We start from the raw sequence: 47,297 nt of genomic DNA on the forward strand, positions 1-47,297 counted from the left end.
GACGGCGAGGCCGCCCACGCGACGGCGGAGACCAGAGCGGCCTGGTCGCGGACCTCGTCGAGCATCCGGCCGAGCAGCGGGTTGCCGCACGGCAGGTACAGCGCGCGGTGGAACTCCCGGTTGGCGAGGGAGCGTTCGGCGGTGTCGGCGGCCTCGTCGGCGCGGGTCAGCGCGTCGCGCGCGGCGTCCAGGGAGGCTCCCCGGCTCACCGTACGCCTCAGCGCCTCCGGTTCGAGCAGGACCCGGACGTCGTAGACCTCGCGCGCCATGTCCGCGTCCACCATGCGCACCGTGACGCCCTTGTACTGGCTCATCACGACGAGCCCGGTGCCGGCCAGGGTCTTGAGCGCCTCGCGCACCGGGGTCTTCGACACCCCGAAATGTGCGGCGAGTTCGGTCTCCACCAGGGCCTGACCGGGCGTCAGGCGCCCGGTGAGGATGCGGCGTTTGATCTCCTCCAGGACGTACTGCGTCCGGGAGGGGATCGGCGTGGGCACAGACGTCATGCGCGCCTCTCGGAAGTCGCGTATCTGATCTCGCGTATCGCGTCTCATATATGACGTACGAAGTACGACGCGTTGAAGGTAGGGAGGGGGTAAGGGGTTCGTCAATGCTTCTGACAGAAGTCAGGAACAGAAGTCAGAACCGGAACGTCTCGCCCTCGCGTGCCATCCGGGTGGGGCCGCCGAATGCCAGCGCGGCGCGGCCGGTCGCCGTCTGCCGCTGGAGAGCCGGTCCCACGTGCGTGACGAGCAGCTCCCGTACGCCCGCCTTGCGCGCCGCCTCCCCGGCGTCCTCCGGCGTCATGTGCACCTGTTCGCCGCCGCGATGCCGGTCGTGCTGGTCGATGTCTGCCTCGCACAGCAACACGTCGGCGCCCGTGGCGAGTTCGGTGAGCGCGTCGCACGGTCCCGTGTCCCCCGAGTACGCCATCACGCTGCCCTGGCACTCCGCGCGCAGCCCGTACGCCTCCGTGTCGTGCCGGACCGCGCGGGCGGCGAGGCGCAGGTTCCAGTGCCGGACGAGGAGGCCGTCGTACAGGGGCCTGAAGTCGAGGATTCCGCTGAGGAAGCGGACGTCGGCCTTGCCGAGGAACCCGGCGACCCGCAGCGCGCAGTCGCGGGGCGCGTACACCGGGATCGCCGCCGCCGGGGTCATGCCGCCGAACGCGAACGCGTACACCGCCGCGAGGAGGTCGGCGCTGTGGTCGGCGTGCAGATGCGACAGCCAGATCGCCGTGAGGCGGCTCGGGTCGGTGTGCCGCTGCAACTCCGCGAACGTTCCGGGCCCGGCGTCCACCCATATCTCGGCGCCGCCGCCGCGCAGGAGGTAGCCCGAGCAGGGCCGGTCGGGGGCCGGGTGGGGTGAGGCGGTGCCGAGGACTGTGAGGCTCAGGGGCATGGGTCGGAGGGTACGGGTGGGGGTGGTGGGGCGTCCGGGGAATCGGGGGTATCCACGGCGGGGGCAGGGGGCGCCGGATACCCCGTACGGACTACCCGGGTACCCCTCGGGAGCCACCCGGGCCTCAGGGGGCCGTGTGTCCTCACCGTCGTACCTAAGGCTGATGCCCGATGCCCCGCCTCCCTCCTTAGAGCCACGATGACCAGGCATGACGACAACCATCCGGGCCGTCCTGCGGGATCGTGACGCGGCCCTCTACCTCACCGGCGTCGTGGTCTCCGGCTTCGGGACCTCGGCGCTCTGGCTGGTCTCCGGCGTCTGGGTCAAGGACCTCACCGGCTCCGACGGGCTCGCGGCGCTGTGCATGCTGGCGATGTGGGCGCCGACGCTCGCGGGGCCGCTGCTCGGCACGCTCGCGGACCGCTTCCCGCGCCGGCCCCTCCTCATCGCCTCCAGCCTCTTCCTCGCCGCGCTCCTCCCGGTCCTGCTCACCGTCGACTCCCCCGGCCTCACCTGGCTCGTCCTCGGCGTCCTCCTCGTGTATGGCGCGACCGGCGTCGTCAACGACGCCGCCGAGGCCGCGCTCGTCGCGAACACCCTCCCGGCGGCCCTGCTCGGCGACTTCAACGGGCTGCGCATGGCGATCACCGAGGGCATGAAGCTGGTGTCGCCGCTCGCGGGGGCGGGGCTGTACACGCTGTACGGCGGACCGGCGGTGGTCCTGCTGGACGCGGCGACGTTCGTGGTGGCGGCGGGGGTGTACGCGGGGCTGCGGACGGGAGGGGACGCCGAGGATACGCGGAACGCCTCGCGCTCACTGCCCGAACAGGCACAGCGAGTTGAACGCCCCCGCCGCCGCCAACGCCCCCTCCCCCGCCTCCGCCGTCTCCTCGCCCCCACCTCCGTCGGCGCCCGTCACCTCTGGGCCCACCCCCGCCTGAGGCCCCTCGTCCTCGCGGGCGGCTTCTCCATGCTGTGCGCCGGGCTGAACGGTGCCCTGTTCTACGCGGTGATCGACGGGCTGGGCCGCTCCCCCTCGTACGCCGGGGTGCTGTACGCCGTGCAGGGGGCCGGTTCCGTGAGTGTCGGGCTGCTGTCGGGGCGGGCCCTGCGGTGGCTCGGGGAGCGGAGGTTCGCGGCGTGGGGGATCGCCGTGACGGCCGTCGCGGTGGCGCTGCGGGCGGTGCCGTCGGACGGGGTCGCGCTGCTGTCCAGCGCGGCGATCGGGGCGGGGCTGCCGTGCGTCCTCATCGCCGCGCTGACCGCCGTGCAGCGGGAGACGCCGGACGCGGTGCTCGGGCGGACAGTGGCCACGGCGAACACGCTGGTGTACTCACCGAACGTGATCGGCCTCGGGGTGGGCGCGGGATTGGTCGAACTGGTCGACTATCGGCCGGCGCTGGTCGTGCTCGGGGTGACGTGGCTGGCGGTGGGGTCGCTGCTGCTGCGGGGTGGGCGCGGCGAACGGGCCGTGCGCTGAAGGGTGCGCCCGGGCGGGGAACCTCCGCCGCTTACCGGGCCTCCGTCGCCCGCACCGCGGTCGGCACAGGTCCGGCCCATCGGGGCCCCCGCCCAACCGCCCAACTGCACGCCCGGCCGCCGGGCGACCTCCCGCGCGCCCTCGCAGCAGTCGCCCCGCCCGGTCCCGGTGTCCCCTACAGCGCCTGCCCCGCCGGTTTCACCATGTTGCGGACCGTCCGCGCCTTCACGAACTCGCCCATCGCGGTCATCTCCCACTCGCCCGTGAACTGCTTGATCAGCTTGGCCATCATCACCCCGGTCTGCGCCTCCGCGTTGGTGAGGTCGAAGCGGACCAGTTCCTCGCCGCTCGCCGCGTCGATGAGGCGGCAGTACGCCTTGGCGACCTCGGTGAACTTCTGGCCGGAGAAGGAGTTGACGGTGAAGACGAGGCCGGTGACGTCCTGCGGGATGCGGCCGAGGTCGACGACGATCACCTCGTCGTCACCGCCGCCCTCGCCCGTGAGGTTGTCGCCGGAGTGCTTGATCGAGCCGCCGAGGATGGACAGCTTGCCGAAGTAGCAGCTGTCGACGTGGTTGCGCTGCGGCCCGTACGCGATGACGGACGCGTCGAGGTCGATGTCGCGGCCCCGGTAGGCCGGTTCCCAGCCGAGGCCCATCTTGACCTGGGCGAGGAGCGGCTGACCGCCCTTGACCAGGGACACCGTCTGGTTCTTCTGGAGGCTGACGCGCCCCTTGTCGAGGTTGATCTTCCCGGCGCCGGGCGGCGGCGCGGCCGGCATCGGGGGCGCGGCGGCGGGCGGCGGCGTCGAGGCGACGGCCCGCGTGGGGGCGGGCGCCACCGGCGCAGGGGCCACAGGCGCGGGCGTGGGCGTGGGCGTGGGTTCCTCGACCGTCACCCCGAAGTCCGTCGCGATGCCCGCGAGCCCGTTCGCGTACCCCTGCCCCACCGCGCGAACCTTCCACGCGCCGTTGCGGAGGTAGATCTCGACGATGACGAGGGCGGTCTCGGCGCCGAGCTGGGGCGGGGTGAAGGAGGCGATGACGGCGTTGTCGTCGGCGCCCCGGATCGTCGCCGTCGGTTCGATGCCCTGGAAGGTCTGGCCCGCCGCGTCGGGACTGGCGGTGACGACGATCTTCTCGATGCCGGGCGGGAGCGCGGCCGTGTCGACGGTGATCGCGTCGGGCGCGGAGCCGCCGCCCGAGCGGTACGTCACCCCCGGGCCGTTCGGCTGGTTGTAGAAGATGAAGTCGTCGTCCGAGCGCACCTTGCCGTCGGCGGTGAGCAGCAGGCCCGACACGTCGAGCCGCACGGGCGCGGTGACGTCCACCGTCACTCTCGCGACGGGGAGGGGGATGTTCGAGCCGGGGGTCATAGCGGTCATGCCGGGTGAACGAACGAGACCACTTTGCCGTTCCCTTACCCGCCGCCCTGTCCCGTCTTCACTCGAACGGGTGGCCCCGGGCCCGACGGCCGGGGGCCACCCTCGCTCAGGAGCGGAGCCTCAGTTCAGGCTCAGCACCGTGCCCGCGCCGTTCGCGTACTCGATCCACCCGGTGGACCGGGCGCCGGTCCCGACCCCGGACCAGGCGGCCGTCACGTTCAGCGGCGTCCCCGGCGTGGTGGTCGCCTTCGCGGGCGTCACGGACAGTGCCCCGGCGGGAACCGAACCGGCGCCGACCGCGTTCACCTGGTACGTGTACGGCGTCGTCCCCGGTGTGCTCGCCCCGGCCTCCTGGATGACGGCGACGAGGTAGGTCCCCGCCTCCGGCTTCGTCAGCACGGCGTTCGCGACGCCCTGCGCGTCGGGCAGCGCGACGGTGGTGTCGACGAGCTGTCCGTCGACGATCCGCCCGTACACGAACCCGACGACCCCGGTCGTCGCCCCGAACCGCACGGTGATCTCGGCGGCCTTGGTCCCGGCCGGCAGGGCCGGCAGGTAGTCGACCTCGTCGGCCCCGGTCAGCGTCCCGCTCTCGGGCGCGGCGGAGACCGGCCCGGTGGGCGTCGCGGTGAACGCGGAGGCGGCCGAGGTCACCTGGTAGGCGGCCTGCCCGGCGGCGCCCGTGCCGGTGACCCGCGCGGGCGCGCGGACGGCCTGCGGGGTGACGACGATCGGGCTGCGGACGGACGTACGGCCGGACGTCCAGGTCAGCGACCCGGTGTCGGCGACCCCGATGGGCGCGGAGGTGACGTCGAGCTTCACGGTGAACGTCTTGCGCTCACCCGGCCGTGTGAACCGCAGGGTGGAGGGCTTGACGGTCGCCTTGACGCCCGGCAGGTCGACGGAGGCCCGGTAGACGCCCGGCGTGACGGCGGTGACCGTACGGGTGACGGTCTGGCTGCCGACGAGGTCGCCGATGGCGATGGACGCCGAGTTCAGGTCGCTGGCGTCGATCGGCTCGGCGCCCGTGCCGGTGTCGATGCCGAGGCCCTCCAGGTAGCGCAGCCAGTCGCGTTCGGAGGAGTCGTAGACGAGGCCGGGCCGCAGCATGCCCCACGGGGAGACCTCGCCGGCGCCCTGCGCGAAGACGTCCTCGCTGGGCTTGCCCTCGGGCGTCAGGGTGGGGGTGGTGGTCGTCATCATCGCCGACTTGATGGCCATGGGCGACCACTTGGGGTGCAGCGCCAGGTAGATCGCGGCGAGCCCGGTGATGTGCGGCGCCGACATCGACGTACCGGAGTAGAAGTCGAAGTCGTGGCCCCGGTTGGACGGCGGGGCGACGGCCGCGAGGATCGTCACGCCCGGCGCGGAGATGTCCGGCTTGAGGATGTCGCCCTTGTTCTGGAGGGAGGGTCCGCGCGAGGAGAACCCGGCGACCTGCGGGTAGGCGATGTCCGCGCCGCCGGCGACGAGGGACGCCGTCGCGCCCGCGCCCGCGGCGTAGGTGCGGACGGTGGTGGAGTCCGGGATGTTGAGGTGGACCGTCGGCAGGCTGTGCGAGTCGCCGTCGGTGCTGCCCTGGGAGACGTTGACGAGGACCAGGCCGACGGCGCCGGCGCGCTTGGCCTCGGCGGACTTGGCGACCCGGTCGACGACACCCCGGTCGCAGACGACGAGTTTGCCCGCCGCCAGCGCCGGATCGAGCGTGCCGGGGGCGCAGATCGCGGCGTCGGCGGCGCTCGCGTCCGCGTTCTTCACGGCCGTCGAGCGCACCAGCGGCGCGGGGCCGACCGTACCCGTCAGCGTCGTGCTGATGCCGGTGTAGCGCTCGCCGTTGCCGAGGACGACGGTGCCCTTGTAGGGCTCGATGGTGTTCGCGGCGACGGTCGTGGTCCACGGCGCGATGTTGTCCAGCGTGCTCGCGCCGGGTCCCGAGTTGCCGGCGGAGGTGGAGATGAAGACGCCGGCCGCGGCGGCGTTGCGGAACGCGATCTGGATCGGGTCGTCCACGGGGGACTCGGAGTCGCTGCCGATCGAGTAGTTGATGACGTCGACGCCGTCGGCGGTGGCCTGGTCGATCGCGGCGACGATGTCGCTGGTCAGGCCGCCGGACTGGGTGCCGTCCTTGCTCTCCCAGAGCACCTTGTAGACGGCGATGGCGGCGCCCGGGGCGACGCCGGAGATCTTGCCGTAGGAGCGGCCGTCGATCGAGGCGGGCACGTTGGTGTTGCCGGCCGCCGTGGACGCGGTGTGCGAGCCGTGGCCGCCGCCGTCCCTCGGGGACATGTAGTCCTGGCGGTTGGCCTCGGGCACCCACTCGCGCCAGGCGTCGCCGTACTGGCGGGCGCTGATCACCTTGCGGTTGCAGTCGGCGGCCGTGAACTCCTCGCCGGTCTCGCAGGTCCCGGTGAAGGTCGCGCCGTCCGTCTTGCGCATGACGGTCGTCGTACCCCTCAGGTAGGGGCGGTACTTGTCCCAGGCCGGGGGCTTGGCCGCGGTGAGGGCGGGCGCGGCGAAGGAGGCGCTCTCGGGCCAGATGCCGGTGTCGAGGTCGCCGATGACGACGCCCTTGCCGGCGTTGGCGGTGCCGCCGAGCGCCGACCAGAGTCCCTTGCGGCCCGACAGGTGCAGGTAGTCGACGGAGTTCTTGTCGTCGGTCGCCTTGTGGACCCGGTCGGGGGTCACGGAGACGACGCCCTTGGTCGCCGCGAGCTTGAGGATCTGGGCCGGAGTCAGCTTCGCGGAGAAGGTGTTGGTGGTGACGGAGTAGTGGCGGGCGACCTTCGCGCCGACCTTCTTCGCCGCCGCGTTCTGCTCGTCGACGAGGTGGGTGCGGTAGCGGCGGGCCTCGTCGGTGGTGACGTCGACCTTCTCGCCCGCGTCCGGCTTGGTCGCGGGGATGCCGTCGACTCCGCCGTCGTAGGTGGCGATCGGCTGGTCGGTGAGGGTGACGAGATAGCGGCCGGATATGGAGGCCGGGGCATCTGCGGTGTCCGCCGCGGCGGTTGGCGCCGCGAAGGGTGCGGCGGCCAGGAGCAGGGCGGCGACGGACACGCCGACCGTTGCTGGTCTTCGGTTCATGAAGTCCCCCCAGAGACAAGGGAGGAAAGGGCCTCGCCCTTTCCATGAGTCGTACGGGAAGTCGCCAACCGCCTTGTGGCGGTTGGCGGTTCATGGTGCACAGGGTGCGGCCCGAAAGGGAATGGTGCCTGCCGAAACCCCTACCGGGGTACGACGACCACCTTGCGCCCCACGCCCTTCGCGAACTGCTCCAGCGCCTGCGGGTAGCTCTCCAGCGGCAGCCGGTCGCTGATGAACACGTCCGGGTCGAGCACCCCGCCCGCGAACAGCTCCGCCGCCCGCTCGAAGCTGTGCAGGACGGCCATCGAACCGGTGATGGTGATCTCCTGGTGGTAGACGCGGTACGGGTCGATGGTGACCCGCGTCGCGTAGTCGGCGACGCCGAACTGGAGGAACGTGCCCGCCTTGGCGACGCGCCCCAGCCCGTCCTGGATCGCCGCCGCGTTCCCGGTCGCGTCGACGACGATGTCCCAGCCCCGGGGACGGTCCAACTCGTCTGCTCCGACAGCCGACTTGGACACCCCGAGCAGCCTCGCCGTCGCCAGCCGGGCCGGGTTGACGTCGACGACGTCGACGCTCGCCGCGCCCGTCCGCTTGGCCAGCTCCAGCATCATCAGGCCCATCGTGCCCGAGCCGTAGATCAGGACGTGCGCGCCGAGGCGTGCCCTGAGCACGTCGTATCCGCGCACCGCGCAGGACAGCGGTTCCACGAGCGCCGCGTCCTGGGTGCGGATGTGGTCCGGCAGGCGTACGCAGTTGGCGGCCGGGGCGAGGGCGTAGCGGGCCGCTCCGCCGGCCGTGGTGACGCCGATGGCGGCCCAGCGTTCGCAGAGGTTGTTGTGGCCGGTGCGGCAGTAGGCGCACTCGTGGCAGTACAGGGAGGGGTCGACGGCGACCCGGTCGCCGATCGCCAACTCGGTGACCTGGGAGCCGAGTCCGACGATCTCGCCCGCGAACTCGTGGCCCGGCACGATCGGCAGGCTGGGGGCGAACTCGCCCTGGAGGATGTGCAGATCGGTGCCGCACAGGCCGCAGGCGGCGACCTCTACGACGACCTCGCGGGGGCCCGGTGTCGGGTCCGGGACCTCGGTGACGACGGCGCGGCCCACGGACTCGATGACGGCGGCCTTCATATCAGGTCTCCCAACTCCGTTGTACGAGCGTTCACTTGACGGCCCCCAGCGACAGCCCCTGGACGAGCTTGTCCTGCGCCGCGAACCCCGCCGCCAGCACCGGCAGCGAGACGACGAGGGACGCGGCGCACACCTTCGCGAGGAACAGCCCCTGGCTGGTGATGAACCCGGTGAGGAAGACGGGCGCGGTCTCGGCGACGACCCCGGTCAGCACCCGGGCGAACAGCAGCTCGTTCCAGCTGAAGATGAAGCAGATCAAGGCGGTTGCCGCGATCCCGGGCAGCGCGATCGGCGCGACGACCCGCAGCAGCACGGTCGGCAGCCGCGCCCCGTCGACCCGCGCGGCCTCGATCACCGCGGCCGGCACCTCGGACAGGAAGGACTGCATCATCCACACGGCGATCGGCAGGTTCATGGACGTGTGGAGCAGGACCAGCAGCCAGATGTTGTCGAGGAGTCCGGCGTTCTTCGCGAACAGGTAGATCGGCAGCAGCCCGGCGACGACGGGCAGCATCTTCGTCGACAGGAAGAAGAACAGCACGTCGGTCCACTTCCGCACCCGCCGGATGGACAGCGCGTACGCGGCCGGCAGTGCGAGCAGCAGCACCAGCAGCGTCGAACTCACCGACGCCACCGCCGAGTTGATCAGCGACGGCCAGGGGCTCGCCCCGCCGCCGACGCCGAAGAAGTCCCGGTAGCCGTCGAGCGTCAACGCGGCCGTGAAAGAAGGCGGGTTGGTCGCCGCGTCGCTCTCGGAGTGGAACGACGTCAGCGCCATCCACGCGACCGGCAGGAAGAACACGATCCCCAGGAACCAGGCCAGCAGCCCGAGTCCCTTGCTGCGTACGGCGTTCACGCGCGCGACACCTCCTCGCGGAACAGGGACGACACCACGCGCAGCGCGAGCGTGGCGATGACGAGCGAGCCGATGACGACGAGGACGCCGGCGGCCGAGGCGAGCCCGTTCTCGTGGGCCTGGTAGAAGCTCTGGTACACGGTGTAGGGGAGGTTGGCGGTGCCGAGGCCGCCGGAGGTGATGGTGAAGACGGCGTCGAAGTTCTGCACGATGTAGATCGAGCCGAGCAGCGCGCCGAGTTCGAGGTAGCGGCGCAGGTGCGGCAGCGTGAGGTGCCGGAACACCTGCCAGTCCCCGGCGCCGTCGACGCGGGCGGCCTCGATCTGCTCGCGGTCGCGGCTCTGGAGCCCGGCGAGCAGGATCAGCATCATGAACGGCGTCCACTGCCACACGAGCGCGGCCTCGACGGCGAGCAGCGGGGTGTTCGAGATCCAGTCGGGCTGCGGTCCGCCGACGTAGTGCAACAGGCCGTTCAGCAGGCCGTATTCGGGGTTGTAGAGGACGTGCTTCCACAGCAGCGCGGCGGCCACCGGCACGACCAGGAACGGCGCGATGAGCAGGGTGCGGACGATGCCCCGGCCCCTGAAGCGGCGGTCGAGCAGCAGGGCCAGCGCGAGGCCGATCAGGAGGCTGGCGATCACGACGGCCGCTGTCAGCAGGACGGTCGTCCACACGGAGCGGCGCAGGTCCGGATCGGTGAGTACCTGCTGGTAGTTGTCGAGGCCGGTGAAGCGGCGGGCGTCGGGGTAGAGGGCGTTCCAGTCGAAGAAGGAGATCACCACGGTTGCCACGAACGGCAGTTGGGTGACGACGATCATGAAGACCAGGGCGGGCAGCAGCGGGGCGCGGGTGGCCCAGGCGCGCAGGCGTGGGGCAACTCCGGTCGGCCGTACGGCGATTGCGGTCATCGTCCCTCGTACTCCTCGGAGACCTGCTCGGCGAGCCGCTGGGCCTTGCGCAGCGCCGAGTCGACGGACTGGCGGCCCGCGATGGCCGCGCTGATCTCCTGCGAGACCTTGGTGCCCAGGTCGGTGAATTCGGGGATGCCGACGAACTGGATGCCGGGCGCGGGGCGTTGCTGGACGCCGGGGTCGTTCGGGCGGGCCGCCTCGATGGCCGCGCGGGTCATCTCCTGGAAGGCGGCGGCGGATTGCCGGTACTGGGGGTAGGTGTACGTCGAACCGCGTTTGCCCGCCGGGACGTTGGCCCAGCCGATCTGTTCGCCGACCAGTCGCTCGTACTGCTTGCCGGAGGCCCAGGAGATGAACTTCCAGGCCCTGTCGGCGTTGTGGGACGCCTTCTCCATGCCCCAGGCCCAGGTGTAGAGCCAGCCGGAGGCGTCGGTCTTCTCGACGGGGGCGGGGGTGTAGCCGATCTTCCCCTTCACCGGGGAGCCGTCGGCCTCCAGGGAGCCGGCCGCCGAGGTGGCGTCGTACCACATGGCGGTCTTGCCCTGGGTCATGTTGTTGAGGCACTCGGCGAAGCCGGACTGGGCGGCGCCGGACTCGCCGTGGTCGCGGACGAGGCCGACGTAGAACGAGACGGCCCGCCGCCACTGCGGGGAGTCGAGGCGGGCTTTCCAGTCCTTGTCGAACCAGGTGCCGCCGAAGGTGTTGACGACGGTCGTGAGGGGGGCCATGACCTCGCCCCAGCCGGGGAGGCCGCGCAGGCAGATGCCCTTCATGCCGGGTTGTGCGCCGTCGAGCCGCGCGGCGAGGGCGGCGACCTGGGTCCAGGTGGGGCGGGCGGGCATCGTGAGGCCGTGGGCGGCGAGGACGTCCTTGCGGTACATCAGGAACGAGGACTCGCCGTAGAAGGGCTGCCCGTAGAGCTTTCCGTCGTCGCCGGTGAGGGACTCGCGCATGGGGGCGAGGACGTCCTGCTCGTCGTACGCGGGGTCGTTCGCGAGGTAGGTGTCCATGGGGTGGAGCCAGCCGTTGCGGGCGTAGATGGGGATCTCGTAGTTGGAGAGGGTGGCCACGTCGTACTGGCCGGCCTGGTTGGCGAAGTCCTGGCTGATCTTGTCGCGGACGTCGTTCTCGGGCAGGACGGTGAAGTTGACCTTGATGCCGGTCCGCTTCGTGAAGTGGTCGGGGGTGAGTTTCTGGAGTTCGGTCATCTGGGGGTTGTTGACCATCAGGACGTTGATGGAGTCGCCGCCGGAACCGGAGCCGCCGGCGCCGGTCCAGCAGCCGGAGAGGAGGAGAGTGAGGGCGGACAGCAGACGCGGGACGCGCATGGGACGCTCCCTACTGAGTTGATTGCTCACAGTGAACTGAGTTGGTTTTTCAAACTCTCAAGACCTGCGGCCCCATCAGCGAGTACCGATGCGCCTCGCCCGCCGACAGCGCCGTGCTCGTGACGATCGTCTCCAGCGCCCCCACCTCGGCGAACCGGCAGAAGCTCACCGCCCCGAACTTGGCGTGCACGCCGGTGAAGACGACCCTGCGCGCGGCGCGTACGGCCTGTGCCTTGACCTCGCCGACGGCCGGGTCGGGCGTGGTGAGCCCGTGCTCGCGCGTGATGCCGTTGGCGCCGAGGTAGGCGAGGTCGACGACGAACCCGGCGAGCATCTTCGTCGTCCAGTGGTCGACGGTGGCGAGCGTCCCCGCGCGCACGCGCCCGCCGAGCAGCAGCACGGAGATGTCGCCGGCCGCCGCGAGGGCGCCCGCGACGGGGAGGGAGGCGGTGACGACGGTCAGCGCGCGGTCGCGGGGCAGGGCCTCGGCGATGAGCTGCGGGGTGAAGCCCTCGTCGACGAAGACGGTCTCGGCGTCGCCGAGGAGTCCGGCAGCGGCGGCGGCGATACGGCGTTTCTCGGGAAGGTGGCTGGTGGCGCGGAACGCGAGGGTCGTCTCGAAGCCGGCGCTCTCGACGGGGTAGGCGCCGCCGTGGGTGCGCCGGACGAGGCCGTGGTCCTCCAGGGCGCGCAGGTCGCGCCGTACGGTCTCCTTGGCGACGCCCAGGTCGGCGGCGAGGGCGGTGACGTCGACGGAGCCGGTGGCGCGGGCGACGCGGACGATCTCGCGCTGACGCTCCTCTGCGGTCCTGGGATCCACGTCCACCACCTCCTGGGCGCCTCGGCGCCCGTTCGGGCGCACAGCGGCCCCTCAGGGCCCTTGACGGCCCATCAGAGGGTCGTCGGGCCCGTTCGGGCTCTCGGAGGAAGTTCTACCGGCGGGGTGGGGTGCTGAACAGGTCCGTCACACGGCCGACGCGGCCCGTTCGGGCCCGTTTCGCCGCGCGCGTGCCCGCTACGGACCTGCGCGGCAGGGGCGGTGCGGGCAGGGCCGGTGCCCGGAAGGGCTGCGGGCGGGCCCGTTCGGTGCCCGCCCGCATGATCCCGTGGGGGGTCAGTGGGGCCAGATCGGCGGGTCCGTCACGAAACCGCCGCCGAGGTACTCGTGCGCCTCGTTGCCGTCCTGGAGCTCCCCCTGCTCGGCGATCAGCTTCTCGGCGTACGGCTCGGAGTCGTCCTGCGGGTCGTAGCCCAGCGCCCGCGCGGAGGTGAGGTCCCACCACAGGCGCGTGTTCGCGGACGAGCCGTACACGACGGTGTGGCCGACGTTCTCGGCGGTCAGCGCGGCGTGCAGGAGGCGGGCGCCGTCGGCGGGGCTCATCCAGAGCGACAGCATCCGTACGGAGGTCGGTTCGGCGAAGCAGGAGCCGATGCGCACGGAGACGGTCTCCAGGCCGTGCTTGTCCCAGTAGAACTGCGCCAGGTCCTCGCCGAAGGACTTCGACAGGCCGTAGAACGTGTCGGGGCGGCGCGGCGTGTCGACCGGGACGAGCGGGTCGCCCTCGCGCGGGCGCGGGGTGTAGCCGACGGCGTGGTTCGAGGAGGCGAAGACGATCCTGCGCACGCCCTGCGCGCGGGCGGCCTCGTACAGGTTGTAGGTGCCCTCGATGTTTGCCCTGAGGATCTTCTCGAACGAGGATTCCAGGGAGATGCCCGCGAGGTGGACGATCGCGTCGACGCCCCGTACGGCTTCCGCGAGGGCGTCGCGGTCGGCGAGGTCGGCGGTGATCGCGCCGGGGTCGCCGTCGACCGGGACGAGGTCGAGGCAGCGCAGGTCGTAGCCGTACTCCGGGAGCAGGCCCCGCATCAGGGTGCCGAGGCCACCGGCGGCGCCGGTGAGCAGGACGGTGCGCGGAGCGGGCATCCTCGGGTCTCCTCATCGCGTGGACGTACAGGGCGCATGCGTGATCAATATTCACATGCTTGGACAAGCTAAGTTTCCCGCCGTCCCCCGTCAAGGGGCCACGGAGGCGGGAGATCCGCTTCCGGGAGCACCTCCGCCCGCTTGACCCGCCGCAACAGGGCTCCTTAGGGTGGCTATGTTCATAAATATGTACGCCGATCAGAAGCGTGACCGCGTTGCCGCTGCGGTCGCCCGACCGCCAGGGAGAGCCCGTGCCGACCGCCCCTCTCGCCGACCGCCTGAGCGCCCCCACCGGGCCCCTCTTCTTCCCCGTCACCGCCTACGGCCCCGACGGCTCCCTCGACCTCGACGCCTTCCGCGCGCACGTACGCGCGGGGGTCGACGCGGGCGCGGCGGCCGTCTTCGCGTGCTGCGGCACCGGTGAGTTCCACGCGCTCGACCAGGACGAGTTCGAGGCATGCGTGCGCGCGGCCGTCGAGGAGACCGCCGGGCGCGTCCCGGTCGTCGCGGGCGCGGGGTACGGGACACGGCTCGCCGTCCGGTACGCGCGCGCGGCACACGCGGCGGGCGCCGACGGGCTGCTCGTCCTGCCGCCCTACCTGGTCGTCGCCGGGCAGGAGGGGCTGCTGCGGCACTACCGCGAGGTGGCCGCCGCGACACCGCTCCCGGTGATCGTCTACCAGCGCGACAACGCCGTCTTCACCCCCGAGACGGTCGTCGAACTCGCGCGCACGGAGGGCGTCGTCGGCCTCAAGGACGGGTACGGCGACCTCGACCTGATGCAGCGCGTCGTCAGCGCCGTGCGCAGCGAGGTCCCCGGCGACTTCCTGTACTTCAACGGGCTGCCGACCGCCGAGCAGACGCAGCTCGCGTACCGCGCGCTGGGCGTCACGCTGTACTCGTCCGCCGTGTTCTGCTTCTCCCCCGAGATCGCGGGCGCGTTCCACCGCGCGCTGCGCGAGGGCGACGACGCCACCGTGAACCGGCTCCTCGACGGGTTCTTCCGGCCGTACGTCGAACTGCGCGCGCAGGGGCGCGGGTACGCCGTCTCCCTCGTCAAGGCCGCCGTGCGCATGCGCGGGCTCGCCGTCGGCGAGGTCCGGCCGCCGCTGCACGAGCCGGCCGAGGATCATGTGAAGCGGCTCGCGCAGCTGATCGAGCGCGGACACGCGCTGCTGGAGGAGGACAAGTGAAGGCGTCGACGTTCGTCTACCCCTGGGACGTCAACGGCGACCCCGGGGCCCCCGCCCGGATCGCCTCCCTCGGCGTGGAGCAGGCGACGCTGGCCGCCGCCTACCACTCGACGCGCGCCCTGACGCCCCGCCACCCCCGCCACCGCATCGTCACCGCCGAGCACGCGGCGGTCCTGTACGGCCCTGACGCGCGCTGGGAGGGCCGGACCCTCCGCCCGAACCCCGCAGGGGCCTGGGCGCCCGGAGAAGCCTTCTCGGAGGCCGCCGAGGCCCTCTCCTCGGCCGGCCTGGAGATCCACACCTGGGTCGTCCTCGCCCACAACTCCCGCCTCGGCGCCGAGCACCCGGCCACGTCCGTGGTCAACGCGTACGGCGACCGCTACCCCTGGGCGCCCTGCATCGCCCAGCCCGACACGCGCGCGTACCTGATCGACCTCGCCGCCGAGGCCGCCGTACGCCCCGGCGCCGCCGGCACCGAACTGGAGTCCCTCGGCTGGTACGGGCTCCAGCACCTGCACGCCCACGACAAGACCGGCGGCGTGCCGCTGGGCGACGCCGGGCTGTACCTGATGGCCCTGTGCTTCTGCGCCGCCTGCCGCGACGGGTACGCCGCACACGGCGCCGACCCCGACGCGCTCGCCGCCGCCGTACGCCGGGCCCTGGAGCCGCTGTGGCAGGGGGCACCGGACGACGAGGGGTGGACGGGCGTCGAGAAGCTCCTCGGCGAGACGTACACGACGGCCACGCGCGCGTGGCGCGACGAGCGGGCCCGCACGCTCCAGGAGGCCGCCGTGAACGCCGTCCGCGCCGCCGCCCCGGCCGGCTTCCAGATCCTCCTGCACGCCGACCCCGTGACCTACCACGTCGGCGCCAACCCGGGCGTCGACCCCGCCCACATCCTCTCCGTCGCCGACGGCGTCGTCGTCCCCTGCGCGGGCGGGCCGCAGCTCCTCCCCCCGTTCGCCGAGACCGGCCGGCCCGCCGTCCTCGCCGCGAACTTCGGCATCGTCTCCGCGATGGGGGGCCGCCCCGCCGACCTCACGGACGACATCGCCCGCGCGCGGGCACTGGGGGCGACGGAGATCCGGCTGTACCACGCGGGGCTCGCGTCGGACGCGGACCTGGAGGTGACTCGGGGGGCGCTGGCCGCGCGCTGAGGCGGCGCCTCAGGCTGGGGGCACTCTGAGCCCACGGGCTCGGACAAGGCGCGAGCGCTGGGGGCAGCGGGCTCGGGCCGGGGGCGGTACCGGGGGTGACGGGCTCGGGCGCCGGGTTCGGGACGCCCCCGGCCGACGGCTTCCGCTCGGCGCGGAGCACCTCAGGCCGACGCGAGCCACTCGCGATCAGCTCGGGTTGCTCCCCCGGCCCACCACCGCGCGCAGGCACCCCGCCCGTCCCAGCACCCGTCGCCCCATCCCACCGCGCACGCGGGCGCGCGGCAGAGCCCGGCTCCGCCTTCGTCTCTCACGCGCGGGCGCGCGCCAGCCTCTCCCGCCCCTACCCCGCCAGCTTCTCCTCGATCCACGCACGCGCGAAAGCCACCGCCTCCCCCGCCTCGAACAGGTGGCTCTCCGCCGCCCCGACCACCCCCCGCCGCCCGATCCCCGCCGCGAGCATGTCTCGCGCGATGACCGCGAACGGCTCCTCCCCCTCCGGCACCACCGGCGTGTAGTCGAACGCCCCCTCCTCCGAGTCGATGTCGTGGAAGCGGCGCCAGACGCGGCGGCCCTCCTCCAGGACCGGCTGCTCGTAGTCGACGTACCGCTTGCCGGGGGCGTCGGCGAGGGCCTCCGCGTGGTGGAGGAGGGTCAGGGTGTCGAGGGGGGCGCCGAGCAGCAGGACCCGGCCGCCCAGCGCGACCAGCCTCGCGAGAGGGGTGCCGGGGCCGTGGGGGTCGTTCCAGGGGTGGTCGGACATCAGGGCGTCGGCCGCCGGGCCGAGGGCCGCGAAACTGGCGTCCGGGTGGCGGCTGCGGACGGCCCCGGGCAGACGGCGCAACGCCTCCGGCAGACGGCCGTTGCCGTGATCGGCCTCGCTCGACCCGGCGTCGTACGCGGGATGTTCGGCCCGCAGGGCGTCCTGCCACTCCTGCGGCCAGGTGCCGAAGTCGTACGGCGGCGCGTCGTTCCAGCCGCAGGTCACCATGAGGGTCCCGGCCGGCCCGACGACGTCCTGGAGGGCCCCGATCACCGTCGGCGGCCCGCCCGCGACGTACCCGATGGCGGACATCCGCGTGTGGAACATGACGACGTCGCCGCTCCCGAGGCCGAGCGCGGCCAGGTCACGGCCGATCCGGCTCCGGGTGACAGGGCCGCCGGAGCGCTTGAGCAGGGCCGTCTCGTCCATGGTCACGAACCTATCGCCGGGCCGTGGCGCCGGGGCAACCGATTTCGCCCCGTACCCCTACGCCCGCATCCCCGCCACCAACACCTCCACGTACCGCCCCACTTGCCCCTCCTCCTGCCCCAACTCCGCTGCCGTGGCCACCCCGTGGGCCAGCAGCAGTACGTCGACCGTCGTCAGGTCACCCCGCAGGAACCCCGCCTCCTGGGCCCGTTCGACCAGCCGTCCCGCCGCCTCCTTCATCCGCGTCCCGCAGACACTGGCGTTCGCACCGGTCACGGCCGACCCCAACAGGGCCCGCATGCCCCGCACTTGGATCGTGACGACGCAGAGTTCGTGGAGCCACTCCGCCAGCGCCCGGCCGGGCGGCAGACCGGCGCCGAGTTCGTCGGCGCGCAGCCCGAGCGCCTCCATCCGGTCGAGGTACGCCGCCTCCAACAGGGCCTGGCGCGTGGGGAAGTGGCGGTAGAGGGTGCCGGACCCGACGCCCGCGCGCTTGGCGATGTCGTCGAGGGACGCGTGCTCCCCGTGTTCGGCGAACGCCTCGGCCGCGGCCTTCAGCAGGCGTTCGTAGTTGCGGCGGGCGTCCGCACGCATGGGCTTGACCTGCGTCATCGGGTAACTCCTCGCGCGCCGGGGCTGTCTCCACCGTATTGTGCCGAGCACGGACCGCGAACGGCCCCCGGCACACTCCACGGCACTCAGCGCCCCCCTCCCCGGCACGGCGCACGGCGTCCCCGGAACGGGAAAAGCACCCCCGGCCGCAGCCTCGACAGCCCCACCGGAAGTGCCTCCCCCGCGCGCCGAAGACCGTCACATCTTCGTCGCCCCCGCCGCCAGGTCCCGCAGGAAGTGCCGCGCCCCGATCAGGAACACGACGATCAGCGGCACCACGCTCATCAGCGCCCCGGCCATCACCAGTGAATAGTCCGCCTGGTAAAGGACGTTGAGGTTCGCGAGCGCCACCTGCAAGGTCACCTTCTCGGGGTCGATCATCACGACGAGCGGCCAGATGTACTCGTTCCACAGCCCGATGAACGTGAAGATGCCGAGGAACGCCAGCGCCGGCCGGAACATCGGCAGCGCGATCTTCCAGTACAGCCGGAAGAACCCGGCCCCGTCGATGCGTCCGGCGTCCAGCAGTTCGTCCGGCAGCGAGTTCTCCGCGTACTGCCGCATCCAGAAGATGCCGAACGCGTTGGCCGCGCCGGGCACGATGAGCGCCTTGAGCGACCCGGCCCACCCGAACTCCGCCATCGTCACGAACTGCGGCACGAGGGAGAGCTGGGCCGGGATCATGTACGTCATCAGCAGCATGCCGAACATGAACCGCTTCGCCGGGAAGTCGTACTTGGCGAAGGCGAACGCGGCGAGGGAGTCGAAGAACAGCACCAGCGCCGTCCCGACGACCGCGACGACGACCGTGTTGAACAATGACCCGAAGAAATCGACGGAGTCGACGACCCGCTTCATGTTGTCGAGGAGATGCGGCCCCGGCACCAGCTTCGGCGGATAGCGGTAGATGTCCTGCGTCGTGCCGGACGCCATCACCACCAGCCAGTAGAAGGGGAACAGCGAGACCAGCACACCCAGCAGGAGGACGACGCGCACGGCGATCCGGGTGACCCGGCTGCCGGAGCCGATCGCGAGCCCCGCGCTCTGCCTCTCGTCAGCGGCCACGGCGCGACCCCCCGTCCCGACGCCCGGACACCAGACGCCAGTTGACGATCGTGAACACCGCGATGATCGCGAACAGCACCCAGCCCATCGCGGCGCCGTACCCGAACTGGTGGTCCTTGAAAGCCTTTTCCCACAGGTACAGCACGATGGTCATCCCTTCCTGACCCGGCCCGCCCAGCGTCCCGACGTCGTCGGTCTGGAACAGCACCTGCGACTCGGTGAAGATCTGGAGCCCGTTGATGGTGGAGGTGACGGCCGCGAACAGGATCACCGGCCGCAACTGCGGTACGACGACCCGGAACAGGGTCTGCCAGCTGTTCGCGCCGTCCATCCGCGCCGCCTCGAAGTGCTCGGTCGGGATGGCCTGGATCCCGGCGAGGAAGATCAGCGCGTTGTAACCGACCCACCGCCAGATGATCATCAGTGAGATCGCCGACTTGATCCCCCACTCGGAGGACAGCCAGCCGACCCCGTCCAACCCCACCGATCTCAGGCCCGAGTTGAGGAGCCCGGTCTGCGCGAACACCGACCCGAAGACGATCGTCATCGCGACCATCGAGGTCACGTTGGGGATGAAGTACGCGACCTTGAGCGCCCCGCCGAACCGCACCTGCGAGTGCAGCAGGAACGCGAGCACCAGCGCCAGGAACAGCATCGGCACCGTCGACAGCAGCCAGATCTCGAAGGTGTTGAGCACCGAGTGCCAGAACACCGAGTCCTGGAGCAGCCATCCGTACTGCTGGAGCCCCACGAACCGCATGCTCCCGATCCCGTCCCAGTCCTGGAAGGACAGGTACAGCGAGAACACCACGGGGAACGCCCCGAAGACGGCGAACAGCACGTAGAACGGCGCGATGGCGAGCCACGGCCCGAGGTGCCGCCCGCGTCCGCCGGGCGCGGTGGACGACGTACGGCGCACCAACGGCCGTTTCCGCGCCGGGCGTTCGGCGACGGCGGCCACGTCAGCTCACCCCCACTCTGACGAGTGCGGACTCGGCGCTGCGCACGGCGTCCCGCCAGGCGCGGTCGGGGTTCTTGCCGAGCGTCTGGACGTTGGTCAGCTCCTGGAAGAACGGCGTGTTCGCGATCTCCTCGTAGGGGCTGAAGTAGAGGACCGGCGCCTTCTGCGCGGCCGGACCGAAGACGTCGATGGGCCGCTGGCCGCCGAAGAAGGGGTCGGCCTGGTGCATCGCGGGATCCGCGTACGCGGCCGGGGTGGTGGGGAACAGGGCCGACTCCTGGTAGGACTTGAGCTGGTTGGCCGGGCTGAGCAGCCAGGTCAGGAAGGCGAACGCGCGCTCCGGCTCCCGGCAGTAGCGGGTCAGCGTCATGTACGAACCGCCGTAGTTCGCGGGCCCGTTGGGCATGGTCGTGAGCCGCCACAGGCCGGCCGACTTCGGCGCCGTGTCCTTGAGGCCGTTGATCGCCCACACCGCTGTCGTCATGGTGGCGATGCGGTTGCCGTTCATCGCCGCGTTGTAGTCGGGGGTGCCGTCGGAGATCCGGGCGGCGAGGCCCTGCCTGAGGATCTCGACGGAGATGTCCCAGGCCCGCCGTACGTGTGCCTGGTCGCCGATGAAGCGGTTGCCGGAGTCGACGAACTGCTTGGTGCTCTGGAGCATCGCCTGCTGGAAGACGTTGCCGATGTTGCTGACCAGGTACGGGCCGTTGCCCGCGCGCAGCTTCCTCCCGGCCTCGATGTACTGCTCCCAAGTCGACAACTCCCGGGCCACGTCGGCGGGTTCGTAGGCGATCCCCGCCTTCTGGAAGAGGTCGCGGCGGTAGTACAGGGCGGTCGGACCGGCGTCGAGCGGGAAGCCGATCATGCGCCCGGAGGGGGTGAAGCAGCTCTTCCACTTCCAGTCGAGGTACCGGCCCTGGACCTTCTGCGCGCCGTAGTCCCGCAGGTCGAGGAACTCGTGCTCGTCGGGGAAGAACGTCGCGAGGTTGTCGGAGTTCGCGACGGTGATGTCGGGGACGAAGGCGCGGGCGGCGAGGCTGGTGCGCACCTTCGAGTCGATCTCGCCGGACGGCATCTGCGCGCCGCGCACCTTCAGCCCCGGCACGCCGGGGACCGCGCTGCGGGCGGTGGCGAGGAGTTTCTCGCTCAGCGCGCCCTTCCAGTACCACAGGCTCAGGTGGTCGGTGCCGGCCGAGGCCGAGCCGCTGCTCGACCCGCAGCCGGACAGGCCCAGCAGGGCCCCACCGGCGCCGCCGAGGGAGACCCCGAGGAGGCGTCTGCGGGACATCGTTCGGTGTTCCATCACGAGCGGCTCGCTTTACGAGGACGGGGAAGACAACGATGTCGATGTCCTCGTGAACGTTCCCGTGAACGTTCACGGGAACGTTGCCGTCGAGTATTGGGGCGGCCGAAAACCAGTGTCAAGACACGTACACGGGGAACGTGCTGACGTCATGTCAGCAGGACAGATCCCGGGCGGACCCCTCAGGCGGAGGCCCGCACCACCAGCTCGGGCGTCACCCAGGCGTCCTCGCCCGACAGCGGTTCCTCCCCCGCGCGCAGCCGCGCGACCTGCTCGATCGCCAGCCGCCCGAGCCGGCGTTTGTCCAGGTCGAGGGTGGTGAGCGCGGGTTCGACGAGGGTGCCGAGCGAGAGCCCGTCGAAGCCCAGCACCGCGAGGTCGCCGGGGACGGTCAGCCCGCGCCGGCGCGCGGTGCGCATCGCGCCGACCGCGATCAGGTCGTTGAACCCGAACACGGCCGTCATCTCGGGGTGGTGCACGTCCAGCAGCCGCTCCATCCCCCGCTCGCCGCCGGCGACGCTGTGCTCGGCGCACTGCACGACCCACCGCTCGTCGAGGTCGAGCCCGTGCCGCCGGGCCTGCGCGAGGAACGCCTCGCGCCGGGGTCCGGGCCCGGTCGAGCGGTCGCCGTCCAGCATGCCGATCCGGCGGTGCCCCGCGCGCACGAGGTGCGCCATCCCCGCTTCGAGGCCGCCCGCCGCGTCGATGCCGACGGCCGCGAACCGGGTCTGCTGCGGGCCGCGTTCGAGCAGGACGAGGGGGACGCCGCCGAGGTGGCGGGCCAGTACGTCGTCCTCGTTCTTGAAGTAGCCGACGACCGCGTCCGCCTGGTGGGACAGCATGTCCAGCGCCTCGCGCTCACGGGCGCCGTCGGAGCGGGTGTCGCAGACGACGACCTGCCAGCCGCGCTGCTCGGCGGCCTCCAGGACCCCGGCGGCGACCTCGGGGAAGAACGGGTTGCGCAGGTCGGGAATGACCAGACCTGCGGTCACCGCGCCCTTGCGGACCATGCCGCGCGCGAACCGGCTCGGCCGGTAGTCCAGCAGCCGGGCGGCCTCCAGGACGCGTTCCTTCGTCGCCGGGTCGATCTCGCCCTTGTCGTTGACCGCGCGCGAGACCGTCTGCCGCGAGACGCCCGCGAGCCGGGCCACGTCATGGATCGTGGCCCGGCGGCTCGGGCCGTCAGGCTGCTCGATACGCGGCTTCTGTCGCTCTTCGTCGGCCCACACGGGGTGAACTGTATCCGGCCAGGGCGGGAACATGATCCTCTCGTGTGGGCCTGCGCCCTGCGCGCGGCGCCGACTTCGGCCGCTCAGAACAGCGCGCTGTACGCGTTCAGCGCCGGCTGCCCGCCCAAGTGGGCGTACAGGACGGTCGATTCGGCGCCGATCTCGCCCCGCCGGACCAGATCGACCATGCCCGCCATCGACTTGCCCTCGTACACCGGGTCGGTGACCATGCCCTCCGTGCGGGCCGCGAGGCGCATCGCGTCGAGGGTCGTCCCGTCCGGGACGCCGTAGATCCCGGCGTGGTAGCGCTCGTCCAGCTCGACGTCCGCCTCGGTCAACTCCCGCTCGACGCCGATGAGTCGGCCGGTGCCCTGCGCGATGCGGGCGATCTGCGTCCGCGTCTCGGCGGGCTTCGCCGAGGCGTCGATACCGAGCACGCGACGGGGGCGCCCGCCCGCCTCCTCCAGCGCCGCGAACCCGGCGACCATCCCGGCCTGCGTGGAGCCGGTGACGGAACAGACCACGACCGTGTCGAAGAAGACGCCCAACGCGCGCTCCTGCTCGGCGACTTCGTACGCCCACCCGGCGAACCCGAGCCCGCCGAGCGGGTGGTCGGAGGCGCCGGCCGGGATCGCGTACGGCGTGCCGCCCGACTCCTCGACCTCCCGGAGCGCCAGCTCCCAGCTCTCCTTGAACCCGATCCCGAACCCGGCCTTCACGAGCCGGACGTCCGCGCCGGCCAGGCGGCTGATGAGGATGTTGCCGACCTTGTCGTACACGGAGTCCGGCCAGTCCACCCAACTCTCCTGCACCAGCACGCACTTGAGCCCGGCGCGGGCGGCGCAGGCGGCGACCTGGCGGGTGTGGTTGGACTGCACCCCGCCGATCGACACGAGCGTGTCGCACCCCTTCGCGAGCGCGTCGGCGACCAGGTACTCCAGCTTGCGCGTCTTGTTGCCGCCGTACGCCACACCGGAGTTGCAGTCCTCGCGCTTGGCCCACAGGGCGGCGCCGCCGAGGTGCTCGGTGAGGCGCTCCAGGGGGTGGACCGGGGAGGGGCCGAAGAGGAGGGGGTAACGGTCGTACGAGGAAAGGGACATGAGGTTCTCCCGAACATGTCTCGGAGTGTCTCGGCGTGTCGCGGAGTGTCTCGGCGGGCTTCCAGGGGGCGGCTCTCGACGGCGGCCCGAACTCTCAGACGAGGTCGGCGAGTTCTTCGAGCCCCCGCCAGATCTCCGCCGTCACCCGCACCGCCCCGGTCACGTCCCCGGCCTCGCACGCGTCGATCAGCTGCTCGTGCAGCCCCGCGGAACGGCAGTTGCCGCCCTCGCCGAACCGGCGCCGCTCCAGGCGGCGGATGAGCGGCGTGTAGCGGGCGATCGTGGCAGCGGCGGCGCGGTTGCCGCCCACCCGGACGAGTACGTCGTGCAGTTCGTCGTCCGCGAGGAGCGCCGCGTCGACGTCCCCCGCGACGACGGCGTCCGCGAACCGCTCGTTGGCGGCGCGCATGGTGGCGATGTCCGCGAGGGTGAGGCGGGTTACGGCGATCCGGGCCGCCAACTCGTGCATCGCGCCCACGACGGCGGCGGCGTCCCGCACCTCGCTCGCGACGAGCGGCGTGACCCGCGTATAACTCTGCGGCTTGCTCTCCAGCAGCCCTTCGTCCACGAGCCGCGCGAACGCCTCCCGCACCGGCGCCCTCGACAGCCCCAGCCGCTCGGCCAGATCGACGTCCCGCACGACCGCCCCGGGTTCGATCTCCCCACTGACGATGGCGTCCCGAATGGCTTCACAGGCCCGGTCCCTGAGGAGGGTACGGCCCACGGGTCTTATGGCTTCCATGAATTGAAATGTTAAATGTCAGTCAGATGTTGGGCAAGGCCCGCACTCCCTCGAAGTGCGGGCCTCCACGCTCAGACGAGCCACGGCCAATCGGCGTTCCGCGCCCTCTCCAGCAGCGGCACCATCCGGAACGCCGCGTCCGAAAGCCCCCCGAACGTATGCCGGTTGGCCTTCCCGGAGGGACCGTGACCGGCCCGGTACCCCGCCAGGTTCCAGGTGTAGACCGGGATGCCGGCCGGGACCTGCTCGGTCGGGTCGCCGTGCGAGCTGTACGCGTACTGCTCGTCGGTGACGATCAGCACCCGGTCCTGCCCCCGGTAGTGGGAGCGGATCGCGGAGACCGTGTCGGTGCCGCCGAGGTCGCCGAAGCGCTCCAGGATCCGCAGCACCGACTCCCCCTCGTCGAAGGCGAGTCGACGGCTCGTCGTCCCGAACTCGACGAGGTCCGCGTCCTCGGCGCGCAGCGCGAGCGCCGTGCCGAAGATCGCCGCCGCGTCGGCCCGGTTGAGCTGCGAGCGCTCCGAGAGGCGGTACCACATCGAGCCTGACCGGTCGACGAGGACGAGGGTGCGGCCGGGCAGCGCGGGCACATTGGCCAGCGAGTGGCCGAGCGCCCGCTCCAGCGGGTACGACCAGCGCAGCGAGGGCGCGTTCCGGTACGCGGCGAGGTAGCGGAAGGGGAACTGCCGGGAACGCGCGACCTGTTCGGGGTCGCTGATCCGGTCCGCGACCCGCGCGGCGACCTCGTCGGACACCCCGGCCTGGTCGAAGTTGCGCAGGTTGCGGACGAGCGCCATCGCCCCCATCGACGGGATCACCGCCTCCCACGCGTCCTTGTCCATCGGCCCCTGCAACCAGCCGGCCAGCGCCTCCCAGGTCATCCCGGCCGCCGCGAGCCGCTCCGCGCCGCCCGGCGACGTGACGACCGCCCGCCGCCGCTCGACCGGCAGTTCCATCAACTCACGGTGCGCGCGCAGTACTTGGTCCGCCTGAGGCACCACGGCCGTCTCCGGGTGGTGCCGCCGGTCCAGCGCGTACCGGAACAGCTCGCCCTGCCAGGGTTTCGCCGGGTCCGGCGCCGCGTGCACAAGGTTCAGGATGTCGCCGAAGCGGTATCCCTTGGCCGACGTGTCGTACTTCAGCAGGGACTTGGCGTGGTAGAGCCGCCGTACGGCGTCGGCGATCCCGCGCTTGACGGGCTTGGGGACGTTACGGCCGTGGGTCGCCGTCCAGTAGGCGAGCAACTCGCCGGGCTCGTCGGGGCGTTGCAGGACGGAGTCGATGACGCCGCGGTTCGAGGGGCCCTCGGTGACGCCGGCCGCGAGGCGGGCGTGCACGTACTCGGCGGCGCCGACGACGGCCGCCGTACGGAGGTTGCCCTCGCCGCGCAGCCAGCCGAGGAGTCCCGCCGTCCACTCGGGGTCGGTGACCGCCAACTGGCGTACCAGCGTGGCGAATCGGTTGTCGCGGTCGGCGCCGGACTCGTAGAAGGTGTGCTCGGAGACGAAGTTGGCGACCGCGAGCAGGAAAAGCTCGGAGCGCTGGTCTCGTTCGTGGCCTCGACCGCCCTCGCCGGTGCGCAGGGTGCGGCCGGTGGTGGTGACGGGAGACGTCGTCCGCGCCTTCGTGGCACGGGTGTTGAAGCGGGCCATGGTGAATTCCCCCCGAAATTCAGTGAGTCGTGAGGGAAGGCACGGCGCGTGGAGGGTGCCCGAGGTCAGGAGTCGGCGACGGACTCATCAGGTGCTCTGCCAGATTGAGCTACGCCGACCCGAAGTCGACGACGGGATTCGAACCCGCAACCGCCCGGCCCAGTGAAGTAACCGTTGCCTGCGCACCGGGCACCCACCACAAGCCGCGCCTCCCGAGATCAAGTCGACTGCGGTGTCGGATTCTTTGGAAGAAGTAACCGCTGTCTGCGCACCGGGAGGTGCGTGCTTTCGTGTCTCCGACTCTAGGAGGCGCGGCCGGGTGAGGTCGAACCAATTACCGCTTCTGCCGCTTCCACGGCCCCGTGATCGCCACCATGATCCCCGGGCTCTGGATGTTGGCGTACAGCGTCCGCCCGTCGGGCGAGAAGGTGACGCCCGTGAACTCGCTGTACTCCGGCTCCTCTTCGGTCCCGGCGTTGAGTTCGTTGCGGGCGATGGGGTACGTGCGCCCGGAGTCGGTGGCGCCGAACAGGTGCTGGACGCCCTCGCCGTCCTCGGCGATGACGAGGCCGCCGTAGGGGGAGACGGTGATGTTGTCGGGGCCGTCGAAGGGGCCGTCCTGCGCGGGGTCGGGGTTGACGCCCAGCAGGACCTTCAGGGTCAGGGTGCGCCGCTTCGGGTCGTAGAACCAGACCTGCCCGTCGTGCTGGGCGGGGCTCTCGGAGCGGGCGTAGGAGGAGACGATGTAGGCGCCGCCGTCCGCCCACCACATGCCCTCCAGCTTGCGGGCGCGGGTGATCTGGCCGTCGGCGAACTGCTTGCGCACGGCGACGGTCTTCGCGTCGCGGTCGGGTACGTCGACCCAGTCGACGCCGTACACGGTGCCGGTCCTCGTCGCCCGGGACAGGTCGTCGACGAACGTGCCGCCGGAGTCGAAGCACTTGGGCGCCTGGAGGACGCCGGCGTCGTCGGCGAGGGTGCGCAGCCTGCCCCGGCCGTGCTCGAAGCCCTTCGGCGGGGTCCAGCGGAAGAGGAGGCCGTTGGGGCTCGCGGCGTCCTCGGTGAGGTAGGCGTGGCCGCGCCTGGGGTCGATGACGACGGCCTCGTGGTCGTAACGCCCGAAGAACTTCAGGGGTTTGGGGTCCCGGTTGGCCCGCCGGTCGATCGGGTCGACCTCGAAGACGTACCCGTGGTCCTTGGTCATCCCGTTCACGCCGGCCCGGTCGGAGTTCTCCTCGCAGGTCAGCCAGGTCCCCCAAGGGGTGCGTCCGCCCGCGCAGTTGGTGGACGTCCCGGCGATCCCGACCCACTCGGCGACCCGCCCGTCGGGCCGTACCTCGACGACCGTGCAGCCACCGGAGGCGGCGGGGTCGTACACGAGGCCCTCGGTGAGCGGCACCGGGTGCGCCCAGTTGGCGCGCGGCCCCTTCAGCTCGTGGTTGTTGACGAGCAGCGTCGTCCCGCGCGGCCCGTCGAAGGTCGCCGTGCCGTCGTGGTTGGACGGCGTGAACTCGCCGGACTCCAGCCTGGTCCTGCCGCTGTAGGTGATGACGCGGTACGAGAACCCGGCGGGGAGCGCCAACAGGCCCTTGGGGTCGGGCAGCAGCGGCCCGTACCCCACTCCCCCGTGCTCGCACCCTTCGCTCTCGACGTCCGTGGAGGCGAGGGCGTTCGGCGCTGACGCGAGCGCCCCGGCGCTGCCGGCCAGCACCACCCCGGCTCCGGTGAGCGCGGATCTCGCGGCGAAGTCCCTGCGGGTGAGCGACATGATGTCTCCTGAGAGTGCCGGTGGAGGGTGGCGCACGAAGGTCCACCGACACGATCCCGCCCGGATTTGAACGCCGCTTTAACGAAGCGCCACGGGCGGGTGGCCTCAACCCCCCTGTTGCGACCGCGCCTTGAACGCCGCCTTACGGGCCTCCTTGGCGACCCGCTTGTCCGGGTGCAGCCGCCCCATCGCCTCCAGCACATCGGCGGTCGCCGGATGCCCCACCCGCCACACCGCCGCGAAGAACCCCTCGTGCTGCGCGGCGAGCCCCTCCACCAGCGCCTGGAGTTCCTCGGAGTTCCCCTCCGCGGCCAGTTGCGCGGCGACTGTGTCGATGGTCAGCCAGAACACCATCTCCTCGGACGGCGCGGGCACATCGGCGGCGCCGAGCTCGCTGAGCCACACCCGCGCGAGCCCGCCCAGCTCGGGGTCGTCGAGGACTTCCCGTACGGCCGGCTCCGCCTCCGCCCCCACGAGCGACAACGCCTGCTGGCACCGCAGCCGCCGCAGCGGAGCGCCCTCGTCGGCGCCCCGCGCCGCCGCCAGCAACTCCCGCGCCGCGTCGAGGGGTTGGCGCCGCCCGAGCCACTGCTCGGTCTCGGCCCGCGCGGCCCGCGACCCGTACGAGGCGGTCCCGTCGAGCAGCGCGTCGGCGCCCTTGTCGGCGAGTTCCCCCACCGCCGGGACGACGAACCCGGCGTCGAGGAGCCGGGCCCGCAGCCCGTACCGCCCCAGCGCGGTGAGCCGCACCATCCCGTACCGCGAGACGTCCGTCTCGTCGACGCCCTCGGGGACCTCGCCCTCCATGAGCGCCTCGTCGACAGGCTGGTACTCGACGAGCCCGACCGGCTCAAGGAGCCGGAACTGGTCGTCGAGCCGCATCATCGCGTCGGAGACCTGCTCCAGGACGTCGTTGGTGGGCTCCCCCATGTCCCCCGGGACGATCATCGAGGCGGCGAGGGCGGGCAGCGGCACGGGCCCCTCGCCGGGCCCGTCCTCGGCGACGGACAGCAGGTAGAGATTGCCGAGCACCCCGTCGAGGAACTCCGCCTCGGCCTCGGGGTCCCAGTCCAGCTCGGAGAGGTCGACCCGGCCGCCCTCGTCCATCATCTCCATGATCGCGTCGAGGTCGGGGGTGCCGGCGTCGGCGAGGACGGTCTCCAGCGCGGCGAGCCAGACGGTCAGCACGTCCTGCGGGGAACCGCCGAGCAGCGCGAGGTCCTCGCCCGTACGGACGGTCCCGGCCTCCTCGTCGTCGATCTCGACGAGCCCGGCGTCGATGGCGACGCGCCACGCTTCGCTGGCGTACGCAGGCGCGTCCTCCCCGGTGAGCCCCAGCTCCTGCGCGGCGGCCGGCAGCTGCTCCTCCACGAGCCCGCCCCCGGCGTCCACCCGGGTCGCGGGCCCGGCCCACCGGGCGAGCCGCGCGGCCCGCTCCAGCAGCGGTACGGCGAGGGCGTCCCGCGCCAGCTCCGCTTCGGTGGCGAGCCGCACGGGCGGCAGGGGGGAGCTGTCTGACATCGGCTGTTTCTCCTCAGCGGTACAACCCGTAAGTGCCTCACCCCGAAGCCTAGACGGGATTCGCCCTCTGTCGCCCGGTTCACCTGCCCGTCAGCCCCCGTACATGGCTCAAACCTTGACAACTGGCGAGATCAGCAACGAGATTGACGCGCGTAGAAAACTGGGAACGACTGTTCACCGTCACCCGCACTCCCCCCACGCGCTGTGCCGTCCTTGCCCCGCCCCATTCCCGCCCCGGAGGGATCTCTTGCCCAGCAAGTCGTCCGCGCGTCTCGCCGCGCTCACCGTCGCCGCCGTCTGCTCGGCCGCGTCCACCGTCGTCCTCGTCTCGCCCGCGCACGCGGACACCGTCCGCGTCCACGACATCCAGGGCACCACCCGGATCTCGCCGTACGCCGGGCAGCAGGTCACGGACGTCCCCGGCATCGTCACGGGCATCCGTACGTACGGCTCGTCCCGGGGTTTCTGGATCCAGGACCCGAACCCGGACGCAAACCCGGCGACCAGTGAGGGCGTCTTCGTCTTCACCGGCTCCACCCCGAAGGGCGTCGCGGTCGGCGACGCGGTCACGGTCACGGGAACGGTCTCGGAGTTCGTCCCGGGCGGCACCGCCTCCGGGAACCAGGCCATCACCGAGATCACGAAGCCGACGACCACCGTCGTCTCCAGCGGCAACGCGCTCCCCGCGCCGGTCGTGATCAGCGCCCGTTCGGTGCCTGCCGCGTACGCGCCCGCGCCGGGCGGCTCGGTCAACGGCCTCACGCTGGAGCCGAAGAAGTACGCCCTGGACTACTACGAGTCCCTGGAGGGCATGAACGTCCAGGTCGCCGACGCCCGCGTGGTCGGCGCCACGGACCCGTTCACCGAGCTGTGGGTGACGGTGAAGCCGTGGGAGAACGCGAACCGCCGGGGCGGCACGGTGTACGGCTCGTACACGTCGCAGAACACCGGACGGCTCCAGATCCAGTCGCTCGGCGCGACCGCGGACTTCCCCGAAGCGAACGTCGGTGACACCCTCAAGGGCGAGACGGCCGGCCCCCTCGACTACAACCAGTTCGGCGGCTACACCCTCGTCGCGAGCAGGCTCGGCACGCTCAAGAGCGCCGGTGTGCAGCGCGAGTCGACGCGCAAGCAGGCGCGGAACGAGCTGGCGGTCGCGACGTACAACGTCGAGAACCTCGACCCCTCGGACACCACCTTCGCCGCGCACGCGTCCGCGATCGTGAACAACCTCAAGTCGCCCGACATCGTGTCCCTGGAGGAGATCCAGGACGACAACGGCGCGAAGAACGACGGCACGACCGCCGCCGACGTCACGGTCGCCAAGCTGATCGACGCGATCAGCGCGGCCGGCGGTCCGAGGTACGACTGGCGTTCGATCTCCCCGGTCGACGGCCAGGACGGCGGCGAGCCCGGCGGCAACATCCGCCAGGTGTTCCTCTTCAACCCCGAGCGCGTCTCCTTCACGGACCGCGCGGGCGGCGACGCGACGACGGCCGTCGGGGTCACGAAGGTGCGCGGCAAGGCCGAACTCACCGTCTCCCCGGGCCGGATCGCCCCGGCGGACGAGGCGTGGAAGAACAGCCGCAAGCCGCTCGTCGGCGAGTTCACCTTCCGCGGCAAGACGGTCTTCCTGATCGCCAACCACTTCAACTCCAAGGGCGGCGACCAGGCTCTGACCTCGCAGTACCAGCCCCCGGCCCGCTCCTCGGAGGTCCAGCGCCACCAACAGGCCACGCTGGTCAACGCGTTCGTCAAGAACATCCTGGACACCCAGAAGAACGCGGACGTCATCGCGCTCGGCGACATCAACGACTTCGAGTTCTCCGGCACCGCACAGATCCTGGAGTCGGACGGCGCGCTCTGGTCGGCGATCAAGTCCCTGCCGAAGAACGAGCGTTACTCGTACGTCTACCAGGGCAACGCGCAGGTCCTCGACCAGATCCTGATCAGCCCCTCGATCCGCCGGTCCTGCGCCTTCGACTACGACTCCGTGCACGTCAACGCGGAGTTCCACGACCAGATCAGCGACCACGACCCGCAGGTGCTGCGCTTCCGGCCGTAGAACGGGTACGACGGCCCGGTCCCCTCTTCCGCCGGAGGGCCGGGCCGTCGCCCTTCCCTGTCCTTCCCACAGCCGAATTGGCCAGGAAATGCAGGAGGTTGACGGTCACGATCGCGGGCGCGACGATCCCCGGCGCGCGCGGGAACGCCGGTTCGAGGGAGAGCGCGAGGACGATCGCCGTGACCCCGTTCTGCTGGCCCAGCGAGAGCAGCACCCGGTCGGTGCGCGGGAGCCGGCGGGTCAAGGCGGCGGCGACGACGGCGTGCGCGGCGAACGCGGCGGCACCGAGGACGACCCCGTACCCGAGGCCGACGCCTCCGACGAGCAGCATCCCGAGCAGGAACGCGGCCACCGCGTAGGCGGCCTTGGTCACTTGGGGGACCCAGCGCCCCAGGAACTCCGGCCGGAAGAACAGCCCGACGACCGCGATCCCCAGCATCAGCGTGTACGACGCGGCGAGCACCAGCATCCCCGCGACCAGCACGGCCCCGGCGACGTCGGCGAGCCGCCCGCGCCATCGGCGTACGAGGAACCAGACGCCCCCGGCGACCGCCACCAAGGCGGCGCTCCAGCCGAGTTGGGCCGCGTAGCCGCCCGCCGAGCCGCCGATGCCCTCGCCGTCCGCGACGAGCGGGACGGTGAACGCGGTGAGCAGGACGGTCACGGGGTCGTCGAAGGACGCCCAGACGGAGAGGATCGTCTTCGCGCGCGGGGACATGCGGGAGGAGTCGCGCAGGGCGGCGACGGAGAGGGGGTCGACCTGGGCGACGGTGACGGCGAGGACGAGGTAGGCGGGATCGCTCACGACAGCCCAGAGCGCGAGAGCGATGAGTGCCGCTTTGGCGACGACGCCGACCGTCACCGCGAGGCCGATCAGCCCCAGGTGCTCGCGGGCCTCGCGCAGGGAGATGTCGGAGGTGCTGCCGTAGAGTCCGACGGCGAGCAGGAGCATCGTCGCGAACAGGAACGCGCCGGAGCCGCCGGCCGCGCCGGTGCCGTTGCCCACCGCCCAGCCCGCCGCCAACAGCGCCAGCAGCAGGCCGAGTTGCCTCATCCGGACGCCAGGACGCGTTCCACGGCCGCCGTCAGCTCGGCCATCCTCAGGTCGGCGTGGAAGACGCGGTCCTGGTTGAGGGTGACGCCGAGCAGGAAGGACCCGTCGCCGACGGCGGCGTAGTAGAGGGCGCCTTCGTCGACGTCGAGGACGGTGCGGGTGAGGCGGCCGGGCAGGACGGCCTTGAGGGAGTGGTTGAGGCGGGCGACGACGAACGGCAGCCGCTGGGCGATGTCCTGGTAGCGGTCGCGGCGGCTGTCCCGGCCGATGTTGCGGAAGTAGGGGGCGAGCTGGGCGAGTTCGAGGACGTCGACGGCGAGGTGGCCGGACGGGTCGTGGTAGGCGACGTAGTGCAGGTCCTCGGCGGAGAGGGCGGCGGCGCAGGCGGTGAGGAGGGTCTCGGGGTGCGGTCCGACGGCACCGGAGCGGTCGGTGTGCAGGGCCTCGGTGACGGTGGTCGGGCTGTTCGAACGGCCTGCCGGCACCGCCCCCTTGAAGCCGTCCTCGTCGAACCCGCCGTAGTTCGGGCCGCGTTGGCGGAGCATCTCGGCGAACCGGACGGCGAGGCGGGCCATCGCCCGGTCGCCGGACTCGTCGTGCTCGGCGCCGAGCGAGACACCGGTGAGGTACTCGCCGGGGCGGACGTAGTAGTGGAAGACGGAGGCCCCGCCCAGTCTGAGGACCGTACGGATGAGGCGTCCGCTCTCGGCGGGGCGCAGGGCGCGGTCCATCCGGCCGAGCAGGAAGTTGAGCTGGCGTCCGACGCGGATGTACAGCTCGCGGTCGACGACGGCGTCCTCGGCGACCGACTCCAGTATGTCCACGGAGTAGTTGTAGACGCCCCGGTGGTAGGCGGCGACGTGGTGCAGCCCCTCGGAGTGCAGCGCCTCGGCGCACATCTCGACGAAGTCGTCGCTGGCGGCGGTGACATGGGCCGCGCGCAGGCGCAGCGGGGTCACCACCGAGGTCCTGGTGGCGGTGTCGGTTCGGTCGGGGTCCGCGGTGTCCACCACGCCTCCTCGGTTCCTCAGTGGCCGCCTGGGCCGAAGCCGGTGCGGAACAGGTCGGGTTCGAGCGCTTCGAGGCCCTCGCGGAACGCCTTGCCGAAGGGGCTCCGCGGGCCGGGCAGCGCCCCCTGGGCGACGGTCTGCGCGGCTCGGGGGTCGTAGGGCAGGTCGAGAACGGTTCGTACTGCCAGTGTGTCCCTGGAAGCCGTGCCTCCAACCCCGTTTGTCGAATTGTGGCCGGGAAGTCGCGGACCGGGACCGGGTCTGTTCGCCACGTATCCCGCGAGCTTGCCCAGCAGCCCCGCGCGCTCCAGGTGGGCGGTGAGTTCGCGTACGGCGGGGTGGGTACGGCCGTCCGGCGGGCCGACGAGGAAGACGTACTCGACGCTCTCGCACACCCGGCGTGCGCACGGCCCCCAGCCGGTGCCGCAGTCGACGAGGAGGCAGCCGGCGACCTCGGCGAGGCTCTCGGCGGCCCGGCCGACGATGTCGGGCAGGTCGGGGCGCCCGGCGAACGCCGAACTCCCCCTGCCGCTGAGGCCGTTGAAGAGGCTCATGTTCTTGCTGCGGCCGTCCCGGGAGCAGAGTTCGCGCAGCATCGGCTGGGCGACCCGGTCGCGCAGGGCGATCTTCTCCTCGCGGGCGAACCCGAGGAGTCCGCAGCACTGTTCGTCGCCGCGACCGCGCTGCCAGGGGCCGAGGAGCGAGGTGAGTCCGGCGCTCTCCAGGTCGGCGTCCATGAGGACGACGTCCTGTCCTTTGGGTCCCGTCTCGGCGTCGATCAGCGCTCCGGCGGTGGCCGTCACGAGGCTCGCCCCGGTGCCGCGCCACGGTGAGAGCACCGCGGCCGACCAGGGCTGCCCCCATTCCCGCCCGTTCCTCACGGTCTTGCCCTTCTCGGTGGCTCAGATGTACGGCACGTCGATGTCCAGCTCTATGCGCTGTCCGCCGGGCCCGCTGCCGCCGCTCTCGCCGGCGCGGGTCTGGCTGTCCTGGAGGTTGGTCGCGGCGAACGAGGTGAGGGGGTGGTGGTCGCCGCAGCGGACCCTCAGGCGTTCGTAGGTGCGCCGGTCGAGTTCGAGGGCGGCGGCCGACTCCCCGACGAAGACCAGGCAGTTGGCGTGGTCGAGGGCCGCGATGAGGGTCAACGGGTGGTCGGAGCCGAGGGTTTCGGCGAGGCCCCGCCAGCCCTGCTCGCTGAGTTCGGCGACGCCGTCGAGGATGCCGGCGGAGCGCCGGCACAGCGCGAGGTCGACCTGGGCGATGCGGTGGAAGGGGTGGCCTTCGTGCCAGCTCGCGTACCCGCGTGCGGTTTCCTCGGCGAGGCGGCAGGCCTGGGCGTGTTCGCCGAGGAGCCTGAGGTCTGCGGCGAGGGCGAGGGAGGCGGCGAGGCGTTCGTGGTGGTCGGGTCCGGCGTAGGCGAGCCAGCCGGCCATGGCGTCGGCGTCGCACTTGCGGGCGGTGCGCAGCCGGTCGGGGTCGTGGCGGCCGGTGCGGCGCAGGGTGGCGGCCAGCGCGCGGCCCGCGTAGAGGGTGACGGGGTCGGACTCGCCGTGGTGGCGTTCGGCGTCCGCGAAGGCCTGCCGCAGCTGGGCGAGGGAGGTGGCGTAGTCGCCGGACTCCCGGTAGCGGCAGCCGAGTTGGACGGCGAGGCTGAGGGTGAGTTCGTGGGTGATGCCCAGCACGCGGCGGCTGCGCTCGTAGGTCTCGCGGTGCAGGTCGAGGGCTTCGGCGGTCATGCCGACCATGGCGAGGGAGAGGCCGAGGTTCAGGAAAGCCATCAGGGAGTAGGGGTTGTCGGCGCCGAAGACGGTGCTGAGGATGTCGGCGGTCGACTGGTCCTCGGCGAAGGCGTCCTGGACCTCGCCGAGCGCGCGCAGTTCGGCGCCCCGGCCGGTGGCGCTGCGCAGCGTGTACGGGTGTTCCAGGCCGAGTTGGGCGCGCAGCCGGTTCAGGGCGCGGTGGTTGACGCGTTCGGCGTCGGCGAAGCGGCCCGCGTCGCGGTGGACGTTGCCGAGTTCGACGGCGAGCCGGAGCGTGAGGATGTCGTCGGTGGCGTCGAGGTCGCCGTGCCGCTCGGTCCAGGTCTCCAGGAGCTGTTCGGCGAGGGTGCGGGCGGGGTCGAGGCGCCGGGCGAGGCGCCGGTGGCGTACCTGGCCCACGAGCCAGCGGCGTACGTCGGTGTCGTCGCTGAGGGCGGCGCCGCTGGGGTCGACGTGCTGGTCGAGTTCCTCGAACACCGGCTGGTGGCGCTCCTCGTCGGCCTCCGGGTCGGGCGGGACGAGGGAGGCGAGGACGCGTTGGGTGGCGGCGCGGGACTGCTGGAACTCCTCGGCGGTGAGGGCGTCGCGCAGGAAGCGCAGGCCCATCGGGTCGCCGACGACGCGGCCGACGCCGAAGTCGGTGCGGGCCAGGGCCCGTTGGCCGAGCGCGTGGAAAGCGCGGCCGGCGGTGGCGGGTCCGGTGGGCTCCTCCTCGGGGCACAGCCAGCGCAGGGCGGCGGGGCTGCGCAGGACGTCGAGGGCGGCGCCGGTCGGGGCGAGGTGGGCGAGCAGCAGCAGGAACCGTTCGGCGCTGGGGTGGTCGGCGCGCAGGGACTCCATGGAGACGGCCCAGGTGGCGTGCGCTGCGGCCGGGTAGCCGGGTTCGGCGGCGGCGTCGGACCGGCCGCCCTCGGCGCAGGTGCGCATGGCGAGGGCGTAGGCGGCGACGGCCTCGCGCAGGGGCGGGCCGGCGTTCTTGATGTAGGCGGCGGCCTGTTCGACGGTCTGCGGGAGGTGCCCGCAGACGGCGAGGATGTCGCGGGCGAGGTCGGCGGGCAACCCCGGGAAGTGCAGGCGCAGTTGCTCGCACGCCTCGGCCTCGGTGGGCATGCCGATCTCGACGGGGCGGCCGGTGGCGTGCCAGTCGGCGGCGTCGGAGGTGATCAGGACGTGGCTCGAACCCCCGCCGGGCACAAGCCCGTTGAGATCCGCGGGGCTGCGTACGTCGTCGTACACGAGCAGGAAGCGGTGGTAGTCGCCCCAGCCGCCGGCGAGGGCGTTCAGGGTGCGGGCGACGGCGTCGGTCGCGGAGCGCCGGGCGACGCCCAACCGTTCGCCGAGGGCGGCGAGTTCGTCGCGGACGCAGGTGGCGGTGTCGGCGCGCAGCCACCAGATCGCGTCGTAGTCGGGGGCGAACCGGTAGGCGAACTCCAGGGCGATGCGGCTCTTTCCGACGCCGAGCGGGCCGGTGAGGATCGCCGGGGGCACGGAGCGGCCTGGCGGGAACGCGTCGCGCAGGTCGCCGATGCGCTCCTCGCGGCCCTGGAAGGTGGCGCCGCGCGGCGGGGTCTTCCAGATCTTCGGGTTCTGCCCGGGGAAGCGCACCCCGCCCGAACCCGGCGTGCGGGCCTGCCCGTTCTGCGCGAAGTGCTCCAGGAGCAGTTCCTCGGCCTCGTGCTCCCCGAGGTTCTGGAGGTGCGGCCCCTTGAGGTCGCCGAGCGGCGGCCGGACGCGGGTCTCCTCGACCCGCACCGCGACGATCGAGTCGGTGCGGTCCCCCGACCCGAGCCGCCCGGCGGCCCTCAGGTGCTGCTGGATCACCGCGTCCAGCTCGGGCGCTGACTGGAGCGCGGGTGAGACGACGAGGATGGTGTACGAGGGTTTCGCGTCGGCCGGCATGGCGCGCGGGTCCCACTGCGCGGTCGTCTCGCAGCTGATGCCGAGCCGGGCGAGGACGCCGCGGATCCACTCGGCCCACAGCCGGTCGGGGGCGGCGTGCACGATGCGCGCGGTGCGCCGGCCGGGGGTGCGGACCTCCTCGAACCGCTCGGCGAACGTCAGGCGCAGCGGCTCGGGGACGGGGCGGACGCAGGAGATCTTGCCCCGGGTGATCTCCTGTGCGATCCGTACGTACGCGTCGAGTTGGAGGGATTTCGTGCCGGGGCGCAGCGTGAAGGGGACGAGGGTCTCCTCGTAGGCGAACGCCGGGTGGTGCGGGACCTCGACCTGGCCCCAGTACTCGTCGAGGGAGCCGGTGGTGAGGGGGGCGACGAGTCCGGCGAACTGCCGTTCCACGTGGGCGCGCCTGCGTCCCGCCTTGCCGGGCTCGGCGTGCTCGACGCGCATCGGCACGGGCAGGATGCGGATCTCCCGCCCCGTCTCGCGGGCCTGCTGGTGGATCTGGCGGGCGACGGAGGCGGTGCCCTCGATGGACTGGTTGCTCAGGTTGAACCCGGCGACGACGACGTCCGGCAGCCACAGCGTGCACACGGACGCGTTGTCGGAGTGCCCGGTGCGGCTGTCGATCAGGACGTAGTCGTACGGCCCCTGCCGCAGCCGTTCGCGCAGCGTCCCGACGTAGCGGCGCCCCTGGTGCTGGCCGTAGAAGGCGGCCCAGTCGAAGTAGGCGACGCGTTCGCTGTACTGGTCGTCCTGGACGCCGGGGCCGAGGTAGTCGATGGTGCCCGGGGTGCGGAAGTCGCTCCAGCGGATGGTGTCGCGGTGCGGGAGGACGTCGGTGTGCGTCGACAGGAGTCCGGCCAGGCGTTGTTCGAAGGTGTCCTCGTCCAACTGCTGCCGGATCAGGGCCTCCACGTCCCGGCCGTAGCCCTGGACCATGTCGACGACGCCCGTCGTGCGGCCCAGCTCCGGGTCGTTCAGGAAGGGATGGTAGAAGCGGTGCAGGCCGGGGGACTCCAGATCCCAGTCGACGACGAGCACGCGGCTGCCCTCGGTCGCCAGGATCCAGGCGACGTTGGCCAGGGCCATCGTGCGTCCCACGCCTCCTTTGTAGGAGTAGAACGTGACTACGGTCGCCGGTTCATGGGCGGCCTCGGCGCCGGGCGGCTCCGGCTCCACGCTGCTCATTGATGCTGCTCCACAGGTGCGCGTCAGCCATGCGGTCCGCGGAGGACGGGACGCTCACCGTCCGCCGGGGAGGAGAACCAGGATCTGGTGCGAGGGGGCGAGTCCGGCCGCTCGATCGCGGTCCCCTGGGGGGCCGTCTCCTGTGGCGTACCGGTGCGCCTCAGCCACGGTACCGGTACGGGGGCAAGGTGCACATCCCATGAGACGGCAGACGTACGGGACATAGCCCGGAAAGGAGTGAGGTACCCGACATCATGTGCGGTCATGGTGGGAGGTGTTCGGTCCGCCGCCGAGAGTACCCGGTCCGCGACGTTGCGCAACACCCGTAAGTAGCCGCCGCGCGCGGCCGGGTCGCGGATCAACTGCCCGACTCCGGTGCGGGGATAGTCCGTCCCCGCGGGCCGGCCCGCCTGCCGGGCCGTCTCCTCCACCAGCCGCGCGGGCAGCCCCGCGCTCTGCCACACCACCCCGACCGGCCGCACCGAGGCGTCGCCGGTGCGGTGCAGGCGCCAGCTCAGCCGCTCCTCGAAGACCGAGAGGTCGTAGGTGCAGGAGGGGCTGCGGAAGTACTCCTGGGAGTAGAGGACCACCAGGCAACGGCAGTTCATCGCCGGGACCTCGGCCGGCGGGGCGAGCGCCAGGTCGCCGCGGCGGTGGTCGGCGAGGAGTCCGTCGTATCCCGGCGCGCGGTCGGTGCGCCCCCGGATCTCGGTCTGGAGATCCGCGTGGAAGTGCTCGACGTCCCGTCGCCCCGCGCCCTCGACCGCATGGCTGACGTAGAAGTACGGCACCATGCTCGCCTCCCCCCGGCCCGGCCCAGGCCCTTGCGTTCCCTTTGATCAATGCAACGGCTCTACCCCGGCGGGCATCCCCATGGTAGAGGGATTCCCTTGCTCTGTAACGGGGTTGTGACGGTCTTTCACCAGTGCGAGCAGACTGTCGTGCACGCGTTCGCGGACATGCGCGATGAACGCCTTGAGGTCGGCGCAGTAACAGGACGGGTTGTCGTACCCGTTGGCGGTCCGGTACCGGTGCGCCCGCAGCCCACCGCCGCACACGCGTACGACGGGACAGTCCCGGCACTCGCCGCACAGCCCGCCGATCCCCGCCCGCTCGGCCGCGAACCCCGGGTGCGCGGCGGCCTCGTCGAGGCTGTGCCGGGCGACCCGGAAGCCGGTGCTCGCGGCTCCCTCGTGGACGGCCTTGAGGATGTCGTTCTGCTCGATGGCGCCGTCGGGCTGGATCACGACGACGTCGGAACCGCCGACTCCCCACACTTCGGTGCCACTCGACCCGCCCAGCAGGACGTCCACCAGCGAGTCGAACATCCGTACCGGGACCTCGCGGACCGGCGCGTCGAACCAGCGGTCGAAGACCGCCGCGAGCCAGCGGGCGTACGGCGTGTCCCCCGACTCCAGGCCGGGCGGCGGGTGTTGCCGGGTGCCGAGCGGCAACAGGAGGTCCAGGGACGGGGGTTGCTGCTTCAGGAGGGCCTCGTAGGTCTCCACCGGGTCGGCTTCGAGGTCGACCGTGCACAGGAGTCCGGCGTACCGGGACGGGTGTGCGCGCAGCAGCTCCAGCGCCTTCAGTACGTCGTCGTACGTCCCCCGGCCCGACGCGCGCCGCCGGCGCCGGTCGTGCGCCTCCCGCGTCCCGTCGAGGCTGACGCCCGCGCGGATGCCGTACCGGTGGAAGACGTCCAGCCAACTCGGGGTGATCTGGGCGCCGTTGGTCTGGACGACGAGGTCCAGGGGGGTGTCCAGGCCGTGCCACCGGTCGTGCAGCGCCTGCGCGAAGTGCGCCAGGCGGCGCGGGCCCGCGAGGAGGGGTTCGCCGCCGTGGAGCATGACGCGGGCCCGGGGCGGGCGGTGCGCGCGGACGTGGTCCGCGATCCGACGGGCCGTCAACTCCCGTACGGCGTACGGCATCGCGCGGGGCTGGGTGGTCCAGCCGGTGTCGCGCAGCGCGTAGACGTAGCAGTCGGGGCAGGCGAAGTCGCAGCGGGAGTGCAGCTTGACGACGAACTGGGAGAAGGTGACCGGGAGTTGGGTGGTGGCGGGTCGCGTGTCAGACGGCACTGTGCCACCCCGGCGGGGTCTGCGGGCCGCTCCTGGTCCGGCGTAGGAGTGCCTCGACGATCGGGGAGCGCGCGAGGCCGGACAGCCGGTCGGCGGGCACAGCCCCGGCCAGCTCGGCTAACTCGCCCCGTTCCCGCCTGCCTTCGCGGCCGTTCTCGGTGCTCTTCACGCCAGACTCCGTTCCCCCCGAGCCCCCGCGCTCGCGCCGGGACCGGCCTTGGACCCTGCTAAAGTCCGGGACTCGTGAGACGTCGGCGAATATCTCCCCGTACGCCTGACGTGTGCCCGTACGCCTGACGTGTGCGCCCGCCAGGCACTCTTCACTGTACCCAGGGCGGCCTGGGAAGCCTATCCTCAAGAAGAGCGGGGGGTCCCGGCCCGACCGGCGGCAGTCTGCGAGGGGCGCGTGGATCGATCCGTCAACTACTTCTACACCAGCTGCACCCGCGGTGACGGCTGGCCGTCGCTCAGCCGCTTCCACGCCGACCTGGAGTACCGGCTCAAGGCCCAGGAGGGCCTGTGGGTGGCCGGCGTCCTCGGACCGCAGACGGGCTCGGGCCCGGTGTTGCAGAGCGGGGTCGCGCAGGTCGGCGTGATGGTCGCGCTGTACTCCCCGGAGTACTTCCGCGACGGCGACTGCGGCCTGGAGTGGGCGGTGTTCCGGCGCCGCATCCGGGGCCAGGAGTACCTCACGCACGAACCGCTCGCCGACTGCCTGATCCCCCTCGTGTGGAAGCCGGTGCCCCCGCGCGAACGCCCCGGGGACACGCCGGACCCCTGGCCGTTCCTCGCGGAGCTGCGCGGCGCCGACTCCGAGGCCGGCCGGCTGTACGAACGGCGGGGCCTGTCGGGGCTGATGCAGTCCCAGCTGCCCGAGGCGGGAGACCTGTACGTCGCTCTCCTCGGCCTGCTCGCGCGGCGGATCGCGATGGTACGGCACTTCGGCCTCGGCCCCCTCGAAGGGGACGAACTGCGCACGGTCGCACCGGCGTTCGGCACGACGCTGGCGCCCGCGTCCGCCGCGCACGTCCGCCGGACCGTCCCGGGCGGCGACCTGGTGGCCCATGGCTCCGCGGGCGGCGGCTACCTGAGCTACTCCGACGTCGGCCACCGGGGCGGTGGTCCGCCGGGCGGCCCGGCCGCCGAACTGCGGTCCGTCGCCATCAGCTACGTCGGCGCCGACCAGCCGTGGGCCGACTGGATGCAGGAGGTGCTGGAGGAGGACACCGGCTCGGTCGTCCACCAGGTGCGCTGGCGAACGGAGTTGGAGCCGCTGTCGGAGGCGGTCGCGCGGGCGCGGGAGGAGGGCTCGCGGATCGTCGTGGTGTTCTCGCGCAGCTACTTCACCGCCGGCGCGCCCGACCCCTACCAGTGGGAGGAGGTGTTCCTCGGCGAGGACGCGGCGGATCTGATCCCCGTTCAGATCGACGCCGAGCCACGGCCGTTGCTGGTGCGCCGGGGCGTTCCGGTCGTCCAGCTCACCGGCTCGGACGAGGGGCAGGCCCAGCTCCTGCGCGACATGGTCCACGACGCGGGCCCGACCGTACCGGGGCAGCGCGAGGGAGACGCGCGGTGACCCTGCCCCTGCCGCTGCCGCGCTCGGCCCGCTCGGCGACGGCACCGCCGCCGATATCCAACATCCCCGAACTGGGGCTGCCGTTCACCGGCCGGGACGAACAGATCGCCCAGCTCACCAAGTTGTTCTCGCGGTACGGCCATGTCCTGCTGCACGACGCCGAGTCGGGGCAGGGGTTCGGCAAGACCCAGATGGCGATCGCCTATTGCCGCCGGTTCACCCGGCGCTACGAGGTGGCCTGGTGGTTCGAGTGCTTCGGCGAGACCGACGACGACCGGCTGCTCGCCCTGATCGAGACGCAGGAGCAGGAGCTGCGCGAGCGCTGCGCGCGGACGCCCGGCGGGCCGCCGAAGCCCAGACCCGACAGCAAGTGGCTGTTCGTGTACGACAACGTCTCCGACCCCGACCGCATCTACGAGCACTTCCTCCCCGGCACCGGGCACCGCCTCGTCACCTCCCGCACCAAGGGCCTCACCTGGGGCGACAACTGCCTCGCCCTCGGCGGACTCAGCCCGACGATCGCCGAGGCGCTCCTGCTCGAACACGCCGACAGCCTCACCGGCGAACAGGCCGAACACCTCGCCCGCCGCGCGAAGGGCCACCCCGGCACGCTCCTCACGACCGCCGAGATCGTCTACCAGTTCGGGTACGAGGGCTACCTGGACCAGCTCGGCCCCAGCACCCCGCCGCACGGCACCCCGGTCCCCGGCGCCGGCAGCCTCCTCGACCCCACCGACAAACGCACCCTCATCGAGGCCATCGTCCGCTCCCCCGTCAACGGCACGCGCGAGACCTTCGACCTGTGGGTCCAGTCCATCCAACTCGCCGTGAAACCCCTGCTGCTCGCTCCGCTGGTCGACGGCGGCTCGGCCCGCAACCGCGTCATCGCCATCGTCAACGAGGCCGCCGCCTCCCCGGTGGTCCTCACCGCCCTCGCGGACGCCCTGGAGGAACAGGGCGACAACGAGGCGACCCGCGTCGTACGCCACCTGGTGGACAAGGCGATCAAGAACTGGCGGACGAACGGCCACAGCTGACACCGTCCCCGCGCGTTCCCCGAACAGGGCGACACCCGGGGGCATTTCGGGCACACTCGGGGAGGGCCGCACGGGACGACGGGGAACGGGGGTCGGCGAACGGGAGTCGGCGCACAGGGCTCTGCGGGAGCCCTCCGCGCCCACGCCCGGCCACCGCAACCCGCCGTGCAGGCCCACGACTTCGGGGAGGATCCATGACCGACCGACCGCCGTTCTTCTTCACCAGCTACGCCGAACGCCGCGCCGACAGCGACCTGGTGGAGCAGTTCCACACCCGGCTCCAGCGGGAGGTGGAGATCAAGCGCGGGCGCTCGGCCCCGACCGAGGGGTTCCTCAACACCGGTTCCCTGCGCCTCGGCCAGGGCTGGCGCGGGAAGATCGGTACGGCCCTGGGGCGGACCAGATTCCTGGTCGTCCTGCTGACGGACGACTACCTGGCGAGCCCCTGGTGCGCACGGGAGTGGGCGGTGGTCAAGGCCCGCACAGGGCTCGCGGCGCCGGAGGAACCGGTGGCCCTCCTGCCCCTCTTCTGGACCGGCGTCAGCCGCGAACTCCCCCAGGACGTCGCCGACTTGCAGCTCCGGATGGCGACGCTCGGCGCGGCGTACACGGACCGCTGCCTGGTCGACCTGATGCGGGACGCCCCTCAGGCGTACGAGAAGCTGGTGATCGGCTTGACGGACCACATGATCGAGCAGGCGGCGACCCGACTGCCGGAGATGGACGCGGAGTCGGCGGCGTCCTACCCACCGGCGTTCGGGCTGACGGCGCCGGAGAAGGAACAGGCCGGAGCGGCGGAGCCGGACGTGAAAGCGGCGCAAGTGACGCAGGCGCCACCGGAGTTGACGTCGGCACCGGAGTTGACGTCGGCACCGGCCACCCCGGTCGCTGCCTTCAAGAAGAACGACCTCGTCATCGCCCTCATCCGCTCCCCCATCTCCGGCCCCCGCGAGACCTACGAACTCTGGCTGGAATCCGTCCGACTCCTCATCGCCCCCACCCAGTTGGAGCCCCTCACCGACTCGAACACCCTGCGCAGCCGCGTCATCGCCCTGCTCAACTTCGCCCAGAGACAAGAGACGCCGGCCGTCCTCCTCGCCCTCGCCGAAGCCCTCGAAGAACTGAGCGACGACAGGACGGTCGGCGAAGTACGCCGCCTCGTCACCATCGCCGCCCAGACCTGGTGGCCGTAACCCCCTACTTCCCGAACACCCCCTCCAGCCACCCCTGCCAACCCGCCTCCGCGGCCTTGGGATCCGCCCCGTCCCCGAAGTCGTGCACGCTGATCCCCACCGGAGCCCCCCACCGCCCCCGCCCGAACACCCGGACAAGCGCCCGCTCGGTCCGCAGCCCGATGAACTCCGGCGTCCGGTAGTCGAGTACGGCCTCGAACTCCCGGGGCCCCCGCACGGTGACCCGCTCCCCGACGACGTCCCCGACCCCCAACTCCCGTGCGACCAGGGCCAGTGCGTCCGGCGTGGCGGAAGCGGCCGGCCCCTCCGCCGAGGAGAACGCCACGGCCCGTGGAGCGAAGTGCACCAAGTACTCCCGCAGCGTGTGCAGATAGAAGTCCGTGTGCCGCCCGGCCCCGTCGTACTGGTTCTCCCAGTCGTCGACGAAGATCCCGCTGTGCACGTACCGCACCCACGCCCGCCGCCCCTCGTCCCGGGGCTCGACGGTGTAGTCGAGCTGGTTGCGGGACTGGACGTCCATCCCGACGTCCTCGCTCAGGTTCGTGTACCGGTACGGCGGTTCCCACGCCGTGACGGTCGACCCGAACGGCCCGCTCCCCCCGACGCGAGGCTCGGGCGCCTCCATGGGCCACAGGTACGCCCCGGTGTTCCGGGTCACCGCCTCCCACACCTGCTCCGGCGTCGCGTCCACCTCGAACTCGCGGACGATCTCGAATTCCTTCTCCGTGCCCTTGGACATGGCAACTCTCCTCAGTGTTCAGTCAGTTCAGCAGGGGACGACCCCGTGCGGGACGGCGTCTCCTTGAGCGTCGGATGCAGCCCGAGCACGATCCGGTGATCGCGCCCGCCTTCCGCGTCCGGCGCGTCGTACTTGCGGATCAGCGCGCTCACCCCGGCCGTCAACTCCTGCACGAACGCGGCCCGTTCGGCGGCGGACGCGAACCGCACCTCGCCGTCCAGCGCGTAAGTCGCCAGCCCCTTGCGGGCCTTGGCCGCGCCGGTGATCAGCGAACCGACGTCCCGCACGAGCCGCGCGCCCAGCGCCAGCAGCCAGCGCGCGGAGAGCTGGTCACGGAAGCGGTCCGGGTCCGGCTGCACCTCCGCGAGGGCCAGCGGCGAGATGACGTACGACGCGGCGGTGGCCCGCATCAGCCGCTCGGTGACGTTCCCCTTGCGGCGCTCCCCGGCCAGCTCGACCAGGCCGTGCTTCTCCAGGGCCTTGAGGTGATAGTTCACCTTCTGCCGGGGCAGCCCGACCTGCCCGGCCAGCATCGCGGCCGACGCGGGGCCCGCGGCCAGCTCGGCCAGCAGCCGCGCCCTTATCGGGTCCAGCGTCGCGGCTGCCGCCTCGGGGTTCTCGATCACGGTGACGTCCAGCATGGGTCCACCGTCTCACCGAAAACTTTTTTTGTCTAGGAGAGAATACTTGTCGGTGAGTGGACATGACGGAACACCCCCTGTCCGGGGGTGTCCCGTATCCGGGGATGTCCCTGCCTGGGGGTCCCGCTACGCCTTGCCCTCGTCCTCCCCCAGCCGCGACAACTGGCTCTGGAACCAGTCCAGCCGCGCCTGCAACAGCGCGGCCTCCGCGGTGAGTTCGGGCACCCCGAAGCGCGCGGACGCCTTCCCCTCCCGCGCGACTACCCGCAGCCCCTCGCCGGCCAGCCGCGCGAACGAGGCGAGGGAGACGGCGGTACGGGCCTGTACGCAGCCCGCGCAGGACGCGGCGAGCCCGAGCCACCCCGGCCGGCCCCACCCGGCGTCGGCGAGCGCGGCGGCGGGTGCGCCACAGGCACAGGGCCCCACGGTCATCGTGCGGACACGCTGTCTCGCGTACCGGAACCCCAACTCGAAGCGGATGTAGGCGCCGAGGACGGTCACGTCGAGCAGCACCGCGTCACGGTTCTCGGCGACGCAGAGCAGCCCCTCGGCCGTACCCCGCTCGTGCACGCAGTGGAACCCGCAGTCACAGCGCCGATGCGGCGCCCGGTGCCGCAGCCCGTACACGCACGACGCCTCCGCCAGCACCCCGTACGGCAGCGCGCCGCCCAGCGACACACCCGTGAACCCGGCCCCGGTGCCGTCGTACGACAGCACCGGGCGAGCGATCTTGTATCCGGTCGGCGGCCGATCCGGACGTTCCTCCGGCAGCCGCAGCCTCATCGGCCGACCGGCACCTCTTCGACGGCCGACTCCCGCTGTTCGTCGACGAGTTCGACCTCGTCCTCGACGACGTCGACCCGCTCTTCCGCGACCCCGGTGGCGACTGCCCTGCCGAGCTTCATACTGCCTCCCCTGTGGCGGTTTCCCTCGGCCATGGTGACGGACGGACGGGGGTTTGGACACAGTGCCTCACCACAGCGAACGAGCTTCAGCGAAGGGATGCTAATCAATACCGGGTAGCAGATTTAAGTAGAGCTACACCATCACCCGGCCGACACTACTCCCATGACCACGACCGCCTTCGGCCGCGCCCTCTGCGCGATGATCACCCCCTTCACCGAGACCGGCGCCCTCGACCTGGACGGCGCGCAGCGCCTGGCCGCTCACCTGATCTCCGAGGGCTGCGACGGCCTGGTCCTCTCCGGCACGACCGGCGAATCCCCCACGACGACGGACGCGGAGAAGTCGGCGCTGGTACGGGCGGTCCGGGAAGCCGTAGGCCCAACCACCCCCATCCTCACGGGAGTAGGCACCGCGGACACCCACCACACGGCCCAACTCACCCTGGACGCAGCCAAGTCCGGCGCGACCGGCATCCTCCTGGCCCCGCCCTACTACAGCCGCCCGCCCCAAGCCGCCGTCGAATCCCACCTCCGCGAGATCGCCGACCTCAGCGAACTCCCGGTCATGCTCTACGACATCCCCTCCCGCACAGCCACCCGCCTCGAACCGTCCACCCTCCTCCGCCTCGCCGACCACCCCCGCATCGTCGCGGTCAAGGACTGCTCCTACGACTTCCTGGCCGCCCAAAAGCTCATCTCCCGCACCGACTTGGCCTACTACGCAGGCTGCGACGAACACAACCTCGCCCTGTACGCCGTGGGCGGCACCGGCTACGTCAGCACCATCTCCAACGCCGCCGCCCGCCAAGTCCGCACCGTCCTCGACCTGTTCGACGCGGGCGACACCTCAGCAGCGGCCAAGGCCCAACAACGCCTCATCCCTCTCACGGAGTCGATGATGTCCTCAGACCTGCCCGGGACGGTGACGGCAAAGGCCCTCCTCTCAGCCCTGGGCCTCCCTTCGGGCCCGGTCCGTCGCCCCCTCCTGAACGCGGACCCCGAAACGACGAAGGCGCTCCGGGCGGCGTACGAGGAATGCGGCTGATTCCCTCCCCCGCCCCCTCTAGTGCCGCATCAGGCAACGTTCGCCCTGTTGACGACCTCGCGGAGGAGTTCGTCGGCGGCGTGCTTGTTTCGCCAGATGATGTAGCGGCGGATCATG

General features: G+C 71.8%; 40 protein-coding genes and 1 pseudogene (1 of these 41 cut by a window edge). 8 read left to right on the forward strand and 33 right to left on the reverse strand.

Features of this window, described 5'->3' with window-relative positions; genetic code table 11:
• A protein-coding gene (locus PV682_RS26640) for a GntR family transcriptional regulator (RefSeq protein WP_319734143.1) crosses the window boundary here: on the reverse strand, positions 1-506 show its 5' portion. The gene continues 151 nt to the left of window position 1, outside the view; only the first 506 of its 657 coding nucleotides appear in the window; the start codon lies at positions 504-506; its stop codon lies beyond the left edge, outside the window.
• A 133-nt stretch (positions 507-639) separates the two neighbouring features.
• Entirely contained in the window at positions 640-1,401 is a 762-nt protein-coding gene (locus tag PV682_RS26645; RefSeq protein WP_319734145.1) for an MBL fold metallo-hydrolase, read from the reverse strand.
• Positions 1,402-1,609: 208 nt separating this feature from the next.
• On the opposite strand from PV682_RS26645, the gene PV682_RS26650 reads away from it, so the two are divergent.
• Positions 1,610-2,881, forward strand: coding sequence for an MFS transporter (locus tag PV682_RS26650; protein WP_319734147.1), 1,272 nt, complete (start codon positions 1,610-1,612; stop codon positions 2,879-2,881).
• Between the two features lie 175 nt (positions 2,882-3,056).
• Here the strand turns inward: PV682_RS26650 and PV682_RS26655 are convergent, their stop codons facing one another.
• The 8 genes from PV682_RS26655 to PV682_RS26690 form a co-directional block, all read right to left on the reverse strand.
• A complete protein-coding gene (locus PV682_RS26655) occupies positions 3,057-4,256 on the reverse strand; it encodes a TerD family protein (RefSeq protein ID WP_319734226.1) in 1,200 nt (399 codons plus the stop codon).
• A 129-nt stretch (positions 4,257-4,385) separates the two neighbouring features.
• Entirely contained in the window at positions 4,386-7,346 is a 2,961-nt protein-coding gene (locus PV682_RS26660) for a S8 family serine peptidase (RefSeq protein WP_319734149.1), read from the reverse strand.
• Positions 7,347-7,486: 140 nt separating this feature from the next.
• The gene (locus PV682_RS26665; protein ID WP_319734151.1) at positions 7,487-8,479 is read right to left on the reverse strand and encodes a zinc-dependent alcohol dehydrogenase family protein; all 993 of its coding nucleotides are present in this window, start codon (positions 8,477-8,479) and stop codon (positions 7,487-7,489) included.
• 31 nt (positions 8,480-8,510) lie between these two features.
• On the reverse strand, positions 8,511-9,335 hold the full coding sequence (locus tag PV682_RS26670; RefSeq protein ID WP_319734153.1) for a carbohydrate ABC transporter permease: 825 nt from the start codon (positions 9,333-9,335) through the stop codon (positions 8,511-8,513).
• Entirely contained in the window at positions 9,332-10,243 is a 912-nt protein-coding gene (locus tag PV682_RS26675; protein ID WP_319734155.1) for a carbohydrate ABC transporter permease, read from the reverse strand. Before PV682_RS26675 ends, PV682_RS26670 begins: the two co-directional genes overlap by 4 nt.
• Positions 10,240-11,574, reverse strand: coding sequence for an ABC transporter substrate-binding protein (locus PV682_RS26680; RefSeq protein WP_319734157.1), 1,335 nt, complete (start codon positions 11,572-11,574; stop codon positions 10,240-10,242). Before PV682_RS26680 ends, PV682_RS26675 begins: the two co-directional genes overlap by 4 nt.
• 49 nt (positions 11,575-11,623) lie before the next feature.
• Positions 11,624-12,394, reverse strand: a complete 771-nt coding sequence (locus PV682_RS26685; RefSeq protein ID WP_319734159.1) for a DeoR/GlpR family DNA-binding transcription regulator — start codon at positions 12,392-12,394, stop codon at positions 11,624-11,626.
• 294 nt (positions 12,395-12,688) lie between these two features.
• Positions 12,689-13,498: an NAD-dependent epimerase/dehydratase family protein gene (locus PV682_RS26690; RefSeq protein WP_319734161.1), complete on the reverse strand. Its 810-nt coding sequence runs from the start codon at positions 13,496-13,498 to the stop codon at positions 12,689-12,691.
• 251 nt (positions 13,499-13,749) lie between these two features.
• Between PV682_RS26690 and PV682_RS26695 the strand changes: the two genes are divergently transcribed.
• Positions 13,750-14,691 (forward strand): 5-dehydro-4-deoxyglucarate dehydratase, encoded by a 942-nt coding sequence (locus tag PV682_RS26695; protein WP_319734163.1) that lies wholly within the window; start codon positions 13,750-13,752, stop codon positions 14,689-14,691.
• The gene (locus PV682_RS26700) at positions 14,688-15,848 is read left to right on the forward strand and encodes a hypothetical protein (protein WP_319734166.1); all 1,161 of its coding nucleotides are present in this window, start codon (positions 14,688-14,690) and stop codon (positions 15,846-15,848) included. The genes PV682_RS26695 and PV682_RS26700 overlap by 4 nt, the downstream gene beginning before the upstream one ends.
• A 340-nt stretch (positions 15,849-16,188) precedes the next feature.
• Here the strand turns inward: PV682_RS26700 and aac(3) are convergent, their stop codons facing one another.
• From aac(3) to PV682_RS26755, 11 genes are all read right to left on the reverse strand, one after another.
• Positions 16,189-17,037, reverse strand: coding sequence for an aminoglycoside 3-N-acetyltransferase (gene aac(3), locus PV682_RS26705; protein WP_319734168.1), 849 nt, complete (start codon positions 17,035-17,037; stop codon positions 16,189-16,191).
• Positions 17,038-17,094: 57 nt separating this feature from the next.
• A complete protein-coding gene (locus tag PV682_RS26710; RefSeq protein WP_319734170.1) occupies positions 17,095-17,649 on the reverse strand; it encodes a TetR/AcrR family transcriptional regulator in 555 nt (184 codons plus the stop codon).
• Positions 17,650-17,847: 198 nt separating this feature from the next.
• Positions 17,848-18,714: a carbohydrate ABC transporter permease gene (locus tag PV682_RS26715; RefSeq protein WP_205123673.1), complete on the reverse strand. Its 867-nt coding sequence runs from the start codon at positions 18,712-18,714 to the stop codon at positions 17,848-17,850.
• Positions 18,704-19,675 (reverse strand): carbohydrate ABC transporter permease, encoded by a 972-nt coding sequence (locus PV682_RS26720; protein ID WP_319734173.1) that lies wholly within the window; start codon positions 19,673-19,675, stop codon positions 18,704-18,706. The genes PV682_RS26715 and PV682_RS26720 overlap by 11 nt, the downstream gene beginning before the upstream one ends.
• Position 19,676: 1 nt before the next feature.
• Positions 19,677-20,963, reverse strand: a complete 1,287-nt coding sequence (locus PV682_RS26725) for an ABC transporter substrate-binding protein (protein ID WP_319734175.1) — start codon at positions 20,961-20,963, stop codon at positions 19,677-19,679.
• 197 nt (positions 20,964-21,160) lie between these two features.
• Positions 21,161-22,207, reverse strand: a complete 1,047-nt coding sequence (locus PV682_RS26730) for a LacI family DNA-binding transcriptional regulator (RefSeq protein ID WP_319734177.1) — start codon at positions 22,205-22,207, stop codon at positions 21,161-21,163.
• An 83-nt stretch (positions 22,208-22,290) separates the two neighbouring features.
• Positions 22,291-23,307, reverse strand: a complete 1,017-nt coding sequence (locus PV682_RS26735) for a 1-aminocyclopropane-1-carboxylate deaminase (protein ID WP_319734179.1) — start codon at positions 23,305-23,307, stop codon at positions 22,291-22,293.
• Between the two features lie 94 nt (positions 23,308-23,401).
• The gene (locus tag PV682_RS26740) at positions 23,402-24,049 is read right to left on the reverse strand and encodes a GntR family transcriptional regulator (RefSeq protein WP_319734181.1); all 648 of its coding nucleotides are present in this window, start codon (positions 24,047-24,049) and stop codon (positions 23,402-23,404) included.
• A gap of 71 nt (positions 24,050-24,120) precedes the next feature.
• Positions 24,121-25,701 carry a TROVE domain-containing protein gene (locus tag PV682_RS26745; RefSeq protein ID WP_319734183.1) on the reverse strand — a complete coding sequence of 527 codons (1,581 nt, stop codon included), beginning with the start codon at positions 25,699-25,701 and terminating at the stop codon, positions 24,121-24,123.
• A 334-nt stretch (positions 25,702-26,035) separates the two neighbouring features.
• Positions 26,036-27,469 (reverse strand): alkaline phosphatase PhoX, encoded by a 1,434-nt coding sequence (locus PV682_RS26750; RefSeq protein ID WP_319734185.1) that lies wholly within the window; start codon positions 27,467-27,469, stop codon positions 26,036-26,038.
• Between the two features lie 105 nt (positions 27,470-27,574).
• Complete coding sequence (locus PV682_RS26755; protein ID WP_319734187.1) at positions 27,575-28,990, reverse strand: hypothetical protein; 1,416 nt, start codon at positions 28,988-28,990, stop codon at positions 27,575-27,577.
• 247 nt (positions 28,991-29,237) lie between these two features.
• Between PV682_RS26755 and PV682_RS26760 the strand changes: the two genes are divergently transcribed.
• Complete coding sequence (locus tag PV682_RS26760) at positions 29,238-31,055, forward strand: endonuclease/exonuclease/phosphatase family protein (protein ID WP_319734189.1); 1,818 nt, start codon at positions 29,238-29,240, stop codon at positions 31,053-31,055.
• Here the strand turns inward: PV682_RS26760 and PV682_RS26765 are convergent.
• The 7 genes from PV682_RS26765 to PV682_RS26795 are packed head-to-tail and all read right to left on the reverse strand — an operon-like array spanning position 31,015 to position 40,213.
• On the reverse strand, positions 31,015-32,109 hold the full coding sequence (locus PV682_RS26765; protein ID WP_319734191.1) for a hypothetical protein: 1,095 nt from the start codon (positions 32,107-32,109) through the stop codon (positions 31,015-31,017). The genes PV682_RS26760 and PV682_RS26765 overlap by 41 nt on opposite strands.
• Positions 32,106-33,122, reverse strand: coding sequence for a hypothetical protein (locus tag PV682_RS26770; RefSeq protein WP_319734193.1), 1,017 nt, complete (start codon positions 33,120-33,122; stop codon positions 32,106-32,108). Before PV682_RS26770 ends, PV682_RS26765 begins: the two co-directional genes overlap by 4 nt.
• A gap of 14 nt (positions 33,123-33,136) precedes the next feature.
• Complete coding sequence (locus PV682_RS26775; protein WP_319734195.1) at positions 33,137-34,000, reverse strand: MinD/ParA family ATP-binding protein; 864 nt, start codon at positions 33,998-34,000, stop codon at positions 33,137-33,139.
• 21 nt (positions 34,001-34,021) lie between these two features.
• Positions 34,022-37,966: an FxSxx-COOH system tetratricopeptide repeat protein gene (fxsT, locus tag PV682_RS26780; protein ID WP_319734197.1), complete on the reverse strand. Its 3,945-nt coding sequence runs from the start codon at positions 37,964-37,966 to the stop codon at positions 34,022-34,024.
• A 23-nt stretch (positions 37,967-37,989) separates the two neighbouring features.
• Positions 37,990-38,760, reverse strand: a complete 771-nt coding sequence (locus tag PV682_RS26785; protein WP_319734199.1) for a hypothetical protein — start codon at positions 38,758-38,760, stop codon at positions 37,990-37,992.
• A 45-nt stretch (positions 38,761-38,805) separates the two neighbouring features.
• Positions 38,806-40,044, reverse strand: coding sequence for an FxsB family cyclophane-forming radical SAM/SPASM peptide maturase (locus PV682_RS26790; protein ID WP_319734201.1), 1,239 nt, complete (start codon positions 40,042-40,044; stop codon positions 38,806-38,808).
• On the reverse strand, positions 40,034-40,213 hold the full coding sequence (locus PV682_RS26795; RefSeq protein ID WP_055723503.1) for a hypothetical protein: 180 nt from the start codon (positions 40,211-40,213) through the stop codon (positions 40,034-40,036). The genes PV682_RS26790 and PV682_RS26795 overlap by 11 nt, the downstream gene beginning before the upstream one ends.
• 237 nt (positions 40,214-40,450) lie before the next feature.
• On the opposite strand from PV682_RS26795, the gene PV682_RS26800 reads away from it, so the two are divergent.
• The 3 genes from PV682_RS26800 to PV682_RS26810 all read left to right on the forward strand — a co-directional run bounded on the left by PV682_RS26800 (position 40,451) and on the right by PV682_RS26810 (position 43,850).
• Positions 40,451-41,620, forward strand: a complete 1,170-nt coding sequence (locus PV682_RS26800) for a toll/interleukin-1 receptor domain-containing protein (RefSeq protein WP_319734205.1) — start codon at positions 40,451-40,453, stop codon at positions 41,618-41,620.
• A complete protein-coding gene (locus PV682_RS26805) occupies positions 41,617-42,657 on the forward strand; it encodes a hypothetical protein (RefSeq protein WP_319734207.1) in 1,041 nt (346 codons plus the stop codon). The genes PV682_RS26800 and PV682_RS26805 overlap by 4 nt, the downstream gene beginning before the upstream one ends.
• 194 nt (positions 42,658-42,851) lie before the next feature.
• Positions 42,852-43,850: a toll/interleukin-1 receptor domain-containing protein gene (locus PV682_RS26810; RefSeq protein WP_319734209.1), complete on the forward strand. Its 999-nt coding sequence runs from the start codon at positions 42,852-42,854 to the stop codon at positions 43,848-43,850.
• A gap of 4 nt (positions 43,851-43,854) precedes the next feature.
• On the opposite strand, the gene PV682_RS26815 is transcribed toward PV682_RS26810, so the two are convergent.
• The 4 genes from PV682_RS26815 to PV682_RS26830 all read right to left on the reverse strand — a co-directional run bounded on the left by PV682_RS26815 (position 43,855) and on the right by PV682_RS26830 (position 46,135).
• On the reverse strand, positions 43,855-44,589 hold the full coding sequence (locus PV682_RS26815) for an SRPBCC family protein (RefSeq protein ID WP_319734211.1): 735 nt from the start codon (positions 44,587-44,589) through the stop codon (positions 43,855-43,857).
• A gap of 11 nt (positions 44,590-44,600) precedes the next feature.
• Positions 44,601-45,230 carry an ArsR/SmtB family transcription factor gene (locus PV682_RS26820; protein ID WP_319734213.1) on the reverse strand — a complete coding sequence of 210 codons (630 nt, stop codon included), beginning with the start codon at positions 45,228-45,230 and terminating at the stop codon, positions 44,601-44,603.
• A 126-nt stretch (positions 45,231-45,356) separates the two neighbouring features.
• Entirely contained in the window at positions 45,357-46,013 is a 657-nt protein-coding gene (locus PV682_RS26825; RefSeq protein WP_112474136.1) for a hypothetical protein, read from the reverse strand.
• Positions 46,010-46,135, reverse strand: a complete 126-nt coding sequence (locus tag PV682_RS26830; protein ID WP_276312118.1) for a hypothetical protein — start codon at positions 46,133-46,135, stop codon at positions 46,010-46,012. The genes PV682_RS26825 and PV682_RS26830 overlap by 4 nt, the downstream gene beginning before the upstream one ends.
• 163 nt (positions 46,136-46,298) lie before the next feature.
• Between PV682_RS26830 and dapA the strand changes: the two genes are divergently transcribed.
• Positions 46,299-47,180 (forward strand): 4-hydroxy-tetrahydrodipicolinate synthase, encoded by an 882-nt coding sequence (gene dapA, locus PV682_RS26835; RefSeq protein WP_319734217.1) that lies wholly within the window; start codon positions 46,299-46,301, stop codon positions 47,178-47,180.
• A 29-nt stretch (positions 47,181-47,209) separates the two neighbouring features.
• Here the strand turns inward: dapA and PV682_RS26840 are convergent.
• Positions 47,210-47,297, reverse strand: a pseudogene (locus PV682_RS26840) (transposase); the annotation flags it as partial.

The organism is Streptomyces niveiscabiei (assembly GCF_033794345.1).
Lineage (GTDB): Bacteria > Actinomycetota > Actinomycetes > Streptomycetales > Streptomycetaceae > Streptomyces > Streptomyces niveiscabiei.

Excerpts from the sequence above, each read along its gene's own strand:
- PV682_RS26675 (WP_319734155.1), bottom strand. The coding sequence starts at position 10,243 with ATGACCGCAATCGCCGTACGGCCGACCGGAGTTGCCCCACGCCTGCGC.
- PV682_RS26725 (WP_319734175.1), bottom strand. The coding sequence starts at position 20,963 with ATGTCCCGCAGACGCCTCCTCGGGGTCTCCCTCGGCGGCGCCGGTGGG.
- PV682_RS26745 (WP_319734183.1), bottom strand. The coding sequence starts at position 25,701 with ATGGCCCGCTTCAACACCCGTGCCACGAAGGCGCGGACGACGTCTCCC.
- PV682_RS26785 (WP_319734199.1), bottom strand. The coding sequence starts at position 38,760 with ATGGTGCCGTACTTCTACGTCAGCCATGCGGTCGAGGGCGCGGGGCGA.
- PV682_RS26660 (WP_319734149.1), bottom strand. The coding sequence starts at position 7,346 with ATGAACCGAAGACCAGCAACGGTCGGCGTGTCCGTCGCCGCCCTGCTC.
- PV682_RS26710 (WP_319734170.1), bottom strand. The coding sequence starts at position 17,649 with ATGACGCAGGTCAAGCCCATGCGTGCGGACGCCCGCCGCAACTACGAA.
- PV682_RS26680 (WP_319734157.1), bottom strand. The coding sequence starts at position 11,574 with ATGCGCGTCCCGCGTCTGCTGTCCGCCCTCACTCTCCTCCTCTCCGGC.
- dapA (WP_319734217.1), top strand. The coding sequence starts at position 46,299 with ATGACCACGACCGCCTTCGGCCGCGCCCTCTGCGCGATGATCACCCCC.
- PV682_RS26645 (WP_319734145.1), bottom strand. The coding sequence starts at position 1,401 with ATGCCCCTGAGCCTCACAGTCCTCGGCACCGCCTCACCCCACCCGGCC.
- PV682_RS26815 (WP_319734211.1), bottom strand. The coding sequence starts at position 44,589 with ATGTCCAAGGGCACGGAGAAGGAATTCGAGATCGTCCGCGAGTTCGAG.
- PV682_RS26690 (WP_319734161.1), bottom strand. The coding sequence starts at position 13,498 with ATGCCCGCTCCGCGCACCGTCCTGCTCACCGGCGCCGCCGGTGGCCTC.
- PV682_RS26665 (WP_319734151.1), bottom strand. The coding sequence starts at position 8,479 with ATGAAGGCCGCCGTCATCGAGTCCGTGGGCCGCGCCGTCGTCACCGAG.
- PV682_RS26765 (WP_319734191.1), bottom strand. The coding sequence starts at position 32,109 with ATGAGGCAACTCGGCCTGCTGCTGGCGCTGTTGGCGGCGGGCTGGGCG.
- PV682_RS26750 (WP_319734185.1), bottom strand. The coding sequence starts at position 27,469 with ATGTCGCTCACCCGCAGGGACTTCGCCGCGAGATCCGCGCTCACCGGA.
- PV682_RS26820 (WP_319734213.1), bottom strand. The coding sequence starts at position 45,230 with ATGCTGGACGTCACCGTGATCGAGAACCCCGAGGCGGCAGCCGCGACG.
- PV682_RS26830 (WP_276312118.1), bottom strand. The coding sequence starts at position 46,135 with ATGAAGCTCGGCAGGGCAGTCGCCACCGGGGTCGCGGAAGAGCGGGTC.
- PV682_RS26735 (WP_319734179.1), bottom strand. The coding sequence starts at position 23,307 with ATGTCCCTTTCCTCGTACGACCGTTACCCCCTCCTCTTCGGCCCCTCC.
- PV682_RS26825 (WP_112474136.1), bottom strand. The coding sequence starts at position 46,013 with ATGAGGCTGCGGCTGCCGGAGGAACGTCCGGATCGGCCGCCGACCGGA.
- PV682_RS26755 (WP_319734187.1), bottom strand. The coding sequence starts at position 28,990 with ATGTCAGACAGCTCCCCCCTGCCGCCCGTGCGGCTCGCCACCGAAGCG.
- PV682_RS26650 (WP_319734147.1), top strand. The coding sequence starts at position 1,610 with ATGACGACAACCATCCGGGCCGTCCTGCGGGATCGTGACGCGGCCCTC.
- PV682_RS26655 (WP_319734226.1), bottom strand. The coding sequence starts at position 4,256 with ATGACCCCCGGCTCGAACATCCCCCTCCCCGTCGCGAGAGTGACGGTG.
- PV682_RS26810 (WP_319734209.1), top strand. The coding sequence starts at position 42,852 with ATGACCGACCGACCGCCGTTCTTCTTCACCAGCTACGCCGAACGCCGC.
- fxsT (WP_319734197.1), bottom strand. The coding sequence starts at position 37,966 with ATGAGCAGCGTGGAGCCGGAGCCGCCCGGCGCCGAGGCCGCCCATGAA.
- PV682_RS26740 (WP_319734181.1), bottom strand. The coding sequence starts at position 24,049 with ATGGAAGCCATAAGACCCGTGGGCCGTACCCTCCTCAGGGACCGGGCC.